Source organism: Anoxybacillus mongoliensis, from assembly GCF_014201515.1.
GTDB classification, from domain to species: domain Bacteria; phylum Bacillota; class Bacilli; order Bacillales; family Anoxybacillaceae; genus Anoxybacillus; species Anoxybacillus mongoliensis.
Map to the genome: position 1 here is coordinate 1 of NZ_JACHEQ010000018.1, position 49,653 is coordinate 49,653.

Genomic DNA, 49,653 nt, shown 5'->3' on the forward strand with positions numbered 1-49,653 from the left:
GTTCGTCCTGAGCCAGGATCAAACTCTCCATAGAAAGTTCATATCTCTAGCTTCTTTAACGCTTTTCGCTTCGTTCAGTTTTCAAGGAACATCTCTGCCGCTCTTTGAGCGACTTTTTTAATATAACATCTACTGTTTTTCTTGTCAACAACTTTTTTGTTTTTACATGTTATCTTCAATATATCTTTAATACGGACGCTTAGTAATATACCACATTTCATCATCTTTAAGCAAGATGTTTTTTTATTTTTTTAGAAAAACTGAGTAAGGAAAAACACCTCACCCAGTTTTTCTCAAAATTATTTATGACGCATTTGAGGGAACAACAATACATCGCGGATCGATGGCGAGTTCGTTAACAACATAACAAGACGATCAATACCAATTCCTAATCCGCCTGTTGGAGGCATTCCATATTCTAGCGCTTCAATAAAATCTTCGTCCATCTCATGCGCCTCGTCATTTCCTTGTTCTTTTTCTTTCAATTGTGCCTCAAATCGTTCCCTTTGATCGATTGGGTCATTTAATTCTGTAAATGCATTTGCATGCTCACGTGCAACGATAAATAGTTCAAACCGATCTGTAAAGCGAGGGTCTTCTGGATTTTTCTTTGCCAAAGGCGAAATTTCAACCGGATGACCGTAAATAAATGTCGGTTGAATAAGGTGTTGTTCTACCTTTTGTTCGAAAAATTCGTTTACAATATGGCCAAATGTCATATGCGGAGCTACTTCTACTCCATGCTCTTTTGCTAGTTGACGAGCTTCTTCATCGCTCATATGCTTCCAAAAGTCAACACCAACATACTCTTTAATCGCATCAACCATATGAAGTCGTTTCCATGATGGTGTTAAATCTACTTCATGCTCTCCGTATTGAATTTTTGTCGTTCCAAGCACTTCTTGGGCAATATGCGCAATCATATCCTCTGTTAATTTCATAATATCTGTATAATCAGCATATGCCTCATAAAGCTCAAGCATTGTAAACTCTGGATTATGGCGTGTTGAAATACCCTCATTTCGGAACACACGACCAATTTCATATACTTTTTCTAGTCCACCAACAATTAAACGTTTTAGGTGTAGCTCAATCGCAATACGCATATACAACGTCATATCTAAAGCATTATGATGCGTAATAAATGGACGAGCGGCAGCCCCCCCAGCAATTGAATGCATCATCGGAGTCTCTACTTCTAAATATCCTTTTTGATCTAGATAGCGACGCATCGATTGAATAATTAAACTGCGTGTAATAAATGTTTTTTTACTTTCTGGATTCATAATTAAATCGAGGTAACGTTGGCGATAACGTTGCTCGATATCTTTGAGCCCATGATATTTTTCTGGGAGTGGTCGCAACGATTTTGTTAACATTTCATATGAATGGACCTTAATAGATAATTCCCCTACTTTTGTTTTGAATACTGTTCCTTGGACACCAACAATATCCCCTAAATCTGATGTATCAAAAATTTCATACTGCTCTTCACCAACGTCGTCTTTACGTACATAAATTTGGATTTGTCCCGTTAAATCTTGAATATGCGCAAATCCCGCTTTCCCTTTTCCTCGCTTTGTCATAATGCGACCAGCGATAGAAACATGAATCTGCTTTTCTTCAAGCTCTTCTTTTGATAGATGACCATATAACGTAAACAATTCTTCTGCTTGATGTGTACGCTCGAATCGTTTTCCAAATGGATCGATCCCTTTCTCGCGTAATTTATGTAACTTTTCACGACGAACTAACAGCTGATCATTTAATTCTTCATGCGACATAAGAATTCACTCCAATAACCGTTTATTTTTTAAGAAATACTGCCAGCATAAGCTGCTGACAGTATGTTCTACGATTCTATTGCAACATGATGTTCTTTGGATTCAACTTCTTCGACAAAATTCATCAACAGCGTTACAAGCTCATCACGCGTCTGGCACTCGTTTACCGCATTGCGAACTTTGGCATTTCCACGAATGCCTTTTAAATACCACGCCGCGTGTTTACGCATCTCTTTTACAGCGATATATTCATTTTTCAAAGCAATTAAACGATCCAGATGCAAAATACACACTTCGATTTTTTCACGCACAGACGGTTCCGGAATGAGCTCACCTGTTTCTAAATAACGAACGGTACGATAAATCATCCATGGATTACCGAGAGCAGCACGCCCAATCATCACACCGTCGACACCTGTTTGTTCTAGCATTCGTTTGGCATCTTGAGGAGTCTGCACGTCACCGTTACCGATAACAGGAATGTTAACCGCTTCTTTTACTTGTTTAATGACGTTCCAGTCTGCTTTTCCTTCATACATTTGTACGCGCGTTCGTCCATGAACAGCAACTGCTTGTCCACCTGCCCGTTCTACTGCCTGGGCATTTTCGACAGCATAAATATGATTTTCATCCCAACCGATTCGCATTTTTACTGTGACCGGCTTCTCTACCGCATCGACGACTGCTGCTACCATGTCGTAAATTTTATTTGGATCTAATAGCCATTTTGCTCCTGCATCACATTTTGTGATTTTCGGTACGGGACATCCCATATTAATATCGATAATATCGGCGTTTGTATGTTGATCTACATATTTAGCTGCTTGTACAAGCGTTTCTTTTTCCCCACCAAAGATTTGTAAGCTTAATGGTTTTTCACGTTCATCGATATAAAGCATACCCATCGTCTTCGGGTTATTAAATAAGATCGCTTTATCGCTCACCATCTCCGCACAAACAAGTCCAGCACCAAACTCTTTTACAGTTAGACGAAAAGCCGAATTACATACTCCTGCCATCGGTGCAAGCACGACAGGGTTATTGATTTGTACATTACCGATTTTGAACATTAAACTCCCCCCTTTCTTGAAAGAATAAATAGTTCCGTCACCGCTTCGCGACTCTTCCATATACGAACTCCTTGATCCGATAACTGTTCGACATATGAACGCAAAGACCGTTGAACAGATGGAATAATCAAAGATTCATCTATTTCAAACAACGGGATGAGTACAAACGCCCGTTCAAGCATACGCGGATGTGGAATAATAAGTTGCTCTGTTTCAATATTTTCATGATTATATAGCAAAATGTCAAGGTCTAACGTCCTCGGCCCCCAATGAACATCTCGCTTGCGACCAAACTGTTTTTCAATGTCCATCGTGGCTGCTAACAAAGCAAATGGGGATAACGATGTAGCCACCTTTACAACCATATTTAAAAAACAAGCTTGCTTAACATATCCGACTGGATCTGTTTCATAAATTGAGGATGTCGCTAAAACAGAAATATGTGTATGATCATGTAACGCCATTACCGCTTTGCGCAAATATTCGAAACGATCACCAACATTCGAACCTAATGCAATATACGAAATATGTTTCATTTGTTAACGTCCTCTCGTAATTTCAACCGCCACATATGCATAGTGACCTTTAATCGGTGGATTTGGTTTCGTCACTTTGACAGTGCACGATGACACTGTTGCATACGCGGATAAAATTTGTTCAGCAATGCGTTCCGCGACAGCCTCAATTAATTTAAACGGCTTTCCTTCGACAATATTTTGACATATGTCGTATATATGTGCATAATTGACTGTTTCATTTAAATCATCCGTTATACCAGCTTGCTTTAAATTTGTTTCAATGGTGACATCAACATAAAAACGTTGGCCAAGTTTATTTTCTTCTGGAAACACCCCGTGATATCCATAAAATTCCATTTGTTGAACGTAAATTTTATCGCCCATGCTTTCCCCCTTTTCCAAGCATTGCATCCATCATTTTAGCCATTCTAGCAATCGGTAAAACATCGTGTACACGAACGATGTGCGCCCCTTTTGCAATACCGAGGCAAACCGTCGCTCCCGTTCCCTCTAATCGATCATGTACCGGCAAGTCCAGTACATGCCCGATAAATGATTTTCGCGACGTCCCTAACAAAATGGGATAACGAAGAGCTGCAAGTTCATCTAACCGACGCATCACTTCTAAATTATGCTCTACTGTTTTGGCAAACCCAATACCTGGATCAATAATAATTTGATCATCCCTCACACCAACTTGTTTGACTATATGGATACTTTCTTTTAAATCGTTAATCATATCAGAAATGATATCTTTATAGTTCCGATCGTGACGATTGTGCATTAATACAATTGGCACACCATAATGAACAGCTACTCGAGCCATATTCAAATCTGCTTTCGCTCCCCAAACATCATTAATCATCGTCGCTCCAGCTTCGATGGCTTGTTTGGCTACTTCCGCCTTATACGTATCAATTGAAATTGGCACATCCACTGCTTTAGCGACTGCTTCTACAATTGGGATGACGCGACGCAACTCTTCTTCAAGTGATACTCTTTCAGCTCCAGGACGAGTCGATTCTCCCCCGATATCAATGATGTGTGCTCCTTCAGCCACAAGCTGTTTCGCACGTTCAACAGCTTGTTCTACATGATTATACTTTCCCCCATCAGAAAAGGAGTCAGGGGTAGCATTTAAAATACCCATAATGATCGTTTGTTTTCCCAAATCAAGTTTATGCTTTCCGCAATAAATCACATCGCTCAATTGACGTACTCATCCTTTCTTTCATACCTTGTCCATAAATGTGTGGTAAAAGAGGCGTACGCGCGTTGGAGACGGCTTGTCATTTCCCCAAATTTCCCGGGATATACATCACCGTCTAGCCGACAAACGGGCACGATTTCTTGAATAGAATTTGTTAAAAATATTTCATCAGCTTCTTTGAGTTGTTGTAGCGAATAATATCCTTCTTGCACATCGACTCCCCATGAACGCAACAAGTCGATGACAAACAATCGTGTTACACCGTTTAAAATACCTGTTTCCACCGAAGGAGTGTACACGATGCCTTCTTTTACCCAAAAAACGTTGGAGACAATGCCTTCTGCTACAAATCCTTCTTTTGTAAGAAAAATGCCTTCTATATTTGGTTGATGACCAATTTCTTGTTTACCTAAAATATTGTTTAAATAGTGATGGGACTTTAAACGAATCGATCCTTCCGGTGTATTCCGTCTCACTTGTAATGTTTTACATACCTTTTCTTCTGAAAACATCGGAATCGGTTTCATATACATAATAATCGTCGGATTTGTATACGGTTCTACTTGCAACCCTACATCTCCGATTCCAGCAGATATATTTAAGCGCACATACGCATCACGATAACTGTTTGCCTTTAATAGTTGAGAAAGAATTGGCAACACATCATTTCGGGTGATGGAAAATGAAATATTTAACATATCAAGTCCATTTTGAATACGTGTTAAATGATCATCAAGTAAAAACGGATGTCCATCGTATATACGAAACGTTTCAAACACTCCAAGTCCATACATAAACCCGTGATCAAACGGAGAAATGCGAGCATCTTCTTTTTTTACAATTTGTCCGTTGACATAAATAAACATATATCATCACTTTCATCTGTATATTGTAATAAAGTTTTTAAGAATTTCTAATCCATGCTCCGTCATAATTGATTCTGGGTGAAATTGAACCCCTTCAATTGGTAATGTTTTATGGCGAATAGCCATAATCTCCTCTTCTTCTGTCCATGCAGAAATTTCAAAGCAATCTGGCAACGTCTCTTTTTTTACAATTAACGAGTGATAACGAGTAGCGACAAACGGATTAGGGATGTGAGTAAAAATCGTTTTTCCATCATGAAAAATCGATGATGTTTTGCCATGCATTAAGCGTTCAGCGCGAACCACTTCCCCCCCAAACACTTGTGCAATCGACTGATGACCAAGACATACACCAAAAATCGGGATCTTCCCAGCGAAATATTCAATAGCTTCCATGCTAATACCTGCTTCGTTCGGACTGCATGGGCCAGGTGAAATCATTAAAAAATGCGGTTGAAGTTGTTCAATTTGCGCAATCGTCACCTCATCATTTCGTTTGACAATTAGCTCTTCTCCTAGTTGTCCTAAATATTGAACGAGGTTATACGTAAACGAATCATAATTATCAATCATTAAAATCATTTGGCTCACCTCATGCTTAATTGTACATGCTCTTCTTCGCTCAACTCTTTTGCCTTCCATAAGGCAAACGCTTTCTTCAAACATTCTTTATACTCGTGTTGCGGTTGTGAATCAATGACAATTCCTGCCCCTGCTTGCACATACGCAAGACCATCTTTCGCAATCATTGTCCGAATCGCAATATTTAACTCCATATCACCATTAAACCCGATCCAGCCGATTGAACCTGTGTAAATACCACGTCGAACAGGCTCTAGCTCTTCAATTATTTCCATCGTTCGTACTTTTGGTGCTCCTGTGATCGTCCCACCTGGGAAAACAGCTGGTATAACATCAAATGCATCTTTTCCTGCTGCAAGCTGACCAGAAACATGGGAGACGAGGTGCATGACATGGGAATATTTTTCAATGACCATAAACTCATCTACTTTCACCGTTCCGTACGCACATACACGCCCAAGGTCATTCCGCTCTAGATCAACAAGCATTAAATGTTCGGCTCGCTCTTTTTCATTTGCTAGTAATGATTGGGCAATTTGATCATCTTCTTGAATCGTTTTACCGCGCGAGCGCGTTCCTGCAATCGGGCGCGTACTTACATACTCACCTTTCTTTTTCACAAGTAGCTCCGGAGAACCGCTTACGATTTGAAATTCAGGGAAATGCATATATGCCATATACGGCGATGGATTTAATGTGCGTAATTTCTCATAAATCGTAAACGGATGTGTGAGTAATCGTTTCGATTGTCGTACAGACAAGTTCACTTGAAAAACATCACCTTGCGCAATATATGACCGCACTTTTTCGACAGCTTTCATAAACTGTTCTTCGCTCATTGAAACTGTTTCTTCTTTTTCGTAGTTCGGAATAAACGGACGTGGAACGTCGGAAACGTCGGTTGTCCATAGTTGCTCGTATCGCTCGAGACGTTCGTTTGCTTGTTGTTCTTCCCCTTCTACATAATGAGTAATGAAATAAAGAGAAGATTCATGATGATCATATACGAACACATCATTAAATACTAAAAAATACAAATCGGGCATATTTAAATCATCGCATGCAATGGAAGGAAGATTTTCAATATAACGAGCGCAATCGTAACTAATGTAGCCAATGGCTCCACCTTGAAAATCGGGCCCTTCTTCTAACTTGTCTGTTTTCCATTGATTGAACCATTTTTTTAACGATTGCAATATATTCCCTTCGAATGTCTCATTACGATGCTTTTGCCATACTGTTAATTTGTCGTCTTTACCGATGACCACTGCAAATGGTTGCAAACCGACTATGCTATATCGACCATCTCGCCCGCTCTCAAGCAAAACATGGTGCAACTGTTGTCGCGATAAAGCTTTATATTGTGAAAACCAATCATGTTGTGCGTATGTGACCTTTTTGATCATTGCTCTTCGCCTTTGCTTGCTCAAAGATGTCACTCCTCTCCATCAGTCCATACGCTTATTGTACAACGAACATATAGAAACAATCACGAAAAAAAATTCGGCAAGAATGCTCTTGCCGAATTATTCCTCAAACTGATACAATGGTGTGCTTAAATAACGTTCACCGTTACTCGGGATAATAGCTAATACTTTCTTTCCTTTTCCTAATTTTTTCGCTACTTGCAACGCGACATGAATCGCTGCACCCGATGAAATCCCTCCTAAAATACCTTCTTGGCGAGCGGCTAGACGGGCGGCAGCAAATGCTTCTTCTGTCTTTACAGTAATGACCTCATCATAAATGGATGTATTTAAAATATCCGGGACGAAGCCTGCTCCAATTCCTTGGATTTTATGTGGACCTGGCTTTCCACCAGAAAGCACAGGAGAATCGGCTGGTTCAACGGCATAAATTTTAATGTTTGGATAAGTTTGACGCAACACTTCTCCAGCTCCTGTAATTGTTCCGCCTGTTCCGATTCCGGCCACAAATGCATCGAGTTGATCGCCCATTTGCTCAACAATTTCTTTTCCTGTTGTTAAACGATGCACTTCTGGGTTCGCTTCGTTTTTAAATTGTTGGGGCATAAAATAGCCGTGCTCTTGTGCGAGCTGTTCCGCCTTTTGAATCGCTCCACGCATTCCTTCGCTTCCTGGTGTTAAAACAAGCTCTGCGCCGTAAGCACGAAGCAAGTTGCGGCGCTCCAAACTCATCGTATCAGGCATAACAAAAATGGCTTTATATCCTTTTGCAGCAGCAACCATCGCCAAACCAATTCCCGTATTTCCACTCGTCGGTTCAATGATTGTGTCACCTGGGTGAATTTTTCCTGCTTTCTCGGCTGCTTCAATCATCGCCAACGCAATACGGTCTTTCACGCTGCTTCCTGGGTTCATAAACTCTAGCTTTAAATATACATCTGCACTATCTTCATCAACGATACGATTTAACTTTACTACTGGCGTTTGACCAATTAACTCTGTAATAGATTGTACTACACGTGCCATTTTAACCACCTCTAATCCCGAGTATTTTTATAGAATTTGTAACCAATTTATCAGTTATTTTCGAAATTGTCAATCATTTATTTTTGTTTTGCTAACTTTTTTAATTCTTCGAGATCTTCAGCAGAGAATGTATATGTTTCATTACAGAAATGACAAGACGCCTCGGCTTTTCCTTCTTCATCAATCATTTGTTGAATTTCTTTCGCCCCTAAGCTAATGATCGCATCCGCTACACGCTCACGTGAACAACGACAAACGAATGATACAGGCATCGTTTCAAGAATTTTTACATTTTGTTCCCCACCGAGTAACGCATATAAAATTTGTTCTGGTGTTAAACCACCTTCAATCATTTTTGAAATCGGTGGAATGGCAGCCAAATTTTTTTCAATATGTGCAATTGTTTTTTCTTCTGTGCCTGGCATGAGTTGCAAAATAAAGCCACCGGCCGCTAATATCGTATAATCCGGATTGACCAGCACACCAACCCCAACCGATGATGGCGTTTGTTCAGAGGAAACGAAATAGTATGTAAAATCCTCACCAAGCTCTCCAGATACAAGCGGAACTTGCCCTGTAAAATAGTCACGTAATCCTAAGTCTTTTACAACGGTTAACGTTCCATTCGTTCCAACTGCTCGGGCAACATCCAGCTTTCCGTTTGCATTTAATTCAAAATGAACATGCGGATTAGATACATAACCACGTACATGACCTTTGGCGTTGCTATCAACGAGAATGTGCCCAATAGGTCCCCCACCTTCAATTTTAATTGTAATTTGGCTATCGCCTTTTAACATTGCCCCCATCATCACACCCGCTGTCATTGCACGACCTAGTGCCGCAGATGCTGTTGGCCACGTTTGATGTCTTCTCTGCGCCTCCCGTACTGTTTCTGTTGTGCGCACAGCATATGCACGCACTTGACCATCGTATGCTAGCGCTTTTACTAAATAATCTGCCATCACTGTCACTCACCTTTCTTGTTTCGCTCATATAACAATTGTAGTCCTTTTAACGTCAAAAATGGATCGACAATATCAATGACATTCGATTCATGAGCAATTAAAGATGCTAACCCACCTGTTGCAATAACCTTCGGAGGAACGACACTTTTTTCTTTCATTCGTGACACAATTCCTTCCACTTGCCCGACATATCCATATAAAATGCCTGCTTGCATCGCACTAACCGTATTTTTTCCAATAATGTCATCTGGACGGGCAATTTCAATACGTGGAAGTTTAGCGGCTCGAGAGTAAAGCGCTTCCGTAGAAATCGTAATCCCTGGTGCAATAGCTCCTCCCATATATTGCTTATGTTCATTAATATAGCAGTATGTTGTCGCAGTACCGAAATCAACAATAATGAGCGGTGCACCGTACAAATGAATGCCTGCTACCGCATTAACGATTCGGTCCGCTCCGACTTCTTTTGGGTTGTCGTACTTAATGTTCAACCCTGTTTTAATGCCAGGACCTACAATAAGCGGCTTAATATGAAAATATTTTGTACACATGCGCTCTAATGCAAACATAATTGGCGGCACAACAGAAGAAATAATAATGCCATCAATGTCAGAAAAACGCAAGCCGACATCTTGCAATAACATTTTGATCATCATTCCATATTCATCTTCTGTTTTGCTTCGACTCGTTTCAATGCGCCAATGAAACTTGAGCTCATCCCCATCATATACACCTAATACTGTGTTTGTGTTTCCAACGTCTAATACAAAAATCATCACTCATCCCCACTTTTTCACAATTTGTCCTTTTTTCATCATATCATAATCGTTTAACCCGACGGTAAAAAAAGATGCCTCTTATAAAAAGAGACACCTTTATTCTTCTTTTTTCGTTTGAATATTTACTTTTACTTCTTCTTGTTTGTTGTCATTCCGACTTGGTAACGTACCATGTTCAAACAAATGTTTAATTTGTTCGGCATCGAGTGTTTCCACTTCAAGCAACGTATTGGCAATCAATTCTAATTTATCGCGGTTTTCTGTTAGTAAACGTCTTGCTTTTTCGTAACATTCTTTAATAATGCGTTGCATCTCAAGATCAATTTCATATGCGATTTGGTCGCTGTAATTTTGTTCATTATGCAAATCTCGACCTAAAAACACTTGACCATGGGACTGACCAAACTGCATTGGTCCAAGCTTATCACTCATTCCAAACTCTGTAACCATGCGTCGGGCAATACTTGTTGCGCGTTGGAAGTCATTATGCGCTCCTGTACTTACTTCGCCAAATACGATTTCCTCAGCCACACGTCCGCCAAGAAGCCCTGTAATTTTATCAAGCAACTCTGGTTTCGTCATAAAATAACGGTCTTCTTTCGGTAACATGACCGCATATCCACCAGCTTGACCACGTGGCACAATCGTTACTTTATGGACCATTTCCGCATCCGCAAGCACCATACCAATGACAGTATGACCCGCTTCATGATAAGCGACAATTTTTCGCTCTTTTTCAGAAATAACGCGACTTTTCTTAGCAGGACCAGCAATGACGCGATCCGTTGCTTCATCAATATCGCTCATATCAATTTTTTTCTTGTTGCGCCGAGCAGCAACAAGCGCAGCCTCATTCAATAAGTTTTCTAAATCCGCACCAGAAAAACCAGGCGTGCGCATCGCAATCGCTTTTAAATCTACTGACTCATCGAGCGGCTTGTTGCGTGCATGCACACGAAGAACAGCTTCGCGACCTTTCACATCTGGACGGTCAACTGTAATTTGTCGGTCAAAACGACCTGGACGTAAAAGGGCAGGGTCTAAGATGTCAGGACGGTTTGTCGCAGCGATAATGATAATTCCTTCGTTTCCGCTGAATCCATCCATTTCAACGAGCAATTGGTTTAAGGTTTGCTCTCGTTCATCGTGTCCTCCACCTAAACCAGCACCACGTTGACGTCCAACCGCATCAATTTCATCAATAAAAATAATACAAGGAGCATTTTTCTTCGCTGTTTCAAATAAATCACGTACACGCGAAGCACCAACACCGACAAACATTTCAACAAAATCTGAACCGCTGATGGAGAAAAACGGAACACCAGCTTCTCCAGCAACCGCCCTCGCTAGTAACGTTTTTCCCGTTCCAGGTGGTCCGACGAGAAGAACACCTTTTGGAATGCGAGCTCCGAGTTCGACAAACTTACGAGGATCTTTTAGAAACTCGACAATTTCAACAAGTTCTTGTTTTTCTTCATCCGCACCAGCAACGTCTTTAAAGCGAACACGTTTCTTATCTTCGTTATACAATTTCGCACGGCTTTTGCCAAAATTCATGACCCGACTGCCGCCGCCTTGCGCTTGGTTTAGTAAAAAGAAGAACAAAATAAAAATGATGATAAACGGAATAATGGACGTAAAAAACGTCACCCATCCGCTCGTTTCATCCGCAGGCAACACTTCTACTTTTGCCTGTTTTGCCGCTTCATCAATTCGTTGAAGGACTTGCGGGCTGTTGGCTACGTAAGTTGTAAAAAACTGTCCTTCTGCGTACGTTTTGAGTTGTCCACGAATTTCATAAACTCCTCGCTCTGGCTTCAACGAGACATACTTTACATCACCGTTTTCTAGATGAGTAATGAATGCATCGTACGTCATCCTCTCCGCTCGTTGATTGCCGCCATTCAAAAAGCTAACAACACCAATGACGACAAGAAAAATAAGCAAGTAAAAGATTGTATTACGGAAAATGCGGTTCATCTCCTACCTCCTCCCACACTTAAAACACGCTATAGTCAATAGTATCATAGAAAAACGTTCCAAAACAAACGATGTGCATGAAAAAATTATTTGCTGTACACTTCTGGTTTTAACACACCGATGTACGGAAGATTTCGGTATTTCTCACAATAGTCTAACCCATAACCGACAACGAATTCATCCGGAACGATAAAACCGACATAGTCTGCCTCAATATTCGCTTTTCGACCAGACGGTTTATCAAGCAAAGTTACAATTTTAATCGATTTTGCTTTGCGATAACGGAATAAATCCGCTAAATAGCTTAACGTTAAGCCGCTATCAATAATATCTTCAATAATGAGTACGTCGCGACCTTCAACGGATGTGTTTAAATCTTTTAAAATTTTGACTTCTCCTGATGATACCGTTGCATTTCCATAGCTTGATACATCCATGAAATCAATTTCTAAATATGTATCTACATGCTTAATTAAATCTGCCATAAACGGCATTGCGCCTTTTAGTACGCCAACCGCAAGTGGAAAACGCCCTTCATATTCTTTCGTCAATAATGCTCCCAACTCTTTTACCTTTTGTTGAATTTGTTCTTCTGTAATTAAAACTTTTTCCATATCTTGATGCATACCCATATTCTTTCCTCCTACATCATTCATTGCTTTTTATAGTGTAATACAATATAGCGATTTTTTGTAATATTTGTTGCTGTATAAGCTGATTTTTTTACACCCGGAATCCATATAATGTTTCCGTTTGCATCTTCGACGATTGGCCATTGTGCCCGCTCGCTCGCTGGAATTTTTTCATCAATAAAAATACGCGATACTTTTTTCGGATGCTCCATTCCTTTCACTTTCATACGATCTCCATGATTTCGCGTTCGTACGCGAAGGGGTAGCCTCAACTGGTCAGCATCAAATACAACATAATCATCGCCTTCAACGAAAGGATAGTGATCAACCAACTGACTGATTAGTTGACATCCATTTGGTAATATGAGCGTATCAGGAACATGGAAAAGAAATTCATATTCACTCGTTTGTTCCTGTTGAAACGTAAATATACACACCTCATATTGACGAATAACTTTTAATCCGTTTGGAAAATGAAGCACACCTGAAGGATGTTGCCGCTTTAAAAATTGTAACGCCTGATTTATATGTATAGAAGACAATGACGATGGGACATTCCCATAAAGATAGTTTAATATTAGTTGAATCCCTCGTCTTTGTAAAGGTTTTGGCATGCTCATAAACGAAAGGATATCTATACGGACACATCCTTCTTTTTGATCGGCAACATGTTTCAACTTTTCTTTTGTCAATTGTTCTAAAAACGCTTCATCTTCGCTCATCATCTCGCTAAACTGTTGAATATGTTCATGGGCGCGAATGTTTTCCTTTTTAAGAAAAGGCAAAACGAAATGACGAAAACGGTTGCGCGTGTAATCGTCCTTTTCGTTGCTCGGATCGTGCCGAGCATGCAATCCATTTTGTCGACAATACTGTTCAATTTGCCTTCGATCGATGCATAAAAACGGTCGAACGATATAGCCACTGCCAAACGGGCGCTTTACGGGTATCCCTGCGTATCCTCTTGTCGTACTTCCGCGTACTAATCGCATAAGCACCGTTTCAATTTGATCATCACCGTGATGACCTAAAGCAACGTAATGCGCATGATATTTCGACATCACTTGCTTAAAGAAAGTATAGCGACAGTCACGCGCTGCCTCTTGCACACCTTTTCCTGTTTGCTCTATATATACCGGGACGTTCAGTTGTGTTGCCTCACATATAATACTGCGTTGTTCGCAAAAATGTTTCACAAAATACATATCTTCTTCTGATTGTTTTCCTCGCAACATATGGTCGACATGTGCGGCAACAAGTTGAATATCGTAACGTTCCTTTTGGCTCCATAAAAAATGAAGCAATGCTAACGAGTCAGGACCTCCTGACACGCCAACAACAACAGTTGTACCACGCTCAAGCAATTGATGCTTTTCGATAAATTCATGCACGACTTCTAGCATACTCTCCCTCTTAGTAACGTCGTTTTTTACAATCGTACCATATCTTATTGTTCACACTCAAAGCGAATGCAAATAAGGAACCTGTCTTTTTTTCTCCTTTTCTCCCACAAACATTTTACTCATACCGAAAAAATTAAAGAATTTGAACATACAAATAAACAACATACATAAATAAAAGGCAAACAAACAAGAACATCGTCTCTAATAAACGAAATTTTTTCTTTCCTTTTACGCGCACCGTTCTCCCTTCTCGTTTTTCTTTCTGCTCAGTTGGCTGTTGCATACATTGCAGCAAATCTTTCCTCATTTCATGGGCGCAAGTATACTTCCCATCTAATGCACGCCATAATATTTTCTCATGTTTTTTTAAATAAGGATGAGAGGAGATCATAAGCTGTAGCTGCTCCCGCCCATTTTCTTTTCTTTCAAACCGTTTGGGATAGCACATGTTCATCATAATCATCGCAACTGCAAATAAATCATACGAAGGCTCAGCTTTTCTTGTTCCCATGCCCCAATAACCTCGATCAAAAAACTCTGTAAATTCTTTAATCGCTCGCCCACGAATTGTCGTGCCACCTACATCGATTAATCTTACTTTTGGGACCGCACCAGAAACAATTAAATTGTCTGGTTTTAAATCACCAAACACCCATCCTTTTTCATGTAATTTATGCAAATCGCCTAGTAGCTGTAATATAATAACAATCATCCATTCTTTCCCACGTTTCTGAATAAAAGTTAACAAATCATCCCCTTCAATATATTCCATTACATAAAATGAATAAATCTTTTTTTCATGTGGATGAAGCCAATCGTCTACGTCTAATAAACAAGGCCCGAGGGCAATTCCCTGGACCTCCGAAAATCGTTTTAATACGTTTACCTCTGACATCATGGTCGTTGCTTCGTTACTTATCTTCAGCGCCACAAACGCTCGCCCTTCTTTCGCTAAATAAACAACGCCATTCGCCCCTTTACCGAGCGGTTTTATAATTTCATAGCGACGTTTATGCCACTTCCCTTGTATAACCGTCCCCGTTCGAATGTTACATAGATTGTTCGATGTATACATCGTCATCACCATCACGGGTAAATAAACTTTTTAATGAACGTCTTTTTTGGAATTGTTGTACCGCTTCGCGAATGGCTGGACCGGTTGGCGTAATACCACCAGATGTTAGTTTTGGAAATACACTTGAAATTGACTCCATTTTTGGCGTCCAATCTAAAATGCGATCCACCTCTCCCTTTTTCCCGGGAAATACAAAAACAGAAAATTCATTATTTCCCAAACGAGCATTTAAACTAATAGATAAATCTAATAACGCCTCTTTTACTGTTTGTAACTTTGTCTTCATACTTCCGCTTGTGTCTACTAATATTAAAACTTGTAAGTTAACGGTTTCCCCTAATTCTTCAACAACTTCAATCACTTCCCCTCTTTTTTCTGGCGGAAGCTGATCAATTGAAGCCTGGGAGCCTAAAATTTGTTTCAATTCTTGATTAATAACACCTTGCAACGTCTGTGTCATCGCTTTTCTTGTTACCATCTGTACGGTTTGCGATAATTGTTTAGCATATACGACTTGACTAATTCCACCACCCGATTGAGCAATGCCTTCAATTTCACGTAGTCCTTGCTCATCAATAATATCTTGGTCAAGAACCCCGATTACATTAACTGTAATCCCTTGTTCTTTTGCTAATGCCGCCATAGCAATTGGATCCTCACCTTGATTAGAACAACCATCTGTAATTAATAAAATTTGTCGCAACGTTCCTTTTCGCATACGTTCATCCCCTCCGAAAAAATAGTATATTCCCATCATCGACGCTCAGAGGGGATTTTATACCTTTTATTTCATATATTGATACGCTGGAATGACTGCCCATTTCGGTGTGTTATGTTTAATACGTGCCACAACGATTGTCATATCATCTTCAATTTCCCCACCATTAACACGGATTACTTCTTCTAAAAGCAATTCAGATACTTCTTGCGGATCATTTGTCTTTAATTCTTTAATTTTTCGTTTCATCCATACATCATGGTTCTCAATGTGGGAAACACCGTCAAAAATACCATCGCTCATCATAATAAGCAAATCGCCTGCTTTTAATTGTTCCTCAATCATCTCAAACTCTACCCCAGTAATAATTCCTATCGGCAAATTGCTCGACTCGATTTTCATGACGTTGCTTCCTCGTTTAATAAAGCTTGGCGATGAACCGACTTTTAAAAATTTTGTTGTCGCATTTTGCAAATCAACAATCGCTAAATCTAGCGTTGAAAAAATTTCTTCTGTCGTTCGCAAAGCTAAAATGGAGTTGATAGATTTAATTGCAATTCTTTCTTCAATCCCTGATTGTAAAATTTTTTGTAATAGTTTGAGCGTTTCTTTACTCTCATAATGTGCTCGTTCACCATTTCCCATCCCATCACTAATAGCTAACGCATATTTTCCACCGCCAATTTCCATCATCGCATAACTGTCACCCGAGATAAAACCTCCGCCCTTTGCAACATATGCAACACCTGTATCAATGACAAACGCTTTCGAAGAACTAAACGCAACACGACAATCCCCATTTGGATAGACAGAACAATCTTCTTTTTTTACAATGATTGTCTCACCTAAAATGTCAGATAGCATCGGTGCGATAAGCTTCTCACATTCTCCCCTTCCATCGCAATATGGAATGACCATCTCAATGTCAACACTTCCTTTGTCTAAACTATAAATTTCTACATCGTTCACATCAACACCGAATTGTTGAAGAGCGTGCAAAATTTGTTCTTCTTGCACATAATAATTTTCACGCTCTTTTTGGATTTCTTTAGCGAAATCTTCCATTACTTGCGACACACCTAATAACTGTTCGGCCACAAGCCTTCTACTTTCTTTCATTTGTTGCTTTAATTTTTTATTTGCTTTATAAAATGACACATCTTTCTCAATGATCTGAACAACTTTATTTGCTTTCACACAATGTTTATTCCATTCACGAAGCAACTTTGCGTTCGTCATTTGATCATTTTCACTCGTCTCTTGCATAATTTTCTTCATGTAATCATATGTTTTATCAAAGTGGTTCAGCCAACATTGATCTTTCTTAAAACATGTTTGACATGTTTTAGCAGCAACATCACTTAAAAAATAATCAATTTCACGTTCTTCCTCTTCTTCATGTGTTAGCACACCATATGAAGAAAAACTTTTCGATAATGCTTGAAACACATGAGAAAATTGCTCAACTCGCTGAGCGGTGACATCGCGAATTTTCCGCACATATTGTTGTTGCTCATTCGTATGTTCAACCGTTCCTGGCACATATTTGGCCATCTTGCTCGTTAACGAGTGTGGAGTCATAAGAAAAAGTAAAACGGCTAATAGCGACTCTACGATGTTGGGGACAATGTCCGCTACTCCCTGACTGTAGAGAGCAATTAACAATGTTGCAACGACGAGACCAAACGAAACACCTAACTTCCTCCCCTCTTTCAAAAGGCCACCAAGCAACCCAGCGAACGCAAGCAAGCTCATTTGGTATAAATTCGATACGTTCGCTAAACTTAAAATGAGACCTGTAACGACACCAACAGTTGAACCAACAGTCGCACCAGCGACAAAAGCAAACAACAACAATAAATAGCGCGAGGCAACATGTTCTAACGAAAGATCATAAATCGACCAACCAACCATTCCGGTCAACATCGAAGAAATGAGGATGACAAAAGAAATAACTTCTTCTGGTTTTAACGTTTGTTTATACTTTTGATGATCAAACAACGGAACACTTTGCAAAAAAATGAGCGTTAAAATAGAGGCGAGACCTCCTTCAATAAACATCGTCATTCCCTCATATAGCGTCCATTCATAATCCCACGCATAAATCATACCCATTTTCGCAAAAATGGAGGCAAAAAATACGACAACAGGCAATCTTTTTGGTAGAGCATCAATCCAGAAAAACAGCCGATAGAAAATAAGAAACATCACGATCGAAGCAACGATAAATAAAGAAGTGTAAAAAGAAACGGTCAACGATCCTGCGAATAAAGCAATAAACACAAATCCTAACTTATCGCGTCGAAGTAAATAAATTGCTGCGAAAAAAGGTAAAGCAAACGGTGTCATCTTTGTTAAAATGAGAGCTCGTCCAAGTAAAAAACCGATAACTAAAAATAAAAAACCTTGTTGAAATAATAAGTGACCTAAACGAACTGCAAACCGTTGAAACCATTGCGAGACGGTCGTTTTCGTTCCACTTAAAGGTACTTCCGCCATTTGATTGACTAACTTCCGTTCCAATCTCTCCATGTTCATCCTCTCCCCTTTTCCATATATCCGTCTATTACTTGATATTATACAGACTGAATTATCAAAATTTTGTCAAAAAAAGAAGATGAATAACATAAATTTTTCGACGGAATACCACAAAAAATGGCTTATATAAACAAAAAAACACCAATTTCATGACGAAATTGGTGTTTTTATGACCCGTACGGGATTCGAACCCGTGTTACCGCCGTGAAAGGGCGGTGTCTTAACCACTTGACCAACGGGCCGTTTATGCAATTTGGTAGCGGCGGAGGGAATCGAACCCCCGACCTTACGGGTATGAACCGTACGCTCTAGCCAGCTGAGCTACGCCGCCACGCAACGACATTTGTAATGTTACTACGTTTCTCCGATAAAGTCAATAGTTTTTTCATAAAATCCAAACGAAAAAGCATCCACTTACGAAATGGATGCTTATATAAACTGCCTCATGTCTTATTCGGCAGCAAGTTAACCACGTCGAGCACCACGACCTCCTCGTTTCGATTCGGTATGGCGTTTAAGGGATGCTAAACGATCTTCACTTTCTTTTAAGAAACGGCTAATTTTCTGCTCAAAGCTTTCTTTTGAAGCGCGATCTGAAGCGCGATCGTTTCCTTTATTGCGCGGACGTGAAGCCTGTTCCTTTGCCTTTTTGATCGATAAGCCGATTTTTCCATCCTTCTCAACATTAATGACACGAACTTCGACAACATCGCCGACTTTAAGATGTTCGTTGATGTCTTTTACGTAGCTGTCAGCTACTTCACTAATGTGCACTAAGCCTGTCGCGCCTTCTGGTAACTCAACAAACGCTCCGAATTTTGTAATGCCCGTTACTTTTCCCTGTAACTTGCTGCCTACTTCAATTGACATAAAAAAAGTGCTCCTCCTTAAAATCTGAAAAATCGTTTCTTTCATTATACATAATGAAAAAAACAAGTGTCAATAAGCCTTCTGCCCATCCTACTCCTCAGGAGTAATAAAAATAATTTCTCCTTCTTTCGACAAAAAATATTGCTTTCGAGCCAATTCGGCAATATATTTATCATCGTTTAATTTTTTGATTTCCTCTTTCAATTTTTTCTCATCCTGTTGCAACGTGCGTAACTTTTCTTCTAACTGTTCTTTCGTTTTTAGTTGCCCATCAATCGCAGAAGACTGTGCCATCATCGTATATAAAAATAGCGAAGAAGCGGCTAACACCATTGTTACCACAATACTAAAACGAATAACTTTCTTTTTACGCCGTTGCGCCTTTTTATGTTCTTGTTTTTCTTGTTGAATGACATACGACGTTTGTATTTTTTTTACTTTACTTCTCTGTGGGGCGCCCATGTTTTTCACCGCTCCTTCTTTAATTACCCTTTTTTTCTAAACATATTCGCTATTCTCAAAAAAACCCCTTTTCCAATACGAAAAAAACGAACAACCGTTGCTTGAAAGCGAAACGGGGTTTTTCCCCAAGCGAAACGTCCGATCCATATAAATGGTTGCAATAAAAATCGTGTACATCCATAGATCACTTTATATAAAATTTTACCAACTAACAAAACAACATGACAAGTAGTGATGAATAAAAAAACAAAAAAACGGTAAAGAAGTCGGAGCGGAAGTATGATGGTATAATAAAACATTCGGACGATTAGACGATATAACGTTACGAAGATGTGAATAATTTTTTGCAACAAACGAACGTACATACGTTGAAATAAAGCCTGATAAGCGGCATATCCGCATAATATAGTAAAAAAAATGTACAAGCGAACTTGCCCGTTATTAATGACTAATAATGTGTAAAATACATACAACGCTTGCACGACCCAAAAAAGAATGTCTGCAATCCATACGATGAGCCGATGACGCTCGGAACGATTGAATATATGCGCGTATGTGTCAAAAGATGCCCCAATGATCATTCCGGTTCCGATCATCGCAAGCAAAGTCGTAAATTGCACATGCAAACTCATTTAAACAACTTGCTAAAGAATCCTTTAGCCTTCTCCGTATGATGTTCATCTAAATAAATAATTTCAAAAATTTTACCTTTAATCGAAACAATTCCCTTGTCCACATCTAAGTTTTTCATTTGTAAATTTTGTCCTTTTACAGACAAAAAACCCATAACTGTTTCCAGTAAAAATTCTTCATTATCGAAACTTTCTACTTGTTTTACACCGGTAATTTCTAACGTGCGCCGACTGCGCATGATAATGTCGTGTTCTTGAATCGGCCCTTTATTCCCCATATTTTGAGTCATCAACGTCTCCCCCTCACAACGATCGTTTGTACAAGTGTATGAGGAGGAGAAGTAGTTTAGAACAAGCTATTCTACTCGCTCTTCTTTTACAATTTCATATAACGCATTCGCATCTTCTTTTTTCGCATGCTCTTGTAATTCGACCACTTTCACTGTCACATATTTTTGGCCAAATTGAATCATAATTTCATCGCCTATTTTTACGGTTGAACTTGCTTTCGCTTGCTGACCGTTAATAAATACACGTCCTTGATCAGCGACTTCTTTTGCTAATGTTCTCCTTTTAATGAGCCGAGAAACTTTTAAAAATTTATCGAGTCGCATATTATAACCCCTCCCTTTTCGCTTCTTCCCATATTTCATCTAATTGGTCTAACGAATATGTGTGCCACTCTTTTCCTAACTGTTTCACTTTCTTTTCGATATATTGAAAGCGACGATAAAATTTTTCGTTCGCCATCGCTAACGCTTCTTCAGGATTGACCTTGTAATATCGACATACATTGATTAACGCAAACAGTAAATCCCCGAATTCTGCCTTTAGTTTTTGTTCATCCATGTGATTAGCTTCTTGCTTTACTTCATTCATTTCTTCTTCCACTTTACGCCACATCGGCTCGACTTCTGACCAGTCAAACCCAACTTTTGCGGCTCTTTTTTGATATTCATATGCGCGCAACGTACCTGGTAGCGCTTGGGCAACATCGTCAAGCAATGAATGAGGTACATGTTCCTTTTCTGCCTGTTTGATTGCTTCCCAGTTACGTACGACATGTTCCGCATGCTCGACATGAACGTCCCCAAATACATGCGGATGACGGCGAATCATTTTTTCTGTAATGACTCGGATGACATCATCAATCGAAAACATCCCTTCATCTTCACCAATTTGGGCATGAAGCATAACTTGCAATAATACATCGCCAAGCTCTTCAATCATATTTTCATCATCTTGTCGATCAATCGCATCAAGAAGCTCATACGTTTCTTCGAGCAAATACTTTTTTAGCGACTGGTGCGTCTGTTTCCGATCCCAAGGGCAACCGTTAGGCCCGCGCAACGTCGCAATAATACGTCGTAAAGTAGTAAAGTCATGATATAACAGGTCATCATTTTCTACTTTTGGTACGTAAACGCTCGTTAAATTGCTAACGGTTACGACCCGATCTAGCTCATATAGTGGAACTTTTTCAATGCGTTGTTGCTTACTTCCTGCCGCATAAATGATAAAAACGGGATAATCATGTGGCAATTTTTCTAATAAGGCTAATTTTACATCGGAAGCGATAAATGAATCATATACTTGGCAAAAAATGATATGATTCCGCAACTGAATTTCGTCCGATTGAAACGAAGTGGCGTCGACAAATTGAAACCCTTCAATCGGATCGAGCTCAACGGCAGTAAATAATGCATCGAGAAAACTTTGTCCACCTTCCACGCGAACAGAAATGTGATCTTTTTTTTCAAGCAATAGCTTTACTGTACGCTCAGCGACAAGTGGATGTCCTGGAACAGCGTATATGACATCCCCTTTTTTCACCTCTTCACATAAATGTTCAACAATATGTTCGTATACTTGTTCAAACTGATCATATTTTTCGTATATCTCGTCAAACGATTGAACATGTATTCCTTCCGCTTCTAGTTGTGCGACAACAGGATGATCTTTTGTTCGTAAAAAGATGCGATTCGCCTGTTTTAGTGTACGGTACACACCGAAAGACAACTGGTCTATGTCTCCTGCCCCAAGACCAACGATTGTGATTGTACCCATGACTATCCAGCCTTTCTTTGTTTTATATTTATTAAATAACGCCCAAACGGAAAAGCTAACAATTCGTTTTCCGCAAAAACTTCTTCTTTAACGATCATTATAATATAAACAAACGCCCCAATAAAAACGCCAATAATCGCTTGAAATGACGAAAATAAGCGTCCTTGATGAACAGGCAACTCGTTCGTCAATATGATATATCCAGCTAAAACTATGGCCATCATCGCTGCAGCCTTTATCGTTTGAATGATTATAGAACGCGAAAGTAAAGGACAAGACATTCGTTTTTGTACATAAAAAAAGGCAATGGCGCACATGACAACATATGCAATAAATGTCGCTACAGCGGCTCCTACTGTATGCCATAAAGGAACGAACATGACATTCAACACCCATTTTGCTATCATGCCAATACAAACAACGAGAAGCGGACGAAATACATCTCCAAGTCCCTGCAAAATAGCAATGAACGTTAATGTTAAAGAAGTAAAAAGAATAGAAATAGATAAAATCGTCAGTTCGATTGCACCAACATGATCTTCAAACAACATCATATTCGCTTGTTTTAATATACAAACTAAACCAACTGCAGCCCCCATTCCGATGACAAAGGCCAAGCGAACAGCCGTATATACTGCATTACGTTCCTTTTGTTCGCTTGATAACATCGGCACAAGCGCTAATGAAAAAGATGTGGCCGCTACGGTCCCAAGTTGAATAAATGGTTGACCGCGATCATAAATCCCCTTCGCTGTTTTAGCTAGCTCATGCCATCCCCCTTGTTGCAATAACGGGAGAAGCGTAAGTGAATCAACAAGCTGCATTAAAACGAGAACCATGTTAGCTAAACAAATTGTTACGCCATGAACGGCTAAAAATAAAAGCACTCTTCTTTTTTCTTTTATTGGAAGCCATAGCCGAGTATGAACATTCATTCGCTTTCGCAACATATATGCAACGAGTACAGCGAGGGCAGCAAAACTCCCCATAAGTGAACCAATCATCGCGCCAGCTCCTGCCTCATAAACGTTAAATCCGCGATGAAGCAAAAGAGAAGAAAGGAATAAAATAGCAAAAACACGCACAAATTGTTCCACTACTTGTGAAACAGCTGTCGGAACCATCTCCCCTATCCCTTGAAAATAGCCGCGAAAAACAGAAGCAAATGGGAGAAGTAGAAAGGCAAATGAAATGGCTCGAATGAGCGAAACTAATTGGTGATCCCCCATGACCGTCGCTAGCGATGAGGACCCGAAATAAAGAATGGAAAACATAATGACGCTCATACATGATAAAAAATAAAAAGAAAGCCGAACGACAGCAAATGTATATGTTGATTGTTTATTTTCAGCAATAAGTTTTGAAATTGCAACGGGATAACCATACGTTGATAAGGCAGTAAAAATTCCATAAAAGGGATAAACTTGTTGATAAATATAAAATCCAACATCACCCGCAATATTTTGATACGGAATTCGGTAAAAAGCACTTAATATTTTTGTAAATAAGGCAGCGACCGTCAACACAAATGCACCGTGCAACCAATCTCTTCTTTTCATATAATCCACCTTTTTCCAAACACATATAATTAAACATCAAAAAAAAGGTAGCGAGATGCTACCTTTATTGTTCCATTTGCCGAGCAAGGAAGCTCGCTGCAGTTTCTGCCGCTTTATGCTCTACTTCACCAAGCGTTTTATCTTTCGAGAAAATAATGACTGCTCCGATTGGATCTCCTCCAGCAATGATTGGTGCAACCACGTATGATTGCATCTGTTCTTCATGACCTTGGGCAAATGATACACTTTTTTCTTCTGTATGCAAAATAGACTGACGATCTTCCATCACTTTTTCAACAAGCTCACTTACGCTCTTATTTAAATACTCCTTTTTCGATCCGCCTGCTACGGCGATAAATACATCGCGATCACAAATGAGAACGGGTTGTCCTAAACTGTCAAAAAGAGCCTCGGCGTACTCTTTTGCAAAATCACCTAACTCACTAATCGGCGAATACTTTTTCAAAATGACCTCGCCATCACGGTCAACAAATATTTCAAGCGGGTCTCCTTCACGGATGCGAAGTGTTCTGCGAATTTCTTTCGGGATTACAACTCGTCCTAAATCATCGATTCGTCGAACAATACCTGTTGCTTTCATCTATCGATGCCTCGCTTTCATCTAGTGATTAAAAATGGCACTGGTGAAGCAGTTGAATAATTCACCATTGTTGTGATTAGTATCCGTCACAAGCGAAGTTATATACACAGTGAAGGGGGATTTTTTTTAAAAAGTGAAAATCCCCCATCTTCATCATTGCCACTTATTTATAAACAATAAACATGAAGCAATCAATTATTTTTTAGCATATTTTAACCCTTTTAGCAACTCATAAACGATCATTAACCATTGTTGCGGTTTCATTCCTTTTACATGAACGACAATTTTGAAGCAATCTCCATCCATGCCGAAACCAACATCTCTGCCATACGGTTCACCGAGCTTAAACAATTGGCTAACATCAATTTGCTTTGTCGTTTCTTGTGAAAATAAAATTGTAATTTCTTGCTTCGTCTGCTTAATGGACTGAATGAGATGCTGTTTCGCGTATATTTTTATTTCAGCAATTTGGAATAAATAAGCCACTTCGTCCGGATAGTCACCGAAACGATCTAACATTTCTTCTCGTAATTGCTCGAGCTCTTCTAACGAATCAAGCCCACGAAATCTCTTATACATCTCGATTTTTTGTTGTTCGTTTGTAATGTAATGCTCTGGGATATACGCATCTATTTCTAAATCGATCTCCACTTCAAACGGCTTTTCTTGCTTCGTTCCTCGTCGTTCTTCAATCGCTTCTTTCAACATTTGAGAATAAAGCTCAAAACCGACGGAATCAATAAATCCATGTTGTTGTGCCCCTAGTAAGTTTCCTGCACCACGAATGGATAAGTCGCGCATCGCGATTTTAAAACCGGATCCTAGCTCTGTAAACTCTTTAATGGCTTGCAATCGTTTTTCTGCTACTTCATTCAACACCTTATCTTTTCGGTAAGTAAAATATGCATAAGCAATGCGATTAGAACGTCCTACACGCCCTCGCAATTGATATAGTTGGGAAAGACCCATTTTATCTGCATCATAAACAATTAACGTATTCACATTTGGAATGTCAACACCTGTTTCGATGATCGTCGTGCTCACTAATACATCATACTGACCTTCTAAAAACGCAAGCATGACCGCTTCGAGTTCATGTTCAGACATTCTTCCGTGTGCATATGTCACGCGAGCATCAGGTACGAGCGCTGAAATTTCTTCTGCCTTCCGATCAATGTCTTCAATGCGATTATAAAGAAAAAACACTTGTCCTCCGCGCGCCATTTCGCGTTCAATCGCTTCTCGCACAATGATAGGGCTATATTCCATCACATACGTTTGTACAGGGAAACGATTTTCCGGAGGTGTTTCGATGACAGATAAATCGCGGACACCGATAAGCGACATATGCAACGTACGCGGGATCGGTGTAGCGGTTAATGTTAGTACGTCGATATTTGTTTTTAGTTGTTTAATTTTTTCTTTATGAGCAACACCAAATCGTTGTTCTTCGTCAATAATTAATAAACCTAAATCTTTAAATGATACGTCTTTAGATAAAAGCCGATGTGTTCCAATAACCATATCAATCGTGCCGTCTTTTAAGCCTTGAATCGTTTCCGCCTGTTGTTTTTTCGTACGGAAACGGCTTAATAAACCGATGTTAATCGGATAACCCTGAAAACGTTCACGAACTGTTTCGTAATGTTGTTGCGCTAAAATCGTCGTTGGTACGAGAAATGCAACTTGTTTTCCATCCATAATCGCTTTAAATGCCGCTCGCAACGCTACTTCTGTTTTTCCGTAACCAACATCCCCACATAGCAACCGATCCATCGGTCGTTCGCTTTCCATATCGCGTTTAATTTCGCGAATCGAACGAAGCTGATCTTCTGTTTCTTGATATGGGAAAGCTGCTTCAAATTCCCGTTGCATTTCATTATCAGGTGAAAACGCATACCCTCTGCTCGCTTCGCGCTCGGCATATAACTTCATTAAATCTTCGGCAATATCTTGAACAGAAGACTCCACTTTCTTTTTTACTTTCTTCCACTCTGTTCCACCTAATTTATAAATTTTCGGCTCTTTTCCTTCTGAACCAACATATTTTTGAACGAGGTCCATTTGATCAACAGGAACGTATAACGTATCATTCCCTTGATATTGAATATGAATGTAATCTTTATGAATGCCGTTAATCTCTAACGTTTCGATTCCTAAGTATTTTCCGATCCCATGATTAACATGAACGACATAGTCACCGACTTTTAAATCTGTATAACTTTTAATTCGTTCCGCGTTCGACAACTTTTGACGCCGCAAAGGACGCTTCATTCGCTTTTTAAATAGCTCTTCTTCTGTAATGACGGCCAGTTTTTGCATCGGCAATTCAAAACCTGCAGCTAAACTAGACGGAACAATTTGACATTTCCCATGTAACAATGCATCGTCTTTCCCCAATTGAACGGCATTAATCTCATAATCTTCTAACGTCTGTTTCAGTTTTTTCGCTCGTTCTTCATTTCCTGCTAGTAATACAACAGCATAATTCCCCTTCTGCCATCGCTCAATTTCTCCCTTTAACAACTGCATTTGACTATAAAACACTTGCATTTGTTTACAAGATACATTAACAACGTTTTGGGGATGCGTGTATGGAATATGACGTAAAAATAAAGATAAGTAAATCATTGATCTCATCCGTTTTTGCAATACTTCTGGGAACGAATGAGAAATCGAGACACTTTGCACAATTTTTCCTTCTTCTAGTAAATTTGTGTACCATTCTGCCTCTTCTTGCTCCAATTTTTCTGCTACTTCTTGAATGCGACTCATTTCATCAATGACAACAACACCGTGCTCCGGAATATAATCTAGCAAACTTGCAGCCGAAGGATAGAAGAGTGAGAAATATTTGTACATTTCTTCAATTGATTTCCCATTTTTCAACTGCTCTAATTCAAACGACACATGTTCAAATAAACGATTTTTCGTTTTTTCATCGTGAATATGTTGCAGCGTATCATGAAATTGTGCCTCTAACCGTTGAATCGCTTCGTCTATATTTTGTTGCTCAACAATCAATTCAGTTGCCGGTCCAATTAATACCTCGTTTATCTCAGCAATTGAACGTTGATCGTCGACGGAAAACGTTCGAATCGACTCGATCTCTACGTCAAATAGTTCAATACGATAAGGAAGATCGGCTGTAAGCGGATAAATATCAATAATGCCCCCTCGGACGCTAAATTCCCCAGGAGTCGAAACAACAGATACACGCTCATATCCCATTGCAACAAATTGTTTCAAACAATGTTCCACATCCATTTGCTCACCGACGCGAAAATGAAGTTGATAACGTTGCCATACATCTTTCGGTGGCAATAGTCGTCGAAGCGCAGCAATAGGAGCAATGACGATTCCTTTTTTTCGTTCACACCAATAGTTTAACACTTCTAAGCGTTGCGCCCGTAATTCTGGACTAGCTACAGCTAATTCAGCTGCGATTAATTCGTTGACAGGATAAAGAAACACTTCTTCTTCATCAATTAATTGAATGAGATCGTCATATATTTTTTGCGCTTGAAATAAATTGTGCGTCACAATACATATAGGACGCTCAGTGTTTTCGTATAAGGAAGAAATGAAAACAGAACGAGCAGAGCCAGATAAACCGGTGACAAGCTGCTCCTTTAATCCATTGCGAATCCCTTCCGCAACCGATTGCATGTCCGCATGGTTGATAAAATATTGTCGTAACCCTTGCAAAAAATTCCCTCCTCTCCAAACATAAATACAAAAATGCTTTGGGTGCCCCAAAGCCAATCATTGAATAAATTTTTCATATTGATGAAGATCCGGATTCCGATCTAACGCCTCTTGACAATCTTCGCAAATCGTCTTAACATAAATTTCTCCTGTAGGAAGATATTGTATAATATCTAATCTTTCTTCTTCTGTTAGTCGATGAAAGCCCAATTGCTCACTCTCTAGCTCGAGTGCATCAATTGTTCCAATTTTCACGCCACAGTGTCGGCAATAATAGTGTAATGCCATACTTGCCCCTCCTAAATGGTTGTTTTAATCGAATACATTTTGAACCATTTAGTCGGGAATTATTCATTACTTGTTAAATTCGTTCATCACTTGCGCAAACGGAATTTGCAACGACCGTTCGCACGCATCCGCCGCCTTCTGAATAGCTTGCTCGATTTGTATTTTCTCTTCCACTGTCCATCGGCCTAATACATAATCGCTCACTTTCATGCCGTTTTTCGGTCGATCGATGCCAATACGAATGCGTTTAAATTGCTCTGTTTTCAAGTGATGAATAAGTGATTTCATGCCATTATGACCGCCGGCGCTTCCCTTTGGACGCAAGCGAACCGTTCCGGTTGGCAAATCTAAATCGTCATAAATGACAATGACTTCATCGACACCAATATCATAATAATCCACCAAGGGTCGAACACATTCGCCCGATAAGTTCATATATGTAAGCGGTTTGCATAATATAACCTTTTCACCTAAAACGATGCCACTTGCAAGTATACCTTGGAACTTTGTTTGATTAAGCACGAGCCCCCAGCGACGGGCGAGCTCGTCAATCACCATAAACCCTACATTATGTCTCGTTTGCTCGTATTCTTTCCCTGGATTGCCTAAACCAACAAACAGTTTTGCCATTTCCCCTGCTCCTTCTCTCCATACTGCAAAAGACGTAACCAATGATGGCTACGTCCGTCACGGCGTTGTTTCCCGTCCTTCTTCCGATTCTGGTTTTCCCGGCTCTTGTTCCTCACCGCTATGAATTTCTTCTTCTTGTTTTGGTGGCAAGATGGACGCAATTACTTCTGTCGGATCGTGATTAATTTTATAAGCACCGTTTGTTTGAATATGTGAAACTGTAATAGCATCGCCTACTTGCAAATTCGTTATATCTACATCAATGGATGGCGGGATGTTTGACGGTAATGCTCGAATGGACAATTGATGCATCGCCTGTTGCAATACGCCCCCATCTTTGACGCCAGCTGCTTCACCAATGAGATGAATAGGAACGTCAACATCTATTTCTGTTTTTGCATCAACAGCTAAAAAGTCAATATGAATAATATCATGGCGAATCGGATGTTTTTGCATATCACGAATGATAATGCGGATATGATTATCATTTATTTTTGCGTCTAAAAGGCCGGTGCCACCTGTAGCCCGCAACTGCTTCAAAAACTCAGCCGCATCAACAAAAATCGGTTGGCTATTCGTCGTTTTTCCGTACAAAACGGCCGGAATATGACCTTGTTTTCGCATTTGTTTTACATAAGAGCGTCGATGATCTGAACGTAATTGAAGTTGTAACAATGAAATCACCTTCCTATTTTAGAATCGCTCATAGCTTCCCCTAAAATAGGAAGGTCTAAACATCATTAATCAAACAACGCGCTAATCGATTGTTCTTCATGTACGCGAATAATTGCTTCACCGATAAGAGGAGCAACAGATAGCTCGACAATTTTATTCGTTTTCTTTTCTTCAGGAATAGCAATCGTATTCGTAACAACAAGCTCTTTAATTTTCGAGTTTTGGATTCTTTCAATTGCTGGACCTGATAAAACTGGGTGCGTACAACATGCATACACTTCTTTTGCCCCATGCTCAGCTAATGCATTTGCTGCTAAAGTAATTGTACCAGCTGTATCAATAATATCATCCACTAAAATCGTGATTTTGCCTTGCACATTCCCAATGATGTTCATAACTTCTGCTACATTTGGTTTTGGACGCCGTTTGTCAATAATAGCAATCGGTGCTTTTAAACGATCTGCCATTTTTCGTGCACGCGTCACGCCACCATGGTCTGGAGAAACGATAACGATATCATCAAGTTGTTTTTCTTTAAAGTAATCTGCTAAAATCGGAACCCCCATTAAATGATCGATTGGGATATCAAAAAATCCTTGAATTTGTGGCGCGTGCAAATCAAGCGTAATGACGCGAGAAGCACCAGCTGTTTCTAATAAATTAGCAACTAATTTCGCCGTAATCGGCTCACGAGAACGCGCTTTGCGATCTTGACGAGCATATCCGTAGTACGGCATAACGATGTTAATTGTTTTAGCAGATGCCCGCTTTAACGCATCAATCATAATAAGCAATTCCATCAAATGTTCATTTACAGGTGCACTTGTCGATTGAATAACATAAACATCGCATCCCCGGATGCTTTCTTCAATATTAATTTGAATTTCCCCATCACTAAAACGAGAAACAGAGCACTTTCCTAATTCAACACCAATGACTTTTGCGATTTCTTGAGCTAAGATCGGATTAGAATTTAATGAAAATAACTTTAAATTAGAATTCAAATACTGAGACATGGGTCAATGAACCTCCATTAGGATTTTTTCTTCGCTTGTAGACGTTCAACATAATTTTCTTTATTTGTTTGTCGAGCACGAGCGATGGCTAAAGCATGACTAGGTACATCCTCGGTAATCGTTGAGCCAGCCGCTATATACGCTCCACTTCCTACTACAACAGGAGCAATTAAGTTCGAATTACAACCAATAAATGCACCATCTTCAATTTTTGTCACGTATTTATTGGTACCGTCATAATTTACTGTAATGGTGCCACAACCGATGTTGACGTCCGCACCTACCTCAGCATCCCCAATATAGCTCAGATGTGATGCTTTACTTCCATTTCCAAACGTCGCTTTTTTAATTTCAACAAAGTTTCCAATTCTCACATCATCGCCAATGTTAGATTGCGGACGAATATGAGCAAATGGGCCGATTGTTACGTCTGACCCTACTTCACTATCATGTACAACCGAATGTCGAATCGATGTGTTATTACTAATACGGCTATTTTTAATTTCGCTATTCGGTCCGATTATACAGTTTTCACCGATCACCGTGTGTCCTTCAATCCATGTCCCTGGATAAATGATTGTATCCTGTCCAATGCATACATCAGGTGCTATATACGTATGCTCAGGATCGATGATTGTCACACCATTTGCCATATGTTTACGATGAATGCGCGCCCGCATAATTTTTTCTGCTTGTGCAAGCGCAATGCGGTCATTTACACCTAACGTTTCTTCAAATACCGATGTTTCATATGCTGAAATAATTTCGCCTTGTTTCTTCAAAATTTCAATGACATCTGGTAAATAATATTCTCCTTGTGCATTGTCATTTGACACTTTCGTAAGCGCTTCAAATAATGCACGATTATCGAAACAATACGTCCCTGTATTAATTTCTCGAATCTTTCGTTCTTCTTCTGTTGCGTCTTTATGTTCTACAATTTTTTCGACATGTCCATCTTCATTCCGGACAACGCGACCATATCCTGTTGGATCTTCTGCAAGGGCGGTTAAAATCGTTGCTTTCGCTTTCGTTTGTAAATGATGTTGTAAAAGCGCTTCCATCGTTTCTGAGGTGATCAATGGCGTATCCCCGCAAACAACGAGAGTGACACCATCTTTATCGGCTAAATGAGGTGCTGCTTGCATCACGGCGTGCGCCGTCCCAAGCTGTTGTTCCTGAATGACGTACTCACTTTGACTGCCGAGCTGTTCTTTCACTCGTTCTGCTCCAAAACCAACAACGGTAATTAGTCGATCTACATGCAATGTAGAAATCGCATCTACTACATGTTGTACCATCGGCTTGCCACAGACAGGGTGCAACACTTTATAAAGCTTTGAGCGCATGCGCGTCCCCTGTCCAGCCGCTAAAATGATCGCATATCGTCTCATCTTAAGGCCTCCATACCTCTCTTTATCCATATTGAATATATATCAATTATGTATGTATTTCAAGGAAACATTGTCATCTACCAAAAAAATTCACCATTTTCACGATATGTTCTTTGCCAATGGGACAAATATCATTCTCCATATGAAAAGGACCCTTCTTCTCGAGAGGGTCCTCTTTCTTATTTATTACGAAGCTCCTGCTTCTTCAAGCTCTTTTTCCAATTCACCAGCACGGTGATATTCAGCTAAAACAGCTTCTTGGATTTTCCCGCGGGTTGTTGAGTTAATTGGATGAGCAATGTCACGGAATTCCCCGTCAGGAGTACGCTTGCTTGGCATAGCAACAAACAAGCCGTTATTGCCTTCAATTACACGGATATCATGAACGACGAATTCATGATCCAACGTAATCGAAGCAATCGCTCTCATACGTCCTTCGGTATTCACGCGGCGTAATCTCACGTCAGTTACTTCCATTCTGTTCACCACCTTTTCCCTATATAAGAACTTAAGTGAATTTATTCCACACTATTTTTCATTTTCCTGCTAACTTGAAAAAAATTTTTTTACGATTGTTTGACAAGCGCAACCACTTCAATTTCAATTAACGCGTCTTTTGGTAAGCGTGCAACTTCAACAGCAGAACGCGCTGGTTTATGATTACAAAAATATTGGCCATATACTTCATTCATCGCCGCAAAATCATTCATATCTTTTAAAAACACCGTTGTTTTTACAACCGTTTCTAAAGATGCTCCTGCCGCTTCAAGCACAGCTTGCAAATTTTTGAACACTTGATGCGTTTGTGCTTGAATATCTCCTTGCACCATTTCTCCTTCTGGCGTTAACGCAATTTGTCCAGAGCTGTAAAACATGTTGTTGACAATAATGCCTTGTGAATATGGTCCAATGGCTTGTGGAGCTTGGTTTGTGTGTACAACTTTCATGTCTCTTCCTCCTGTATGTAAAAATCATTTTATTTATTTGACAAAATGAAAGTAGTTTCCTTCTTCTACTGTAATTTGTTTTTCTTTTACATTGACAGATGTTAATTTCACGAGTGAAACATATTCGTCAACGAGTCGTTCTTCTGCTTCTTCCGACTCGACAAGCACACCAATCCCAACAACGTTTGCGCGAAATTCAGCAAGCAAACTAATCATGCCATTAATCGTTCCGCCAGCTTTCATAAAATCATCGATGATTAAAACGTTTGATCCTTCTGTTAAACTTCGTTTCGATAGCACCATCGTTTGAATACGTTTTGACGAACCAGATACGTAATTGATACTGACCATCGATCCTTCTGTCACTTTGCTGTCGCGACGAATAATGACGACAGGTACGTTTAAAAAGCTCGCAACAGCATAAGCTAGAGGAATCCCTTTTGTCGCAACTGTCACAACGAAATCAATATGTTCATGTGCAAACGCAGAAGCATATAAACGACCAATTTGGTTGACGATGCGTGTATCGCCAAGCAAATCTGTCATATATAAATAGCCCCCCGGTAGTAGCCGATCGGGATCGGCCAAGCTTGTACATAATTGCTGAATAAATTGTTTCGCTTCTGTTTCCGACATTTTTGGTACATATTGCACTCCACCGGCTGCCCCAGGAAGCGTACGTAACAAACCGATCCCTTGCTGTTCAAACGTCTGCTTAATAATAGCCAAATCTTCGCTAATTGACGATTTTGCTGATCCGTATCGTTCCGCAAAAAAAGTAAGCGGGACAAGCTGATGTGGATGGTAAAGCAAATAATGCGTCATATCTACAAGCCGACTACTCCGCCTTAATTTCATGTGATAACCTCCTTATTATTGTTCATGCCTTTCTCCAATTAATCGAACAGCATATACGTGTTCACAAAAACCGCGCAAACCGTTATATACTCGTTGTAAACGTGAATCGTGTTGAACAAGACCAAACACAGTCGGCCCACTTCCGCTCATTAATGATACATCCGCACCAAAACGTTTCATTTGTTCTTTAATTTGCGCTACTTCAGGATGCATGTTTAATGTGACACTTTCCAATACGTTTCCAGCGAGCGCACAAATTTTTTCATAATTTTTCTCTTTAATCGCCTCAACCATGCCATCTACGTCTGGATGATGAACGGATTGTAATTGTAAATTTCGGTATACATCCGCTGTTGATACACCGATTGTTGGTTTTGCTAAAATAACCCAACATGGCGGTGGAGCCGGAATGTGCTCAATTTTTTCCCCACGTCCTCTCGCAACCGCTGTCCCCCCATATACGCAAAACGGGACATCCGATCCGATCTCCGCTCCAATTTCGGCAAGTTCATCTAAACTTAAACCTAGTCCCCAAAGTTTATTTAATCCACGCAACGTTGCCGCTGCATCACTACTCCCACCTGCAAGACCTGCTGCAACAGGAATATGCTTCGTGATGGAGATCGCCACACCTCGACGAACACCTAGCTTTTCTTTCAGAAGTTTAGCTGCTTGGTATGCTAAATTTCGTTCATCATCTGGCACAAAGCGATTGTGTGAAATAATTTGAATCGTATCACTATACAAATCCGTTAACTCCACACGGTCAGCTAAATCAATCGTAGTCATCACCATATTCACTTCATGGTAACCGTCTGAACGCTTATGTAATACATCGAGAGATAAATTAATTTTCGCTGGTGCTTTCACTAACAACCTCAAACTGTTCACCTACTTTTCCGACTTCGAACTCCTATCGACATTTTACCACAAAAAATAGTGAACAAATACGTGCCTTTTCCATACACATAAAAAAAGAGACCACCGATATTGGTCGCCTCCTTACCCATCATGAATGTGAGCTACTCATCGCTATTTGTTCATCATCTAAAAATGTCAGCTGTACTGTTTCCGTCAACACGTCTGCATAACTATATGATACACGTTCAAAAGCGTTTTCTTCTTGATCCAGTTCAACAACAAATACCGACGGATATGTTTGGGCTAACACGCCGCAACGCTCGATTGTCTTTCGACGCCCACCGTTCGCTTTTAACGTCAATCTTTTACCGAGATTCGAATCCAACACTTTTTTAATTTCCGACAATGTTTTTCCCATCGTATCCACCTCACTATTAAGTAGTATAACAAACGAAGTTGAATAAGTCAAAAAATAAGAATTATATCAACAAAGAATATTTTATGTCAATACTTTTGTTTTTATTATGGGCAATAATAAAAAAATTATGTACAAAAAGTGTTAAAAAAACAAAATAATATTCTTGTCTTTTTACCACGATGGCAAAAAGACAAGAAGTATGTTATGTTTGCTCATCTATCGTCCGAAATGGCATTCCCGTTCGCAAAACACCTCGCGTTTCGACGCCGCCAAGTCCCTTTTCCCCCGTTAATGTATTTCGTAGCACATCCCATACGTTAACACGATCCATAAAGGGAGTGAAGCTAATGCGTGAAACGATGTATACAGGGTCAAGCGCATGAATATTGACACGCGCAGGGGAGCTTGCAAAGTTAGCACCCGCTCGAATAAGCGATTCAAAATGAGATTGACACGCTCCAGCGAAAATCACAAGTTGATCGAGATTTGGGATTTTTTTTCGGGCCTGCTTCACCGTCTGTACGAAATATTTCGAGTGACGATAAGCTTTTAAATCACCGATCGCTCCTTTTGATTTTGAATATGCATCATGCCCAGTCACAACTAAAATATCAGGACGAACTTGTTCAAGTAGTGGAATAATGCGATCGGGCATGTCTGCTTCGTGACAATGGACGCCATATACCGGAACTCCAATTCGCTCATACAACTGCATGCATTTTCGTAAATAAAGTGGGTCACCGTCTATATGAAGCACTCGGCCTGGAAGTTGAAAAAAATCCATTTTTACTTCGTATCCACCCGTTGATTCATATTCGCTTTTTTCTCGTAACAAACGATAATCTTGACGCAACAATTTGTAGCATTGCTCAATATGTTGTTTTTCTTCTTCTTTCCTTCTCTTTTTTTCGCGTTCATCAATAACAACTAAATCGGAAAAGGGAGCATCAGCTATGAGTCGAACATCCTCTCCATATAAGATCGCTTCTTTTTCTCCCTCTTTTTCTTTAATATCAATAACCCGAAACAAAACATCACATTCATACGATCTCCGTGCAACAATGTCTCCAACTTGAATCATACACGTCCGCCCTTTCGTTTGTTTTGTTTGTAACATATGCAACGAAAGGATAGAAAGTGTAAAAAAAGAGGCTTTAAGCCTCTCGATAAAAAATGTGATATAGTTGTTCGCTTAATGTAGCGAATTCAACCATGGTGAGCGTCTCTCCTCTGCGTTTTGGATCAATACGAGCATTTTCAAGCGCTTTTTCAATTTGTACTTTTTTCTCCTTGCCGTTTGGCAATTGGTTCATCAAATTATTTAAAATCGTTTTCCGCCGTTGTCCAAAACTCGCACGAACGACCGTAAAGAAAAAATCTTCGTTTGTAACGGAAACAGCAGGTTGTTCCCTCTTCAATAACCGAATGACTGCAGAGTCCACATTCGGTTTTGGCATAAATACAGTCCGTGGCACATGCATCACTGTTTCAGCGTGCGTATAATATTGCACAGCAATCGTCAAAGAACCATAATCTTTCGTTCCTGGTTTTGCCGCCATGCGCTCGGCTACCTCTTTTTGTAACATAACGACCATACCGCGAATAGGTAAACGATCTGTCAACAACTTCATAATAATTGGTGTCGTTACATAATACGGCAAATTGGCAACGACCATAATATCGTCCACGTCAGTTAATTGTTCCTTTATTACTTGTTGAACATCTGCTTTTAAAACATCTTCATGAATAATGGATACGTTAGGATATGGAGACAGCGTATCAGCTAAAATAGGAAGAAGCCGTTGATCAATTTCAAATGCGACTACTTTTTTTGATCGTCGCGCTAGTTGCTCTGTAAGCGCCCCAATTCCCGGTCCAATTTCAATGACACCTGTTCGTTCAGAAAGCTCGGCAAAATCAACGATGCGATGTAAAATATTTGGCTCAATCAAAAAATTTTGTCCAAGACTTTTTTTGAACGAAAACCCATATTTCTCTAAAATTCCTTTTGTACGAGTCGGTGTAGCAATATCTTTATACATGTTGTTCCTCCTGCATGACTTGCTTCATCGCTTCTATAAATTGTTCTTTTGAAATTTGAAACATTTGTAATCGTTTATGCAACTGCTTTCCGTTTGTGTACCCAATTTTTAACAATTGACCTAACCGCTCACGGCGAGCTCGTGCTAATGAACCACCAATTAATCCTGCATCGATAAGCTGTTGGAATGAAATTTCTTCTTTCGGATCAATCATTTCCTCGTACACGCTCAATAGCGCTGTGCGGATAGCCTCAACAGAAGCATGCTCAACACCAAGACCTTTACCGTGTTTCCCTCGCGCTTCTTCACGCGTTAAAAATGCATGTTTGCATCCCGGGACACGTTCGGCAATTGTTTTCCGAATTTTTTCACCCGGATAATCAGGATCCGTAAAAATAATTACTCCGCGCTGTTGTTGCGCTAAACGAATACGTTCAATCGTTTCATCATTAATGGCTGCTCCATTCGTTTCAATCGTATCAGCATCCACCGCACGACGAATCGCTACTGTATCATCACGGCCTTCAACAACGATAATTTCCTTAATTTTCATAAAATCCTCCATCTCTCAATTGTTCTTCACCCATTATAACGAAAAAAACAGAGGATCGTGAAATCCTCTGTAGTTATTTTATAATTTTTATTTTCACACGTTTCGTTCCCCAGCGATATGCAGCTGATTGGTCAGGGAAAAATAAGTCAATCTTATATCCCTTTACATTCGCACCTGTATCTGCTGCAACAGCGTATCCGTATCCCTCTACGTATACTCTCGTTCCAAGCGGAATAACACGCGGATCAACAGCAATCACTTTTGCGTTTGGATTTGAACGCAAGTTGACACCCGTTGCCGTTGTACCAGAGCATCCACCACAATATGCTGTGTACGCTGTAGCAATCACGTAAAGTTCCTCAGCCGCTTCATTACCTCCACGAGAAGCTAATATTTTCGGAGCTGGTTTCGTTCCAATCGCAACAATACGATTTTTGCTTGGCTTGATCGTCTCTGTTTTAATAAGCTTTCGCGATACTTCTTTTCCGTTTTTTAGAATAACTTCATATTGCTTAGCGACAAGCCCTTTTTCTCCTTCGCTAATTACCTTTTGCTTACCTTTTTCTAGTTGTGCGTCTTTCTTTTTCACAACTGTATAATTTACTGGTTCTTCCACTACATCGGTGACTTTTTCAACTCGAACAATGTTTATTTTTGTGTTTGGTTGAATCATTTCATTCAATTTGGGTTGAACGCGATCCATCTCCCGCAATGTGATATGCTGTTTAGCTAAAAAGTCAGCGACCGTAGTCGAAGTAGACCAAACTTGTTGTTGTTTGCCGCCGTCATTTAATGTAATTGGAAATGCTTTGCTTATTACAATCTTCATGTTTTCTTGCACTTGTTCATGAACGTTCGGTGATACTTGATCGTAATCACGAAGTTCGATTTGTTGAATATGCAATACATCCTTGACAGTTTTAGCCGTCGTTCTTAATTTCTTTTCTACCCCATCAACAATGAGTACAATCGGCTTGCTGGCTTCCCATTTGACAGTCAAATGATCAATAATTTTTGTTTGTGGAGAAGGGGAGATAGCATCTTCTTGTTTTAACTTAATATTTTGTTCTTTCAATAACTCAGCAACTGTATTGGCGTGTGTACGCACTTTGTGCTCTTTTCCATTCGTATATAACGTGACTGTATCTTTTGTCCATTCATAACTTGCATATCCCGTCATGCTACATAGAGCCAAAAATCCCCCTGTAGCTAGCGCAATCTTCTTCTTTGATGCTGATTGCAATAATGTTTTTACATACGTAATCAAAATAAAAACGCCTCCTTTTCCGATAGATAACCGTGACGACCCTCCCTTTCTATGAAGCTTATTATCTATTATTCAAAATATTCTTTCATAAGGGAAGAAAGACTTGTCGACAAGCTTATTGTATGCTTGTGAAAAAAGATGTAGAACGATCACGTTTCATCTTTTCTTTAGACAAGTCTTCCAATCAATCGACACGTTTCTCTATCAAATAATGCCGAATAATCGCTTGGCGTTGTCGGACGTTTTTTGAGCAACTTCTTCAAAAGATAATCCTTTCAATTCGGCGATTGCTTCAGCAACATACTTTACATAGCTTGGTTCGTTCCGCTTTCCCCGAAATGGATGCGGCGTTAAATACGGACAGTCCGTTTCAATAAGTAACCGATCAAGCGGAATTTCTTTCGCCACTTCTTTCGGTTTTTTTGCATTTTTAAACGTAACAGGGCCGCCAAATGAAATATAAAAATTCATATCGATGCATTGACGTGCTACTTCTATACTTCCACTAAAACAATGCATCACGCCTCCGACTTCTCCTGCATTCTCTTCTCGTAAAATATCAATGATATCAGCAGTTGCATCGCGATTATGTATAATAATCGGTAGCTTCACTTTTTTCGCTAAACGAATTTGTTTACGAAACACTTCTTTTTGTACTTCTTTCGGCGATTGATCCCAATAATAGTCCAATCCCATTTCACCGAGTGCAACAACTTTCGGATGTGCTGCCAAACGTTCAATCATACCGAGGTCTTCATCAGTCATATGAATCGCATCAACAGGATGCCATCCGACAGCTGCATAAATAAACGAATATTGTTCAACTAACTCCATTGCGCGATCAATTGTTGGGCGATCAAAGCCGACAACGACAATATGTGACACACCTTCTGCACGTGCTCGTTCAATGACTTGTTCAACATCTTCGTTAAATTGTGTCGCATTTAAATGTGCATGTGTATCAAATAACATATAACCCCTCTTTTCTTCCGATGTTCAGTTTACCACACAAGACTGTTACATAAATCACAGCTATATAACAATTGCATTACAAAATAGAAACAAAAGAGGTGTCTTTGTAACACCTCTTTACTTCACTTTTGCTCCGTTCGGAAGCGATTCGTCTACTGTCGCCAATGATAATACACCATCTTTTTCTCCTGCTAAAATCATGCCTTGCGATAACTCTCCGCGCAATTTCACAGGTTTTAAGTTCGTCACGCAAATGACTTTTTTCCCAATCAAATCTTCTGGTTTGTAGTATTTGGCAATACCTGATACAACTTGACGTTTCTCATATCCTAAATCAAGTTGCAGCTTAAGTAAGCGATCTGCTTTTGGAATTGGTTCAGCGTGAACAACTTGTGCGACGCGCAAATCAACTTTCATGAAATCATCAATTGTAATTTCGTCGCTTGTTTCCTCGCTTTGTTCTTGTTTTTCTTCTGTATTTGCCGAGGTCCCCTTCATCTGTGATTGAATGTATTGTACTTCCTCTTGAACGTCTAAACGTGGAAACAGCGGTGCGCCTTTTGCAACCATTCGCTCATGTTGTGAAGCGCCAAACGTTTGTAAACTATCCCAACCCATCAGCTGTTCGTCTTGAATGCCAAGTTGAGCAAACATCCGTTTTGGCGTTGCTGTTAAAAATGGTTGCAATAAAACAGCTACATAACGAAGCGACTCCGCTAAATGTGACATGACTGAAGCGAGCTGTTCATGTGCAGCTTCATCTTTCGCTAGTACCCATGGTTGTGTTTCATCAATATATTTGTTCGTGCGACTAATGAGCTGCCAAACAGCTGTTAGAGCTTGGGAAAATTGCATTTGCTCCATCGCCTCTTCATATTGTTTCACCGTATCATATGCTGTTTGCACAAGCTGTTCATCAAACGATGTATACGTACCGCTATATACAGGAATACGACCGGCAAAATATTTTTCGATCATCGCTACCGTCCGATTTAACAAGTTCCCTAAATCGTTCGCTAAATCGTAGTTAATACGTTCGACAAAACCTTCCGGTGTAAACACACCATCTGAGCCAAACGGCACTTCACGGAGCAAATAATAACGCAACGCATCAAGACCGTAACGATCGATTAACGTAACGGGATCAACGACATTTCCTTTCGATTTCGACATTTTCCCGTCTTTCATAAGCAACCAACCGTGCGCAAACACTTTTTTCGGAAGCGGAAGATCTAGAGCCATCAACATAATTGGCCAATAAATCGTATGGAAACGAACGATCTCCTTTCCAACGAGGTGGACATCAGCAGGCCAATACGTTTTATATTTTTCGTCATTTTCTGTTCCATATCCTAGGGCAGTAATGTAGTTTGACAACGCATCAATCCATACATAAATGACATGCTTCGGATCTCCAGGAACAGGGATACCCCAGTCAAATGTTGTTCGCGATACAGCTAAGTCTTCTAACCCAGGCTTGATGAAATTGTTGATCATTTCATTTTTACGCGATTCCGGCTGGATAAATTGCGGGTTTTCTTCATAAAACGCTAATAGACGATCGACATATTTACTCATGCGGAAAAAGTACGATTGTTCCTTTACTTTCTCTACAGAACGTCCGCAGTCTGGACAATTTCCGTCAACCAGTTGTCGCTCAGTGTAAAACGATTCACATGGGGTGCAATACCATCCCTCATATTCATCTAAATAAATATCCCCTTGTTCTAAAAGGCGAGCAAAAATTTTTTCAACAACTTGTTTATGACGTTGTTCTGTTGTACGAATAAAGTCGTTATAAGAAATATCTAGTTTTTCCCAAAGTTCTTTAATCCCCTCAACAATTTCGTCGACGTACTGTTGTGGAGTAACCCCTTTTTCCTCCGCTTTTCGCTGAATTTTCTGACCATGTTCATCCGTTCCTGTTAAATACATGACGTCGTAGCCGCGCATCCGTTTATATCTTGCCATTGCATCGCCAGCTACCGTCGTATAAGCATGACCGATATGTAATTTATCGCTCGGATAATAAATAGGTGTAGTAATATAAAACGTCTTTTTCGTCACTTTTACCCCTCCTTGTTGCACGTGTAGTAGAAACGCTCCCGCCCAAAGGACGAGAGCGATTACATACTTGTATTCTTGATCAATACATCTATTCCTCTTATCTCACCAAAATATACATAAAAATAGAGAGCGCTGTCAACTATTCCACATGAGATAATCGGCAAATAGTAGTTTTTGTCGAATTTTGTCGAAAATATATCGACATTTTTGTCGAATTTATGTTGAATTTTGTCGAATAATCCTTATAATAAGGTTTGTATCGTCTTGAAAAGTAGTTAAAAACTGTTATGCATCTATTGTCAAATCATTTGGTTTTTGTCATTTCAACTATAATTTTGTCGAATTTTATATGCAACGACATGTAAAACATACATTTTTTTTTATTGTTGCATATAAAAGGATTGACGCTTAATGGAAAAGTTGTTATGATAAATCCATAGAGATTTTGTCGAATATTGACGAAAAAAGATGAAAAAAGGAGAGGAGAACAGTATGAAATCAACAGGTATTGTTCGTAAAGTCGACGAATTAGGTCGTGTAGTTATTCCAATTGAATTGCGCCGTACATTAGGAATCGCAGAAAAGGATGCGTTAGAAATTTATGTAGACGATGAGCGCATCATTTTGAAAAAATACAAGCCAAACATGACTTGCTTAGTAACTGGGGAAGTATCTGATGACAACTTTAAACTTGCAGATGGAAAAATCATTTTAAGCAAAGAAGGCGCAGAAGCATTATTACAAGAAATCCAAAACCTTCTTCAACAATCAAAATAAAAAGTTTCTCTAGATTTTTCTAGAGAAACTTTTTTTACTTATGGTATGCTTCATATACATCCCGTTTTGGCAATTGTCGATCTTTCGCTACTTGTTTAATTGCTTCTTTTGAAGTGTACTGCTTCGCCTCCATGTAATAGTTGACATGTTCAACAATCGTTAAATTATCCCACCATACTGATTCTTCATCTGGCATATGATTCCCTTCCACAAGAAGGCAAAACTCTCCTCGCACTTCATGATGCTCTGCCCAATGTATCACTTCTTCAATCGTTCCGCGAATAAATTGTTCGAATTTTTTTGTTAATTCACGCGCTATAGCCATTTTTCGATTCCCGAATATATGGTGCATGATCGTTAACGTTTCATGGAGACGATGCGGTGCCTCATAAAAAATAAGCGTATCTTTTATATGTTTTAATTGTTCAAGTTCTTTCTTCTTTTCTTTTTTATGACGGGATAAAAATCCGTAAAAATAAAAATGAGTTGTCGGTAGTCCAGAAGCCGTTAGCGCTGTGATGGCTGCATTCGCACCGGGAAGAGGCACAACTTTACATTGGGCTTGTAACGCTTCAACAACAAGTTCGTGACCTGGATCAGAAATGGTTGGCGTCCCTGCATCACTAACTAAGGCAACGTGTTTGCCTTGCAAAAGAGAGGCAATAATATGCTCCCCTCTCGCTTGTTTATTATGTTCATGGTAACTCACAAGCGGCGTATGAATGTCGAAATGATTCAGCAGTTTTTTCGTTTGCCGTGTATCTTCAGCCGCAATGAAATCGACCGTTCGTAACGTTTCAATCGCACGTAACGTCATGTCCTCTAAATTGCCAATCGGCGTCGGGACAATATATAAAATCCCTTTTTCATCTTCCTCAATAAAACTTTTTTGTTCGTTCATATCATCTCATTCCCCATATAAAATATGTTTTAACTCGCTCGTATACTCGCCATTTTGTGCATATACGACGAGAGGTGGTAATATTTTCAATCCTCTATTCCCATCTTTCGTTCCTTCAATTAAAATGGTATTCGCTTCTTTCCCTTCCTTTGGATAAACAAAACGTAAGCGCTTCGGCTCTAAACGGTATTGTCTCATTAATGTCACGATATCTAATAACCGCTCCGGCCGATGGACAAAAGCAGCTTTTCCACCTTGTTTGAGCAGTTGGCTGCTGACGCGGATAACATCCTCTAGCGTGCAATAAATTTCATGACGTGCAATAGCAAAATGTTCATTTTTATTGATTTCTTCCTCATTTGGCGTTGGAAAATAAGGAGGGTTACACGTCACGACGTCAAATTTGCTATGTCCGAGATAAGCTGGCATATGTTTAATATCTCCATGAATGATTTCAATTTGCTCTTCTAATTCGTTGTATTGTACACTTCGTTTCGCCATGTCATAAATCTTTTCTTGAATTTCCACTCCAATAATTTTTCCTTTTGTTCGTTTACTTAATAGCAACGGGATGACGCCATTCCCTGTGCATAAATCGACTAAATTACCTTTTTGAATCGGGACATATACAAAATTCGCTAACAACACCGCATCAAGTGAAAACGCAAATACAGATGGGCTTTGAATAATTTTCATATCTTCTGCTAACAAATAGTCAAGCCGTTCACCTTCACGTAACATGTTTTATCCCTCTTTCTGCAACAAAATAGCCTTCCAGACCATTCGTCAGAAAGGCTATTTTTTATTTAAAAATGACAAACAAAACAAACAATCTCCATCGGTCCGCAAACTGCCGTAATGTACATTACAAATGTGAAACCCTTCTTGATACAGACGAGCTAGGTTGTCGTATCCTTCACCGATATCAACTAATTTTGCTTTCGCTTGTTTTTTGCCTTGTTCAACTTTTTGCTCCGACAATTGTTCGAGCCGTCTACGCAAATGGTCATTCTCAACTTGGAGGTGATGATTTTCTTCGATTAGCTCTCCAAGATAACTTTTCAGCTCCCCTAGCTGTTTATACAAATGAGCAATTTGTTCCTCGATACTTGTTACAGATTGAAAAATCTCTTTTTTATTCACGCGCCATCCACCCCATCACTCTGTGGCTTGAGTAGGAAGAACTTTTTCTTTTATCAATTCGTCAATTGTATACTCGACCACCCGTTCTTTTTCAACTAACTCAACTTGTAGCACTCGTTCTAAAATGTTTAATCCAACAACTTTTCCTAATCCAAGGGGAGTCTCAATCATTTCCCCTAAATCAGGTAACTGTTCTTTCGCAGTCTCATATTCGTCGTTCTCATATTTTAAACAACACATTAATCGACCACACAATCCCGATATTTTTGTCGGATTTAACGATAAATTTTGATCTTTGGCCATTTTTATAGAAACAGGATCGAAATCGCCTAGAAACGTCGAACAACAAAGCATACGCCCACACGGACCGATACCACCTAACATTTTCGCTTCATCGCGAACACCGATTTGTCTTAACTCAATTCTTGTACGAAAAATAGCAGCCAAATCTTTGACAAGCTCACGAAAATCAACTCGTCCATCAGCAGTAAAATAAAAAATGATTTTATTGCGATCAAATGTATACTCAACATCGACAAGCTTCATCTCTAATCCGTGTTCTTCTACTTTTTTCAAGCAAATGTCGTACGCTTCTTCTGCTGCCTTTTTATTTTCTTCTACAACAAGCTTGTCCTTTTGATCGGCCAAGCGAATTACTTTTTTTAACGGTAAAACAATATCTTTTTCATCGACTTGTTTTTTAGCTACAACAACTTTTCCGAATTCAATACCACGAACCGTCTCAACAATAACATAATCACCATTTGAAATTGGTAAATCTCCCGGATCAAAATAATAAATCTTTCCTGCTTTTTTAAAACGAACGCCTACAACTTCATACAAACGCAGATCCCTCCCGCAACTGCAATACTAACTGTTCCATTAAAAGCTGCGGATTCATATTCGTATGCAACCGCGCTTTTGCTTGTAAAATCACTCTCATATGTTGAGCAATTTGCTTTTCAGAATAAAGAAAACGCGACCGCTGAAATTCATTCATGCAATCATCATATGCAATTTTTTGTTCTTCCCCAAGTAATACATATAATAAGTCTTTATATAAATATAATAATAAGTCTAACCCGATATTCATTTGTTCTTTATTCGTAAAATGAGTGAGCCAATGTTGCTGAATGACAAGCAACGCTTGTACATATTGCTTGTTTAATGCTTCATATAATTGTATCACTATTTTTCGTGCTTGTGCAAACCAATCATCTTGACTTAGCTGAAATGCTTCTTGCACATTATTTGTTACTCTAGCAGCTAATATCGCTAACTCTCGTGGTACACCTTGTTTTTGTAAATGAGCGTATATTTGTTCTGTTGGTAATTTGTGAAAAGAAATCACTTGACAACGTGAGACAATCGTTGGGAGTATGCGATGTAATTGCTCTGTTAATAAAATCGCCACCGTTTTTGTTGACGGTTCCTCTAAAAATTTTAACAAACTATTCGCAGCTTGAACGGTCATTTGATCAGCATGTTCAATGATATATAGCTTGCGATTCGATTCAACAGCCGTTTTTGTAAACTCCTCTTGCAGCTGCTCAATTTGTTGTTTTTTAATTGAATTTCCATCTGGCACAACGAGATGAACGTCTGGATGATTACCAGATTGAATCCGCCGACAATTCACACATGTTTCGCAAGGTTCCTCATGTACATTTGTTAAACAAAACAAACGCTTAGCAAATAAAAGAGCCGCTTCCTTTTTCCCTGTCCCTTTTTGTCCTTCAAATAAGTATGCATGAGCCACTCTGCCTTTTCTTATACTGTTGACGATCATTTTCGCTACATGTGGTTGACTTGTTTCGAGCATTTTCCATGACATGTCGATCCTCTCACTTTCTTAACAAAGGCTCTATAAGCGCCCACACGTCTTCAAACACTTTTGTTACAGACTGCGTAGCGTCTACTTTTTTTATACGATTTGGAAAACGATCTAATAACATCATATATCCGTCACGTACTCGTTCATGAAACGCTAGCTCCTCTAAATCAAGTCGATTGACTTCTCGCAATCCATTTTCGTGAATGCGCGCTAATCCAAGAGCCGGATCAATATCGAAATAAATCGTTAATGTAGGCATCCAATTCTCAACGGCGAACGCATTAATAGCTAATATCTCATCTATCCCTAAACTGCGCGCTACACCTTGATAAGCTAGAGAACTGTCAATAAAGCGATCACAAAGAACGATCTTTCCTTCTTTCAACGCAGGAATTACTTTTTCAACTAAGTGTTGTCGCCTCGCTGCAGCATAAAGCAAAGCTTCTGTTCGCGCATCCATTCGTTCATTATGAGGATGTAAAATGATCGCACGAATTTGCTCAGCAATATCGATTCCTCCTGGCTCACGTGTCGCCACAACATCAACATGTTGTTCGGTTAAATAATCCTTTAACATGCGGACGATTGTTGTTTTCCCTGCTCCCTCGGGACCTTCAAATGAAAAAAATAAATAGTTCATATCATACCTCCTGAAACACTTCGATGTAATCTCCGTCTATATCTGTTTGAAAATAGGCATTGTTTTTCTTCAAATGTTGAATGATCTCAATATGCTGCTGTGTTACAATTTCCCCGATAAGTAAAATAGGAATCCCAGGTGGATAAGGGACGACCATTTGAGCGCAAACACACCCGATTGCATCGCGAAGCAAAATTTTTTTTGTTTGGCGACCTTTCGTCCATTCGTAACTTACTGCTTGACAATGCTTTGGTAACTGGAATTGCACTCGTTCGTTTTTTAGTTCACTACGAATGGATTGCAGCACACGCTTTATACGGTTTGCGACGTCTGGTAGTTGTTTCATTTTCGCAAGCGGGTAGACAAGTAATACGTTATACGGATCAGCCATTTCTGTAAATATTCCGTTTTTTTCTAGTAACTGTTGTAACTCATATCCTGAATATGCGCTACGTGTTTGTAACGTAATCTTTAATAAGTCTGTTCGGATAAGCGGATGTCGTGATTCCACAACATGAATTGCTTCAATTGTCTGCAATTCTTGTTTAAATAATTGAATTTGAGCGATTATTTCATCAATCGTTTCACGCGTTTGTCGCGCTACATAAGCCCGTGCCAAATCGAGCGAAGCCATAATTGGATAAGACGGGCTACTCGTTTGGAAAACTTGCAAAAAGTATCTCAACATACGTTCATCAATAAGATCGCTATTAAAGTGCAAAAAAGATCCCATTGTCATTGCTGGGAGTGTTTTATGGGCCGATTGTACAACAATGTCGGCTCCACACTCAACAGATGATTTGGGAAAAGGTTCTCCGAGCACAAAATGAGCACCATGTGCCTCATCAACTAAAACTGGCACTCGATAAGAATGTGCCAATTGAACGATTGTTGTTAAATCAATCGCCATACCGTAATAGTTTGGATTTGTTAAAATGAGTGCAGCAGCATCAGGATGCTCGCGCAACGTATTACAAATTGTTTCAAAAGACACAAAAGACATCACTTGAACATCTTCATCAAATTCTGGGGAAATAAAAATGGGTGTTGCCCCAACAAGATGTAGCGCATGCAAAATGGATTTATGACAATTGCGTTGTACGATGACTTTTTTATTTTTTTCACACACAACTGCAATCATAGCTAAATTCCCAGCCGTAGAACCGTTAACTAAAAAATATGTACGTTTTACCCCATACAAATTTGCCGCTAACTGTTGTGCTTGTTCAATTGCTCCTGTTGGATGATGTAAATCATCTAAATGTGACAGTTCAGTTACATCTAAATGCAACAATGGCGCAAAAGAAAGAAGAGCTTCTTCATAAAACACTGCTCCATATTTATGCCCTGGTACATGAAATGAAATCGGTTGTTTTGAAGCATGTTCACATAAAAGCGTATATAAAGGGGTGTTTGTTTGATCCATCTTTATTCGCTTCCTCACTCATGTTGTTTTATACATTTATATTAAAATAAAACAGGCCCTAATCATAGTAGGGGCCTTGAGTTATGAATATATTTTATTCTCTCCTATTTTTTTCAACCGATCAACGTAAAATTTATATTTCTCATCATTCGTTTCAGTTTGAATGAGATCGTTATGACAATCCATACATATGAAATGATGAAAAACATAAATTCCGTTTTTATTTTGCTCGTTACATATAATACAAGTTTCGCTATAAGACATCCGTTCTCCACCTCCCGCTAACAGTTTTCCCAGTTTCATATAACAATATACTTAAAAAACAATCATTTGGTGCGAGAAGGCAAAAAAAGATAAAAGACCAAGACTAAACCGTCTTGGTCTTTTTGTTTGCCCGGCAACGTCCTACTCTCGCAGGCGGTGTCCCGCCAACTACCATCGGCGCTGGAGAGCTTAACTTCCGTGTTCG

At 39.5% G+C, this 49,653-nt stretch carries 51 protein-coding genes, 2 tRNA genes and 1 rRNA gene; 1 reads left to right on the plus strand and 53 read right to left on the minus strand.

Translation table 11 applies throughout. The annotated features are described in order from the left end of the window. Positions 1–299: 299 nt before the first annotated feature. The 44 genes from lysS to metG form a co-directional block, all read right to left on the minus strand. Positions 300–1,784 carry a lysine--tRNA ligase gene (lysS, locus tag HNR43_RS12745; RefSeq protein ID WP_183244347.1) on the minus strand — a complete coding sequence of 495 codons (1,485 nt, stop codon included), beginning with the start codon at positions 1,782–1,784 and terminating at the stop codon, positions 300–302. A gap of 68 nt (positions 1,785–1,852) precedes the next feature. After that, positions 1,853–2,854: a tRNA dihydrouridine synthase DusB gene (dusB, locus tag HNR43_RS12750; RefSeq protein ID WP_183244349.1), complete on the minus strand. Its 1,002-nt coding sequence runs from the start codon at positions 2,852–2,854 to the stop codon at positions 1,853–1,855. Next, positions 2,854–3,390 carry a 2-amino-4-hydroxy-6-hydroxymethyldihydropteridine diphosphokinase gene (gene folK, locus HNR43_RS12755; protein ID WP_183244351.1) on the minus strand — a complete coding sequence of 179 codons (537 nt, stop codon included), beginning with the start codon at positions 3,388–3,390 and terminating at the stop codon, positions 2,854–2,856. Before folK ends, dusB begins: the two co-directional genes overlap by 1 nt. Positions 3,391–3,393: 3 nt before the next feature. Then, the gene (gene folB, locus HNR43_RS12760; protein WP_183244353.1) at positions 3,394–3,756 is read right to left on the minus strand and encodes a dihydroneopterin aldolase; all 363 of its coding nucleotides are present in this window, start codon (positions 3,754–3,756) and stop codon (positions 3,394–3,396) included. Then, the gene (gene folP / locus HNR43_RS12765) at positions 3,746–4,522 is read right to left on the minus strand and encodes a dihydropteroate synthase (RefSeq protein ID WP_246346326.1); all 777 of its coding nucleotides are present in this window, start codon (positions 4,520–4,522) and stop codon (positions 3,746–3,748) included. The genes folB and folP overlap by 11 nt, the downstream gene beginning before the upstream one ends. A gap of 56 nt (positions 4,523–4,578) precedes the next feature. Then, positions 4,579–5,448, minus strand: coding sequence for an aminodeoxychorismate lyase (pabC, locus tag HNR43_RS12770; RefSeq protein ID WP_183244357.1), 870 nt, complete (start codon positions 5,446–5,448; stop codon positions 4,579–4,581). A 12-nt stretch (positions 5,449–5,460) separates the two neighbouring features. Further along, entirely contained in the window at positions 5,461–6,030 is a 570-nt protein-coding gene (gene pabA / locus HNR43_RS12775) for an aminodeoxychorismate/anthranilate synthase component II (protein WP_183244359.1), read from the minus strand. A 5-nt stretch (positions 6,031–6,035) separates the two neighbouring features. Further along, a complete protein-coding gene (gene trpE / locus HNR43_RS12780; RefSeq protein ID WP_183244440.1) occupies positions 6,036–7,436 on the minus strand; it encodes an anthranilate synthase component I in 1,401 nt (466 codons plus the stop codon). Positions 7,437–7,556: 120 nt separating this feature from the next. Beyond that, positions 7,557–8,483, minus strand: a complete 927-nt coding sequence (gene cysK / locus HNR43_RS12785; RefSeq protein WP_183244361.1) for a cysteine synthase A — start codon at positions 8,481–8,483, stop codon at positions 7,557–7,559. 77 nt (positions 8,484–8,560) lie between these two features. After that, positions 8,561–9,448 (minus strand): Hsp33 family molecular chaperone HslO, encoded by an 888-nt coding sequence (gene hslO / locus HNR43_RS12790; RefSeq protein ID WP_183244363.1) that lies wholly within the window; start codon positions 9,446–9,448, stop codon positions 8,561–8,563. Positions 9,449–9,453: 5 nt separating this feature from the next. After that, positions 9,454–10,227: a type III pantothenate kinase gene (locus HNR43_RS12795; RefSeq protein WP_183244365.1), complete on the minus strand. Its 774-nt coding sequence runs from the start codon at positions 10,225–10,227 to the stop codon at positions 9,454–9,456. 99 nt (positions 10,228–10,326) lie between these two features. Further along, positions 10,327–12,210: an ATP-dependent zinc metalloprotease FtsH gene (gene ftsH / locus HNR43_RS12800; RefSeq protein WP_183244367.1), complete on the minus strand. Its 1,884-nt coding sequence runs from the start codon at positions 12,208–12,210 to the stop codon at positions 10,327–10,329. An 86-nt stretch (positions 12,211–12,296) separates the two neighbouring features. Beyond that, positions 12,297–12,842: a hypoxanthine phosphoribosyltransferase gene (hpt, locus tag HNR43_RS12805; RefSeq protein ID WP_183244369.1), complete on the minus strand. Its 546-nt coding sequence runs from the start codon at positions 12,840–12,842 to the stop codon at positions 12,297–12,299. A gap of 20 nt (positions 12,843–12,862) precedes the next feature. Beyond that, a complete protein-coding gene (tilS, locus tag HNR43_RS12810) occupies positions 12,863–14,245 on the minus strand; it encodes a tRNA lysidine(34) synthetase TilS (protein WP_183244371.1) in 1,383 nt (460 codons plus the stop codon). 133 nt (positions 14,246–14,378) lie between these two features. Then, complete coding sequence (locus HNR43_RS12815; RefSeq protein WP_183244442.1) at positions 14,379–15,332, minus strand: serine/threonine protein kinase; 954 nt, start codon at positions 15,330–15,332, stop codon at positions 14,379–14,381. Beyond that, positions 15,295–16,074 (minus strand): vWA domain-containing protein, encoded by a 780-nt coding sequence (locus tag HNR43_RS12820; protein ID WP_183244373.1) that lies wholly within the window; start codon positions 16,072–16,074, stop codon positions 15,295–15,297. Before HNR43_RS12820 ends, HNR43_RS12815 begins: the two co-directional genes overlap by 38 nt. 30 nt (positions 16,075–16,104) lie before the next feature. Continuing rightward, positions 16,105–18,570, minus strand: coding sequence for a stage II sporulation protein E (spoIIE, locus tag HNR43_RS12825; protein WP_183244375.1), 2,466 nt, complete (start codon positions 18,568–18,570; stop codon positions 16,105–16,107). A 176-nt stretch (positions 18,571–18,746) separates the two neighbouring features. Further along, a tRNA-Glu gene (locus HNR43_RS12830) sits at positions 18,747–18,818 on the minus strand. Between the two features lie 12 nt (positions 18,819–18,830). Beyond that, positions 18,831–18,907, minus strand: a tRNA-Met gene (locus tag HNR43_RS12835). A gap of 134 nt (positions 18,908–19,041) precedes the next feature. Continuing rightward, on the minus strand, positions 19,042–19,446 hold the full coding sequence (locus tag HNR43_RS12840) for a S1 domain-containing RNA-binding protein (protein WP_183244377.1): 405 nt from the start codon (positions 19,444–19,446) through the stop codon (positions 19,042–19,044). Between the two features lie 90 nt (positions 19,447–19,536). Next, on the minus strand, positions 19,537–19,908 hold the full coding sequence (locus HNR43_RS12845) for an FtsB family cell division protein (protein ID WP_183244379.1): 372 nt from the start codon (positions 19,906–19,908) through the stop codon (positions 19,537–19,539). A gap of 23 nt (positions 19,909–19,931) precedes the next feature. After that, positions 19,932–20,528, minus strand: a complete 597-nt coding sequence (gene yabQ, locus HNR43_RS12850; protein ID WP_343055792.1) for a spore cortex biosynthesis protein YabQ — start codon at positions 20,526–20,528, stop codon at positions 19,932–19,934. A gap of 8 nt (positions 20,529–20,536) precedes the next feature. Further along, positions 20,537–20,830 (minus strand): sporulation protein YabP, encoded by a 294-nt coding sequence (gene yabP, locus HNR43_RS12855; RefSeq protein ID WP_183244383.1) that lies wholly within the window; start codon positions 20,828–20,830, stop codon positions 20,537–20,539. 66 nt (positions 20,831–20,896) lie between these two features. Continuing rightward, entirely contained in the window at positions 20,897–21,154 is a 258-nt protein-coding gene (locus tag HNR43_RS12860) for an RNA-binding S4 domain-containing protein (protein WP_183244385.1), read from the minus strand. A gap of 1 nt (position 21,155) precedes the next feature. Then, positions 21,156–22,607, minus strand: a complete 1,452-nt coding sequence (yabN, locus tag HNR43_RS12865) for a bifunctional methyltransferase/pyrophosphohydrolase YabN (protein ID WP_183244387.1) — start codon at positions 22,605–22,607, stop codon at positions 21,156–21,158. A gap of 2 nt (positions 22,608–22,609) precedes the next feature. Beyond that, on the minus strand, positions 22,610–24,166 hold the full coding sequence (locus HNR43_RS12870) for a putative polysaccharide biosynthesis protein (RefSeq protein ID WP_183244389.1): 1,557 nt from the start codon (positions 24,164–24,166) through the stop codon (positions 22,610–22,612). A 64-nt stretch (positions 24,167–24,230) separates the two neighbouring features. Beyond that, a complete protein-coding gene (gene spoVT, locus HNR43_RS12875; protein WP_183244391.1) occupies positions 24,231–24,767 on the minus strand; it encodes a stage V sporulation protein T in 537 nt (178 codons plus the stop codon). A 195-nt stretch (positions 24,768–24,962) separates the two neighbouring features. Continuing rightward, positions 24,963–28,475 (minus strand): transcription-repair coupling factor, encoded by a 3,513-nt coding sequence (gene mfd / locus HNR43_RS12880; RefSeq protein ID WP_183244393.1) that lies wholly within the window; start codon positions 28,473–28,475, stop codon positions 24,963–24,965. 57 nt (positions 28,476–28,532) lie between these two features. Next, positions 28,533–28,763 carry an anti-sigma-F factor Fin gene (fin, locus tag HNR43_RS12885; protein WP_183244395.1) on the minus strand — a complete coding sequence of 77 codons (231 nt, stop codon included), beginning with the start codon at positions 28,761–28,763 and terminating at the stop codon, positions 28,533–28,535. A gap of 66 nt (positions 28,764–28,829) precedes the next feature. After that, positions 28,830–29,393 carry an aminoacyl-tRNA hydrolase gene (gene pth / locus HNR43_RS12890; protein ID WP_183244397.1) on the minus strand — a complete coding sequence of 188 codons (564 nt, stop codon included), beginning with the start codon at positions 29,391–29,393 and terminating at the stop codon, positions 28,830–28,832. Positions 29,394–29,450: 57 nt separating this feature from the next. Further along, positions 29,451–30,077: a 50S ribosomal protein L25/general stress protein Ctc gene (locus HNR43_RS12895; RefSeq protein WP_183244399.1), complete on the minus strand. Its 627-nt coding sequence runs from the start codon at positions 30,075–30,077 to the stop codon at positions 29,451–29,453. Between the two features lie 56 nt (positions 30,078–30,133). Then, entirely contained in the window at positions 30,134–31,084 is a 951-nt protein-coding gene (locus HNR43_RS12900; RefSeq protein WP_183244401.1) for a ribose-phosphate diphosphokinase, read from the minus strand. Between the two features lie 17 nt (positions 31,085–31,101). After that, a complete protein-coding gene (gene glmU, locus HNR43_RS12905) occupies positions 31,102–32,478 on the minus strand; it encodes a bifunctional UDP-N-acetylglucosamine diphosphorylase/glucosamine-1-phosphate N-acetyltransferase GlmU (protein WP_183244403.1) in 1,377 nt (458 codons plus the stop codon). Between the two features lie 186 nt (positions 32,479–32,664). Next, positions 32,665–32,955 carry a septation regulator SpoVG gene (gene spoVG / locus HNR43_RS12910; RefSeq protein WP_003398210.1) on the minus strand — a complete coding sequence of 97 codons (291 nt, stop codon included), beginning with the start codon at positions 32,953–32,955 and terminating at the stop codon, positions 32,665–32,667. Positions 32,956–33,044: 89 nt separating this feature from the next. Further along, positions 33,045–33,425: a RidA family protein gene (locus HNR43_RS12915; RefSeq protein ID WP_032101709.1), complete on the minus strand. Its 381-nt coding sequence runs from the start codon at positions 33,423–33,425 to the stop codon at positions 33,045–33,047. Positions 33,426–33,458: 33 nt separating this feature from the next. Beyond that, a complete protein-coding gene (purR, locus tag HNR43_RS12920; RefSeq protein ID WP_183244405.1) occupies positions 33,459–34,283 on the minus strand; it encodes a pur operon repressor in 825 nt (274 codons plus the stop codon). Positions 34,284–34,298: 15 nt separating this feature from the next. Beyond that, positions 34,299–35,165 (minus strand): 4-(cytidine 5'-diphospho)-2-C-methyl-D-erythritol kinase, encoded by an 867-nt coding sequence (gene ispE / locus HNR43_RS12925; protein ID WP_183244407.1) that lies wholly within the window; start codon positions 35,163–35,165, stop codon positions 34,299–34,301. 127 nt (positions 35,166–35,292) lie between these two features. Next, positions 35,293–35,562: a biofilm formation stimulator Veg gene (veg, locus tag HNR43_RS12930; RefSeq protein ID WP_183244409.1), complete on the minus strand. Its 270-nt coding sequence runs from the start codon at positions 35,560–35,562 to the stop codon at positions 35,293–35,295. Positions 35,563–35,764: 202 nt separating this feature from the next. After that, the gene (gene yabG, locus HNR43_RS12935) at positions 35,765–36,643 is read right to left on the minus strand and encodes a sporulation peptidase YabG (RefSeq protein ID WP_183244411.1); all 879 of its coding nucleotides are present in this window, start codon (positions 36,641–36,643) and stop codon (positions 35,765–35,767) included. Between the two features lie 73 nt (positions 36,644–36,716). Then, complete coding sequence (gene rsmA / locus HNR43_RS12940) at positions 36,717–37,604, minus strand: 16S rRNA (adenine(1518)-N(6)/adenine(1519)-N(6))-dimethyltransferase RsmA (RefSeq protein ID WP_183244413.1); 888 nt, start codon at positions 37,602–37,604, stop codon at positions 36,717–36,719. After that, positions 37,597–38,169: a ribonuclease M5 gene (gene rnmV, locus HNR43_RS12945; RefSeq protein WP_183244415.1), complete on the minus strand. Its 573-nt coding sequence runs from the start codon at positions 38,167–38,169 to the stop codon at positions 37,597–37,599. Before rnmV ends, rsmA begins: the two co-directional genes overlap by 8 nt. Before the next feature lie 61 nt (positions 38,170–38,230). Beyond that, positions 38,231–39,424, minus strand: a complete 1,194-nt coding sequence (locus tag HNR43_RS12950; RefSeq protein WP_183244417.1) for a resuscitation-promoting factor — start codon at positions 39,422–39,424, stop codon at positions 38,231–38,233. A 204-nt stretch (positions 39,425–39,628) separates the two neighbouring features. Further along, entirely contained in the window at positions 39,629–40,396 is a 768-nt protein-coding gene (locus HNR43_RS12955; RefSeq protein ID WP_183244420.1) for a TatD family hydrolase, read from the minus strand. Positions 40,397–40,513: 117 nt separating this feature from the next. Then, positions 40,514–42,463, minus strand: a complete 1,950-nt coding sequence (gene metG, locus HNR43_RS12960) for a methionine--tRNA ligase (protein ID WP_183244422.1) — start codon at positions 42,461–42,463, stop codon at positions 40,514–40,516. Positions 42,464–42,955: 492 nt separating this feature from the next. Here metG and abrB point away from each other — a divergent pair, with 492 nt between their 5' ends. Beyond that, the gene (gene abrB, locus HNR43_RS12965) at positions 42,956–43,240 is read left to right on the plus strand and encodes a transition state genes transcriptional regulator AbrB (protein WP_183244424.1); all 285 of its coding nucleotides are present in this window, start codon (positions 42,956–42,958) and stop codon (positions 43,238–43,240) included. Between the two features lie 34 nt (positions 43,241–43,274). Here abrB and rsmI read toward each other — a convergent pair whose 3' ends face one another. The 9 genes from rsmI to rrf all read right to left on the minus strand — a co-directional run. Further along, positions 43,275–44,141, minus strand: a complete 867-nt coding sequence (gene rsmI, locus HNR43_RS12970) for a 16S rRNA (cytidine(1402)-2'-O)-methyltransferase (protein ID WP_183244426.1) — start codon at positions 44,139–44,141, stop codon at positions 43,275–43,277. A 6-nt stretch (positions 44,142–44,147) separates the two neighbouring features. Beyond that, positions 44,148–44,882, minus strand: a complete 735-nt coding sequence (locus HNR43_RS12975) for a tRNA1(Val) (adenine(37)-N6)-methyltransferase (RefSeq protein ID WP_183244428.1) — start codon at positions 44,880–44,882, stop codon at positions 44,148–44,150. A gap of 54 nt (positions 44,883–44,936) precedes the next feature. Continuing rightward, the gene (yabA, locus tag HNR43_RS12980; protein WP_183244430.1) at positions 44,937–45,284 is read right to left on the minus strand and encodes a DNA replication initiation control protein YabA; all 348 of its coding nucleotides are present in this window, start codon (positions 45,282–45,284) and stop codon (positions 44,937–44,939) included. Positions 45,285–45,299: 15 nt separating this feature from the next. Next, complete coding sequence (locus tag HNR43_RS12985) at positions 45,300–46,127, minus strand: PSP1 domain-containing protein (RefSeq protein ID WP_032101721.1); 828 nt, start codon at positions 46,125–46,127, stop codon at positions 45,300–45,302. Then, entirely contained in the window at positions 46,120–47,118 is a 999-nt protein-coding gene (gene holB, locus HNR43_RS12990; protein ID WP_183244432.1) for a DNA polymerase III subunit delta', read from the minus strand. Before holB ends, HNR43_RS12985 begins: the two co-directional genes overlap by 8 nt. A gap of 10 nt (positions 47,119–47,128) precedes the next feature. Beyond that, positions 47,129–47,758 (minus strand): dTMP kinase, encoded by a 630-nt coding sequence (tmk, locus tag HNR43_RS12995; protein ID WP_183244434.1) that lies wholly within the window; start codon positions 47,756–47,758, stop codon positions 47,129–47,131. Between the two features lies 1 nt (position 47,759). Further along, complete coding sequence (locus HNR43_RS13000) at positions 47,760–49,184, minus strand: aminotransferase class I/II-fold pyridoxal phosphate-dependent enzyme (RefSeq protein ID WP_183244436.1); 1,425 nt, start codon at positions 49,182–49,184, stop codon at positions 47,760–47,762. 81 nt (positions 49,185–49,265) lie between these two features. Beyond that, positions 49,266–49,487: a sigma factor G inhibitor Gin gene (locus HNR43_RS14315; RefSeq protein ID WP_343055795.1), complete on the minus strand. Its 222-nt coding sequence runs from the start codon at positions 49,485–49,487 to the stop codon at positions 49,266–49,268. Between the two features lie 89 nt (positions 49,488–49,576). Beyond that, a 5S ribosomal RNA gene (gene rrf / locus HNR43_RS13010) occupies positions 49,577–49,653 on the minus strand; the annotation flags it as partial.

Excerpts from the sequence above, each read along its gene's own strand:
- rsmA (WP_183244413.1), bottom strand. The coding sequence starts at position 37,604 with ATGTATAAAGATATTGCTACACCGACTCGTACAAAAGGAATTTTAGAG.
- cysK (WP_183244361.1), bottom strand. The coding sequence starts at position 8,483 with ATGGCACGTGTAGTACAATCTATTACAGAGTTAATTGGTCAAACGCCA.
- HNR43_RS12975 (WP_183244428.1), bottom strand. The coding sequence starts at position 44,882 with ATGTTACGTGAAGGTGAACGGCTTGACTATTTGTTAGCAGAAGATATG.
- HNR43_RS12845 (WP_183244379.1), bottom strand. The coding sequence starts at position 19,908 with ATGGGCGCCCCACAGAGAAGTAAAGTAAAAAAAATACAAACGTCGTAT.
- folK (WP_183244351.1), bottom strand. The coding sequence starts at position 3,390 with ATGAAACATATTTCGTATATTGCATTAGGTTCGAATGTTGGTGATCGT.
- spoIIE (WP_183244375.1), bottom strand. The coding sequence starts at position 18,570 with ATGGAGAGATTGGAACGGAAGTTAGTCAATCAAATGGCGGAAGTACCT.
- hpt (WP_183244369.1), bottom strand. The coding sequence starts at position 12,842 with ATGGGTATGCATCAAGATATGGAAAAAGTTTTAATTACAGAAGAACAA.
- folP (WP_246346326.1), bottom strand. The coding sequence starts at position 4,522 with ATGGGTATTTTAAATGCTACCCCTGACTCCTTTTCTGATGGGGGAAAG.
- HNR43_RS12915 (WP_032101709.1), bottom strand. The coding sequence starts at position 33,425 with ATGAAAGTTGTACACACAAACCAAGCTCCACAAGCCATTGGACCATAT.
- pth (WP_183244397.1), bottom strand. The coding sequence starts at position 29,393 with ATGGCAAAACTGTTTGTTGGTTTAGGCAATCCAGGGAAAGAATACGAG.
- yabN (WP_183244387.1), bottom strand. The coding sequence starts at position 22,607 with ATGGGTACAATCACAATCGTTGGTCTTGGGGCAGGAGACATAGACCAG.
- rnmV (WP_183244415.1), bottom strand. The coding sequence starts at position 38,169 with ATGGAGGATTTTATGAAAATTAAGGAAATTATCGTTGTTGAAGGCCGT.
- HNR43_RS12870 (WP_183244389.1), bottom strand. The coding sequence starts at position 24,166 with ATGAAAAGAAGAGATTGGTTGCACGGTGCATTTGTGTTGACGGTCGCT.
- HNR43_RS12955 (WP_183244420.1), bottom strand. The coding sequence starts at position 40,396 with ATGTTATTTGATACACATGCACATTTAAATGCGACACAATTTAACGAA.
- tilS (WP_183244371.1), bottom strand. The coding sequence starts at position 14,245 with ATGCTAGAAGTCGTGCATGAATTTATCGAAAAGCATCAATTGCTTGAG.
- hslO (WP_183244363.1), bottom strand. The coding sequence starts at position 9,448 with ATGGCAGATTATTTAGTAAAAGCGCTAGCATACGATGGTCAAGTGCGT.
- dusB (WP_183244349.1), bottom strand. The coding sequence starts at position 2,854 with ATGTTCAAAATCGGTAATGTACAAATCAATAACCCTGTCGTGCTTGCA.
- tmk (WP_183244434.1), bottom strand. The coding sequence starts at position 47,758 with ATGAACTATTTATTTTTTTCATTTGAAGGTCCCGAGGGAGCAGGGAAA.
- lysS (WP_183244347.1), bottom strand. The coding sequence starts at position 1,784 with ATGTCGCATGAAGAATTAAATGATCAGCTGTTAGTTCGTCGTGAAAAG.
- trpE (WP_183244440.1), bottom strand. The coding sequence starts at position 7,436 with ATGATCAAAAAGGTCACATACGCACAACATGATTGGTTTTCACAATAT.
- holB (WP_183244432.1), bottom strand. The coding sequence starts at position 47,118 with ATGTCATGGAAAATGCTCGAAACAAGTCAACCACATGTAGCGAAAATG.
- spoVT (WP_183244391.1), bottom strand. The coding sequence starts at position 24,767 with ATGAAAGCAACAGGTATTGTTCGACGAATCGATGATTTAGGACGAGTT.
- HNR43_RS12900 (WP_183244401.1), bottom strand. The coding sequence starts at position 31,084 with ATGTCTCAGTATTTGAATTCTAATTTAAAGTTATTTTCATTAAATTCT.
- HNR43_RS12815 (WP_183244442.1), bottom strand. The coding sequence starts at position 15,332 with ATGGTGATGACGATGTATACATCGAACAATCTATGTAACATTCGAACG.
- abrB (WP_183244424.1), top strand. The coding sequence starts at position 42,956 with ATGAAATCAACAGGTATTGTTCGTAAAGTCGACGAATTAGGTCGTGTA.
- glmU (WP_183244403.1), bottom strand. The coding sequence starts at position 32,478 with ATGAGACGATATGCGATCATTTTAGCGGCTGGACAGGGGACGCGCATG.
- folB (WP_183244353.1), bottom strand. The coding sequence starts at position 3,756 with ATGGGCGATAAAATTTACGTTCAACAAATGGAATTTTATGGATATCAC.
- yabG (WP_183244411.1), bottom strand. The coding sequence starts at position 36,643 with ATGATTCAAGTTGGAGACATTGTTGCACGGAGATCGTATGAATGTGAT.
- yabP (WP_183244383.1), bottom strand. The coding sequence starts at position 20,830 with ATGACTCAAAATATGGGGAATAAAGGGCCGATTCAAGAACACGACATT.
- HNR43_RS12795 (WP_183244365.1), bottom strand. The coding sequence starts at position 10,227 with ATGATTTTTGTATTAGACGTTGGAAACACAAACACAGTATTAGGTGTA.
- rsmI (WP_183244426.1), bottom strand. The coding sequence starts at position 44,141 with ATGAACGAACAAAAAAGTTTTATTGAGGAAGATGAAAAAGGGATTTTA.
- spoVG (WP_003398210.1), bottom strand. The coding sequence starts at position 32,955 with ATGGAAGTAACTGACGTGAGATTACGCCGCGTGAATACCGAAGGACGT.
- HNR43_RS12840 (WP_183244377.1), bottom strand. The coding sequence starts at position 19,446 with ATGTCAATTGAAGTAGGCAGCAAGTTACAGGGAAAAGTAACGGGCATT.
- HNR43_RS13000 (WP_183244436.1), bottom strand. The coding sequence starts at position 49,184 with ATGGATCAAACAAACACCCCTTTATATACGCTTTTATGTGAACATGCT.
- purR (WP_183244405.1), bottom strand. The coding sequence starts at position 34,283 with ATGAAATTAAGGCGGAGTAGTCGGCTTGTAGATATGACGCATTATTTG.
- pabA (WP_183244359.1), bottom strand. The coding sequence starts at position 6,030 with ATGATTTTAATGATTGATAATTATGATTCGTTTACGTATAACCTCGTT.
- HNR43_RS14315 (WP_343055795.1), bottom strand. The coding sequence starts at position 49,487 with ATGAAACTGGGAAAACTGTTAGCGGGAGGTGGAGAACGGATGTCTTAT.
- HNR43_RS12860 (WP_183244385.1), bottom strand. The coding sequence starts at position 21,154 with ATGCGACTCGATAAATTTTTAAAAGTTTCTCGGCTCATTAAAAGGAGA.
- pabC (WP_183244357.1), bottom strand. The coding sequence starts at position 5,448 with ATGTTTATTTATGTCAACGGACAAATTGTAAAAAAAGAAGATGCTCGC.
- HNR43_RS12820 (WP_183244373.1), bottom strand. The coding sequence starts at position 16,074 with ATGGGAATATACTATTTTTTCGGAGGGGATGAACGTATGCGAAAAGGA.
- fin (WP_183244395.1), bottom strand. The coding sequence starts at position 28,763 with ATGGCATTACACTATTATTGCCGACACTGTGGCGTGAAAATTGGAACA.
- veg (WP_183244409.1), bottom strand. The coding sequence starts at position 35,562 with ATGGGAAAAACATTGTCGGAAATTAAAAAAGTGTTGGATTCGAATCTC.
- ftsH (WP_183244367.1), bottom strand. The coding sequence starts at position 12,210 with ATGAACCGCATTTTCCGTAATACAATCTTTTACTTGCTTATTTTTCTT.